Consider the following 57,671-nt stretch of genomic DNA (forward strand, 5'->3'; position numbering starts at 1 on the left):
TCTGATGGTTTGGAATACAATGGAACCCATACCACCACCAAAATAATTATTGAATAAATTGATTTTACCAGCCAGATCCGGATTGTACATTCCATCGTTCCTAACCCATCTGATCTCAGATTGCACCATGTCATAATCAGCAAAAAGTACCTGGTTCTTATTCGTTGAAGTATAGTCAAATTTAACTGCAGGTGCTTCCGGGGTGAATGCTGAAGGCAGGTGATGTAGTTTAGCTATGTCAGCAGTAAAAGTACCCAGCGTTTCCGGTCCAAAATAGGTAATGGTATGTTTGTAATTGCTGAGGTTATGCAGGATATTGACCAATTCTTCAGCTGTCATCTTATTCACCTCATCATTGCTCAATACATTATTCAATGGATTTTTAGCACCATATTGTGCATAAGTAACCAATCCGCTTAAGATGGCCGCTTTGTTCAGCTTTGTATTTTGTCTGCCTTTTAAGATCGTGCTTTTTAATTCTGTAAGCGCTTTTTCGTTTGGTTTACAAACTTCGAAAATATGCTCTGTAAGACTTACCGCCTTATCAAAATTTTCCTGCAAACCGCTAATACTTACGGTTACAATCTCATTGCCTACATTCATGCTGTAGTTACAGGCAATATTGTAAAACTGTTTGCTGATCTCCTCTGCTGTATATTTGTCTGTAGCCAGGAAGTTCAGGTACTGAGCCGCATACGGCAGTAATTTATTATTATAAGCACCCAAATCAAAACGATAGGTCAGGTGAAAAATACTGTTGTCTTTGTTCTCTACTGAAACGACATCAGCGATTCCTACTTTACCAAAATTCAGGTCTTTACTATAATCCAGGAATTTAGGTTCAATCGGTTTCACAGGTGCTTCCAGGATACTTTTGGTAAATGCTGAAATGGCATTTGCATTCGGATTAATAGGGGTAATTGCAGGCTTCTCTACTTTAACAATGTTCTTATCCACACCTTTGTGTTTATAGCCCACCACATAATTGTCTTTAAAGAAGGTATTGGCGAAATCCACGATTTGTTTTTTGGTAACCTTGGCCATTTCATCCGGTCCGTCTAGAGACTTGTCCCATTTGCTTGCCCGGTTCAGGATAAATTCATTCGTAGTTGTCTCTACACGGAAAGCATTTTGATCAAATTGTTGCAATAGCGCTAATTTACTGTTGGCCACTGTAGCCTTGATCAGCGATTCATCAAAACCTCCTTTTTTCAGAATGTCAATTTGCTCCATCACCAGTTTTTTTACCTCTTCCAGCGATTGCCCTTGCTTAGGCTGGGCCGTTAAATAAAAGATACCGTAATCCTTCATTTGCTGATAGCCAGCACCTGCCTTCAGTACTTTCTGCTGTTTGTTCAGGTTGATATCGATCAAACCTGCCTTGCCATTAGAAAGTATGCTTGAAATCAGGTCCAGCAGGAGGCTTTGCCTGGTGTTTTCGGCATAACCGCGATAAAAGATCTGCATGTTTTCAGCACTTGGGCCATACACATCCAGTGTCTGAATTTTGGTTAGCGGTTTTTCTGGCGCAGGATTGTATAATTCTACAGGTTTTGGCTGCATATAAGCAAAAGCTTTGTCTACCTTTTTAATCATTTCATCCGGGGTGAAATCACCAGCTAAAACCACCGCCATATTGTTTGGTACATAATATTTGTGGTAATATTTTTTAATCTCGACAAGGGATGGATTTTTCAAATGCTCTACCAAACCTATAGTGGTCTGCTGGCCGTAATTGTGTGTAGGAAACAGCAAACTGGACATACCCTCGTACATTTTGTTGCCATCATTATCCAGACCACGGTTTTTTTCTTCGTATACCGCTTCGAGTTCCGTATGGAAAATGCGGAAAATCGGGTTGCGGAAACGTTCTGCCTGTAAGGCCAGGAACTTATCTACGGCATTAGAAGGAAAGTCTTCCTGGTACACGGTTTCCTCTACAGAAGTATGGGCATTGGAAGACTGACCGCCCAGGCCCTGGATCATTTTATCATATTCATTGGCGATAGAAATATTAGAGGCTTCGCCCGAAGTTTTGTCAATTTGTTTATAGATCTCCTTACGTTTTGCCTGATCTGTCGTTTTGTTGTATTGTTCGTAAAGCGCATCAATCTTATCTAAATAAGGCTTTTCTTTTGCATAATCTGTTGTTCCAAACTTATCGGTACCTTTAAAGAGCAGGTGCTCCAGGTAATGTGCCAGGCCGGTATTGGTGCGGGGGTCTGTATTACTTCCGGCACGCACCGCCATGCGGAATTCGATGCTAGGCTCCTTTGTATTCTGAGAAAGAATTACAGTTAATCCGTTTTTAAGCGTGTAAAAACGAGATTTAGAAGGATCATTGGTCACATACTTATAAGTATAGCCACCAGAGGATGCGGTTTTCCACTGATAGGCAGATTGAGCCATTACGGCCGCTCCGGTGAGCAGAAAACCAGCAATCAGTAATAGTTTGTTTTTAATCATATCAAGTTTTTTTAATCATGAGCTTGTTAGCCTACATAAGATGCATTTTTGCTGTTTATGTTACGATCAAAGATAAGTGGAACCCGCATAATATTGGTAGCTGAATTCAGGATAATCCTGATTAATCTGTTTAATTCTTGTATTTTTGTAGGATTAAAATTTAATCCATTAAACAGCAATACAGATGAAAACACAACATTCAAGACCAAATATTTTAGTCGTTAACGACGATGGGATCACCGCTCCGGGTATCAAAAACTTAATAGAGGTGGTACAGGAACTGGGTAATGTAGTTGTGGTTGCGCCGGATGGCCCTCAATCTGGAATGGGACATGCCATCACCATAGGTAAGCCTCTTCGTTTTGACAAAGTAGAACTGTATGAAGGTGTTGAAATGTATAAATGTTCGGGAACACCGGTTGATTGTGTGAAACTGGCAGTGAATAAGATTTTCAAAGGAAAGAAGCCGGATCTTTGTGTTTCAGGTATCAATCATGGATTGAACAATTCCATTAATGTGATTTATTCAGGTACGATGTCCGCAGCAGTAGAAGGAGCTATCGAGCAAATTCCATCTATAGGTTTTTCCTTAGACGACTATGCTCAGGAAGCGGATTTTAGCCATTGCAAGAAATTTATTAAAGTAATTTGTGAACAGGTGCTGGAGCATGGTCTTCCCCCTGCAACCTTGCTAAATGTCAACTTTCCGAATGGTGCAGACATCAAAGGTATTAAGATATGCAGGCAGGCCAATGCCAAATGGGCCGAAGAATTTGACGAAAGAAAGGATCCTTACCAAAGACCTTACTATTGGCTGACCGGTGTGTTTCAGAACAATGATAAAGGAGAGGATACCGATGTATGGGCACTGGACCATGGTTATACTTCCGTTGTACCAGTTCAGTTTGACCTGACCGCCCACCATGCCATTCCAGTTTTAAATTCATGGACATTTGATGTTTAGGCAAATCAAAGATACCGTGCTTACGGGATTTGGGATTGGTATTCTGGCTCCTGGTCTGCTGATTGGAATAGCCTGGTATATTATGCATGTGGTGTCCTATCTGGCTAAAGCTGATCTTTTACTGATCTGCTGCATTGGCGTAAACGCCCTGCTACTCAAATATTTTTTTAAACAAAACAAAGAAAACACAGGCCGCGGCGTATTGAGCGCCACTTTTATCTGGGCCCTGGCTTTCTTTGTGTATAAAGTTCGCCAGTAATGCGGTATTATCTTGTAGCAGGAGAAGCTTCCGGCGACCTTCATGGGGCCAATCTGATGAAAGCCTTGAAAAAGAATGACGCTGAAGCATCCTTCAGGTATTTTGGCGGAGATAAAATGCAGGCCGAGGGGGGGCATCTGGTAAAGCATTATGCAGAAATGGCTTTTATGGGCTTTGCTGAGGTGGTTTTAAATCTGCGTACCATTTTTAAGAACCTCAAAACTTGTAAAGAAGATATTCTGGGGGATCACCCGGACGCTCTGATTCTGATCGATTTCCCTGGCTTTAACCTCAAGATTGCTGAATTTGCAAAAGCAAATGGCATCCGGGTATTTTACTACATTTCTCCGAAGGTCTGGGCCTGGAACCAAAAAAGGGTATTAAAGATCAAACAGATTGTTGACCGGCTTTTCTGTATCCTGCCTTTTGAAGTGGATTTTTACAGAGAATGGGGAATGGAGGTGGATTACGTAGGAAATCCTTTATTGGATGAGAAAGCAAATTTTACGCCTAACCCAGCCTTTAAGGAAATCCATCAAATTGGAGAAGAAAAGGTGATTGCTTTATTGCCTGGAAGCAGAAAACAGGAAATAGAACGTTTGCTTCCGGTTATGCTTAGCTTAACTGAACGGTTTGCTGATTGCCATTTCGTTGTGGCCGCAGCACCGTCTTTTACAGAAGAATATTATGGGCAGTTCACAGGTACAAAAAAGGTTAGCCTGGTCTTTAACCAGACTTACGACCTGTTGCAGGTGGCAAGTGCCGCAGTTGTGGCTTCTGGTACAGCGACTTTAGAAACAGCCCTGTTTAGGGTCCCTCAGGTGGTTGTATATAAAGGTAATCCTTTATCTATTGCGATTGCCAGAATGGTGGTTAAGATCCGCTTCATTTCATTGGTAAACCTGATTATGAACCGAAAGGTAGTTGAAGAACTGATCCAGGAAGACTGTAATACAGAACAGATTTTTAAGGATCTGCAGCCTTTGCTTGATGGTAACCAGAGGGAAAGAATGCTGCAGGATTATGAAGAACTGGCGCTGAAAATGGGTTTGCCTGGTGCTTCTGAAAGGACAGCGAAACTTATTATTGAAGATTTGGAACGTTAAGCTTCCCGATTTTTTCTTTTTAAAAAAAATAGATTTTATGGCCTCTCTGGACCTTACAGGCCCTGAGGTTCGGCCATTAAAATCTATTTTTTCCGGGCGCAGACCTGGTTAGCTGGTTATTCATAGCGCTTATATTAATTCCTTTGCCACTTTGTTATTTTAAGGATTTTGTCCTTGTTGATCTTTATTCTGGTACGGATTAAGTAGATGCTGAAAATGACATAGGCACAAAATGGAGAGAACATTAGTGCCATCATAAGATAGTGGTCACATTGAATACTAATGGCTCCAAATAGCATCATCAGGAAGCTAATGTGCCATCCATTGATGAGTAACAAATTTCTTTGTTTTGCATTCAGCATATTTTTTAACGGGATCATTGTTGGTTGGTTTGGTGATATGAATATATTAATTTCTTTTTAATAAATATGTGATGAAACTAAATTGCCTGTGATTTTCTCTGTTGTTACCCGAGCACTCTAAAAGCTGATGTCAGAATCCCTCTTAATTTAACATTAGGCTAATATTGCTTCTTTAACTTTGCTGGAAATACTGAAACCGGCATGTATTCTGAACTTACAGATGAAGCGTTAACGAATCTTTTGAAATCAGATGATCCACTGGCTTTAGAAACTCTTTTTGATCGTTACTACAAAACACTCTGCCAGTTTTGTGCAGTATATACAAAGGATTATACTGTTGCAGAAGAAATTATAGCAGACATTTTTATCAGATTGTGGGACAACAGGAAAGAAAGTGATATTCTTAAAATTAAAAATTACCTGTTTGTATCTGCCAGAAACCAGTCCATCAATTATAAGGAAAAGAAGAAGGATCCTGTAGATCTGGTAGAGAATTTCGATTTGGAACAACATTTATTTACGGATAAGGAAACCCCCTTTCGCATCCTTTTGGGCAGAGAATCTTATCAAAGAATCTTGTTGACTATTGATCAGTTGCCCCTTCGGCAGCGGGAGGTGTTGTTAATGAGCCGGTTTGAGCATTTTGATAAACAGAAAATTGCTGAGATTCTCGGAATTTCAGTTAGAACTGTGGAAACTACGCTCTATCAATCCATTAAGCAACTTCGGGAGCTGTTGAAAAACTCCAGTTATTTTAATTCTGGCAGTTAATGATTTGTTAACCTAAGCTTAATCTGTTTGGCTACGTATCGGTGTTGCAAAATCTGTCTTTATGGGTGTAGACAGATGAAATGGAAGAACAGAGTTACCGCCTAATTGTAGAATATTTTGAGAAAACCATCAGTGATGAGGGGTTAACCCAGTTGCAGGAATGGATAGAGGAGAGTCCGGAGCATCTGGAACAGTTCAGTGAAACCATAGAAATTCTGGAAGCATCCCGGGTTTATTTTAGAAACCGGGATAATGCCATTCAAACCTGGGCAAGGGTACAGGCACATATTGATCAGGAAGAAAAGCCTGTAATACATGCAAAGAGAAAGACTCGTTGGCTGGCTTACGCTGCGGTGGCGCTGTTGATGAGTACATTTGGTTTGGTCTTGTTTTTTCATAAAATAACAGTACCTGTTGATTACGCAGAACTCAGTAATCCCAACGGCCAGCATTCCAGAATTCTGTTACCAGACAGTTCGGTGGTGTATTTGAGTGGTGGCAGTAAAATCCGCTATGAAAAAGCGTTTCTTGGAACAAAACGTATGGTCTATCTGGATGGTGAGGCGTTTTTTGATGTCGTACACCAGTCCAGAAGACCATTTGTGGTGAAAAGCGGAGAAATTACCACCGTTGTACTGGGTACTTCTTTTAACGTAAAAGCCTATGCTTCGGAAAATAAAGTAGCTGTAACCGTTCGAACCGGTAAAGTTGGAGTAATGGCATCAGTAGCTGGTAAGACCCAGCTGGTGAGGTATCTCCTTCCCGACGAACAGCTTAAAATTAATACAAATAATGGTTTATATACTTTCAATAAGGTTGATGCTGCCGAAGTAAGCGGATGGATCAACAATCATTTTGTTTTTTATAACACGCCTCTAAAGGAGATCGCCGTGTCGCTGGAACACCGTTATGGTGTGAAAATAGAGTTTACCGATCCTGACTTAGGAGAGAGCAGACTTACAGCTAAATTCAAAAATTTCCCATTAAAACAAGTCATGGAAGACCTGACAACACTCTCTGGTTTATCTTTTACGCAAAAGGACAATCATGTTTTTATTTCCAATAACGATCAAAAAGGAGGGAAGATTATGAAATAGAATTTACCAGGATTTAGTGTAAAATAGCCCGGGAGTTGCTGGTAACAACCCCAGGCTGTAAGTTGATTTAAACTCATTTAGGAATAAGTATAAAATTAAGTAAATATATGAAAAATATATGGTTTCTGACCATACTGGTGCTTTTGCAGCTGTCGTTTTGCAGTTTTAAAACACAAGCACAAATCACCAACAAGAAGATCACTTTTGAGGCAGAAGGGATTATGCTTAAAAACGCTTTTCAGCAGGTGGAGAAGTTGAGTGGAGTATCTATTAATTACAACAACACACAGTTAAATGATAAACGGATGATTTCGGGTATTGCCAAAGCAGAACGTTCTGTTCAGGAAATCTTAAATCTGCTGTTAAAAGGTACAGTTTTTACCTTTAAGGCTTCTGGTGACGGAAACATTCTGATTGTGCCAAGGCCGCAGGAAAAAGGTAAGGTAACAGGAAAGGTTCTGGATGACCAGGGTGAGCCGCTTCCGGGGGCTTCTGTTAGAATTGTAAAGGCTAATGTTTCTGCACAGTGTCAAAATGATGGCTCTTATGTTTTGAATGTTGTACCGGGTATGTATACGGTAGAAATCAGCTTTATTTCTTTTGAAACCTTAAAAAAGGAAAATATAATTGTTCAGGCCAATCATGCTACAACACTTAATGTGCAACTAAAAACAGTACCAAATGCATTGAATGAAGTGGTGGTGACGGCTTTGGGAATAAAGAGAGAAGAGAAATCTCTTGGGTATGCAGTAAGTACAGTTCGCGGAGAACAGCTAACCGGTGCGATATCAAACAACTGGACAGATGCTTTATCCGGTAAAGTTGCCGGGCTAAATTTGGTAAGATCAAATAGCGGCCCTACCGGTTCTAATAAGATTATCCTGCGGGGCGAGAATAATTTAACAGGTGATAACGAAGCCCTGATTGTAGTAGATGGTGTAGTGATTAGCCAGGGGAGTGGCCGGCGGACTGCCAATGGTGGTGAATCTGCTTATGGGACCAGTAGCGATATGATGCCTGCAGATTACGGAAGTGGGATTAACGATATCAATCCGGAGGACATTGAAAGTGTAAGTGTATTGAAAGGACCTGGAGCCTCTGCCTTGTATGGTCAAAGAGGTGCAAACGGTGCCATATTGATAACCACTAAATCCGGAAGTGCGAAGAAGAAGGGTATTGGGATTACCATTAACTCTAATGTGGCTTTTGAAGAACCAAACCGCTGGCCGGATCTTCAATACGAATACGGACAGGGTACGGCGGGGTCTAACTATTATTCTTACGGTAATAGTGCCGACGGTGCCAGTACCAGCGGTACAAGTTCTGCGTATGGCCCTAAATTTGACGGACAGAGTTTTTTTCAACTGGATCCGCTGACACAGACACCAGGTACAACACGTACACCGTGGGTACCCTATAAAAATCAGATCAGAAAATTTTTTGATGTTGGACAGACCTATACCAATTCTGTGAGTATAGATGGTGGCTCAGATAAAACGACAGCACGTTTTTCTGCGACCAATGTGAACAACAAATGGATCATACCAAATACAGGTTATCAAAGGAATAGCGTGGCCTTATCTGTAAATTCAAAGATTAATGATAAACTCACCATCAGTTCAAAAATCAATTATAATAATAAATCAAGTGATAATTTACCTGGTGCTGGCTACGGAAACCAATCCATTATGTATTGGTTTATTTTCTGGCAGCCCAATGCAGATATCAACTGGTTAAAAAATTATTGGAAGAACGGACAAGAGAATAAGGTAATTTTTTACCCTTATAGTTCATATCCCGAAAATCCTTATGCTGTTTCATATGAGTTTATTAATAAATCCAGCAGAAACTCCTTTACTGGAAATGTTCAGGCAGCTTATGATATCACTAAAGAGCTTAGCCTGCAACTCCGTACCTCTATGGATTTTGGTTATGAACAAAGGGCTCAGCAACGTCCATACGATGCGGGGACGAAATATCCCAAAGGATCTTACCGGACTCAGAATATTTTCTCCCAGGAAGTAAGTGGCGATTTTCTGTTGAAATACCACAAAAAGCTAAACCGGGACTTTACAGTAACAGCTACCGGAGGCGGAAGTATGTTAAGGAATAACTACAACAAGGATGAGGTTCGTGCTGATTCTCTGGTGTACGCAGGTTCTTACAAAATGTCTAACAGTGCTGGACCGTTGGTTACTTTGCCTTATAAGGCTACCTATGCATTGAATAGTTTTTATGGATTACTTTCCACAAGTTTTAGAGACTATCTTTATATGGATATTACTGCGCGTAAGGATTATGCGAGTACATTAGCTACCGCCGAGAGAACCGATAATGCGGGATTTTTTTATCCTTCTTTGAGTATGAGTTTTCTTCCTTCTCAATTGTTTAAACTTCCCCGCCAAATTGATTATGCAAAGCTAAGGGCATCGGTAGCTAGTGTAGGGAGCGGAGGGATCGATCCTTATCAAACCATATTTAACTATGTTTCAGCAGGAAGTGTATATTCCGGAGGTTTGCAAAATCCGGGGCTTTTAACGAATCCTAACCTCAGGCCACTGCGAACCACAACTTTTGAAGTAGGGGCTGAAATGAAATTTTTCAAAAGCCGCCTAGGTTTTGACCTGGCTTTATACAGCGGAAATACAAAAGATCAGATTCTTAAAAGGATCATCGACAGATCTTCAGGGTTTTCACAGGCTGTAATCAATGCTGGAAAAGTAAGTAATAAGGGGCTGGAACTGGCTTTGAACGGTGTACCTGTACGTCTTAGAAATGGTTTTGAATGGTCAGTGAATATGACTTTTTCTGCCAACAAAAATACCATAAAGGCATTGGCAGATAGTGCTGTCGTATTACAGAACGGGCCTACCGGAGGTGGACAAATTGTTGCTCAGGTTGGAGGAAGTATGGGAGATATGTATGGGAGAGGGTATTTAAGAGCACCTGATGGCCAGATTGTATATGACGCAAAAACTGGCTTTGCAAAGTTATCTGACAATCTGGTATATCTGGGAAATACGATTCCAAAATGGAAAACCAGTATGAGCCATGATTTTAAGTACAAGCAATTTCGTTTAAATGTTTTATTTGATGCCCAATATGGAGCGGTAGCCTATTCTTTAACTAATTATAAGCTGGCAGAACAAGGAAAAACGACCAATACATTGCCAGGAAGGTATAATGGGATCATTGGAAATGGTGTCGTTCAAAATGCGGATGGAACCTATAGGAAGAACGATGTCATTGCATCTGACGTTGATGGGTATTACCGCTCGCATTATGGAATTGACAATGCAGAGGGAAATACCTTTTCCACCAACTTTATTAAGTTCAGAGAAGCCAGGCTGGATTATACACTTAATCCAAAATTCTCTAAAAGATTGGGACTGCAGCGGGCTACCGTTGGTGTGTATGGACGTAACCTGTACATATGGTCTAACTGGCCAATCTTTGATCCGGAATTTGGTACTCTGAGTGGAAGTGACATTACCCAGGGCTTTGAAATTGCACAATTTCCTTCAACAAGAACTTTTGGATTTAACCTGGTCATTGGTCTTTAATGTAAATAGAATGAAAAAAAATACGTATAAAATTATAGCCATTACCGCTCTTCTGGCATTTGTATTGCCTTCTTGTAAGAAAGGCTTTAACGATATTAATACAAGTCCGAATGATACACCGAATGCCTTACCCCAGCAACTGCTGGCTCCGGCGCTGGTGAATACCGTAAGTTATAATATGTTTCGCAACCGGAACTTCACGAACGAGCTGATGCAGGTTACCGTGGATGCAAGCGATGCGGAAGGCAAGGTATTCAGGTACGACGTTAAACGTACCTGGGGAGATTATCTTTGGAATGGCTGGTATACTCAGCTTACTAATTTTAAGGATATCTATGCCATAGCAGGACAGCCGCTGACCTCCAGTAAAACGTATATGGGTATTTCACTGATCTGTCAGTCCTGGATTTATAGTATGCTTACCGATACTTATGGAGATGTGCCTTATTCCGAGTCAAATAAAGGAAAAGATGACAATAACTTTACCCCGGTATTTGACAAGCAGAAAGACATTTATCTGGATCTTTTCAAGAAACTGGAGGAAGCCAATACTTTATTGAATGGGGCTGGAAACGTTCTTGGTGGAAGTGATCCTGTATATGCTGGTAATGCATTGAAATGGAGGAAGTTTGGGAATACACTGTACTTGCGTTTACTGCTGAGGCTTTCTGGAAAATCGGAGGTCGCTGCTTCCTGCATTGATAAGATCAAGGAAATTGTAGATTCCAACGCATCTTCTTATCCCCTTATGGCTGGTAATGAGGATTCGGCTATATTGAGGTGGACAGGTGTTGCGCCTTATACCTCGCCATTTATTGGTGGGGTCAGAGAACAGGATTTCAGGACGCCTGGAATAGCCAGTTTCTTCATTGACCATCTGGTGGTTTGGAACGATCCCCGCATCAATATTCCTACCTATGGTACCAATGGCGTAAACAGGTTTGCTATTGTGCCTTATCAGGGAGCGTATTTAGGGGTGCCGAGTGGTTATGCTCCCGGAGAAAACCCGGTGAAGAAGTCATACTTTTATTCTACAGGACAAACCGTGAACAGCCTGCCTGCAGCTACACTGCAAAGCGACCCCCTGACAGGAATGATCATGAACTATGCTGAACTTCAGTTTATTCTTGCCGAAGCTGCGGCTAAAGGCTGGATCAATGGTTCTGCAGCTGGCTATTATACGAATGGAGCTAAAAGCAGCATTACACTTTGGCTGCCCACATGGGCTGAAGATATCAATACCTTTCTTGCGGCTGCGGATATTGAATGGGATGAGACAGCCTCTCTGGATCAAAAAATGGAAAGCATCCATCTTCAAAAGTATTATGCTTTGTTTTTAACCGATCTGCAGCAATGGTTTGAATATCGTCGTACAGGACATCCGGTTTTACCTAAAGGAACCGGTTTAAGAAATGATGGCGTGATGCCGGCCAGATTGACCTATCCGGTGTATGTGCAATCGGCCAATCCAACCAATTATAAAGCGGCGGTTGCTGCTATGGGTGGAGATGAAATATTTACTCAGGTGTGGTGGCAAAAACCATAAAACTCAAATACATGAAAAAGATACTTTTATATACTTTTCTTCTTTTTTCTGCAGCTTTTATAGGAAGCTGTAAAAAGGGCAATTATCCTGGTGGGATGGTCAGCCCTTATATTGGACTCTATGATCTGAGGAATCTGTACAGAGGTGCCGATGTGACGCTGAATACCGAAAATATGCTGGGATCCAATAAGATCACAGGGATTGTAGTTTCAGATCATTCCGGAGGTAATATGCCTGCAGGTTTGCTGGTCCTCCAGGACAAAAGACGTTTATCGGAACTTAGAGGGATTTCTATTCCCATTGGCAGTGATGCAGCGAAATATATGCCAGGAGACTCTATTATAGTTAATGTGGAGGGCGGAGTGCTGAAAAGGGTAGACGGCACTTTACAAATTACAAACGTTCCTTCTTCGGCGGTTACCAGAGTGTCGTCAGGTAAGACCATCCCGGCAAACCGCGTACCTGGTAATCTGATTCTGGCCAATCCGGATAAATATGAAAGTACACTTGTTGCCATAGTAAAAGGTGGATTTGATCCTTTGCCTGCACCCACAGATGTTTTATCCGGAGATAAAATTCTCAATGATGGCTTTGGAGACTTAAATCTGCATACTGAAGCTACGGCAAACTTTGCCAGTAAACAGTTGCCGGTTATGGCTAATTATTATGGAATTATCTTTAACAAGCCGGGTTCTGGCGGCCAGCTTATTCCCCAGCAGCGGCCGCGTACAGGTGATGATGTGGTGGTGTTGAGTTCTGAAATAGAAATTGCCCCGATCATCATTACTGGTTTCATCAGCGATGTTAAGGGAACGGATGGAAATTATGAATATATCCAGTTAATGGCTACCAAAGATATTAATTTCGCTGCTACGCCTTATTCCGTTGTGGTGACTAATAATGCCAATGCATCCACGCCAACCGGTTATCCGGCAAATGGCTGGGCAACTGGTGGTATGCGTACTTTTAAATTTAACCTGAGCTCTGGAACGGCAGCTAAGGGAACTTTCTTTTATGTTGGTGGGGCAGGAAAAACCATCAATGGCTCTGGATCTACCAGTATGAGTACGTCAAACTGGATCAGAGCTTTTAATTATACGACTACAGACGGAGATGGTTTTGGTACAAAGACCAGTGGTTTATTTGCCAATAGTGGAAATGCTTCTGGACTGGCAGTTTTCTCCGGAACAAATATTACTGTTGCTTCTAAACCAATTGATGTATTATTTGTGGCCAACGGGGGAAGTTTGTATACCGCAGGACCTCCTGCCATGGGTTATCGCATTACCAATACAGATTTTTACGATGTAACCAATCCTATTACATTGCAAAATCAGCCATTTTATGCCAATGGTTCTAATACCTTGTGTTTGGCTTATACAACAGCGGATATCGGTTATTTTTATGTACTCGGCGGGGTTTATAATGCTTCTTTAGGGAGATGGATCAAAGCCAGGACACAGACGAATGTTCTGCTCAGCAAAACATCTGTACTTTCTGAGATAGAAGGAGAAGGTTCAACAACACTTAAATAAAATTTCATAACAATGAAGAGAAGATCTTTTATACAAAGAATGAGTCTTTTAAGCGGGGCAGCATTCATTAGTTTAAACAGCAGTGCTTTTAACGGACTCAAAAGGGATACGGTTATTCATGGAAATGTGCTGTCTGGTAAAAAAGGGGTGGAAGGTGTAGTCGTTTCAGATGGTTATTCTGTGGTAATAACAGATGCCAAAGGCACTTATTCTATTGAACCTCACGAGAAAGCAACCAGTATATTTGTTAGCACACCAGCTGGCTATGAATTCCGTACAGATGACAGTGTAGTGAAGCATTATGAGAAGCTGGGCGTGAGAAATAACTACGATTTTCATGTACAGCCGCTGGGTAGGGATGATAGTAAGCATAAGTTTATCATCTGGGCAGATCCTCAGGTAAAGAATAAAAAAGATGTGCAACAAATGATGGAGACTTCTGTTCCTGATGTACAGCGCCTGCTGAGTAGTTTGGATAGAAAGACGCTGATCCATGGAATTTGTGTTGGAGATATTGTATGGGACAATCATGCTTTGTTTGAAGACTATAACCTGGCGGTATCAAAAATGGGAATTCCTTTTTTTCAGGCCTTAGGCAATCACGACATGGATTACAGAAAGGGAGGAGATGAAACTTCTGATGTTACGTTTAAAGAGATTTACGGACCAACTTATTATTCTTTTAACCGTGGGAAGGCCCATTATATTGTTTTAGATGATGTACGTTATTCAGGGGTAGAAAGAGAGTATGATGGCTATATTACCGAGGTGCAACTGGACTGGATGGCTAAAGACCTCCAATATGTAGATAAGGAGCAGTTGCTGATCATTAATCTTCATATTCCGGTACACAATTCAGTGAAAAATAATGAGGCATTTTATGAGTTACTTAAAGGGTACAAACATGTTCATATTATGTCCGGGCATACCCACTTTAATAAGAATGTGGTTAAGAATGGGATTTATGAGCATAACCACGGTACCGTGTGCGGAGCCTGGTGGACAGGACCAATTTGTGAAGATGGAACTCCAAGAGGTTATGGGGTTTATGATGTAGATGGAACAGATCTGAAATGGTATTATAAATCGACAGGATTGGAAAGAGAAAAACAGATCAGTATCTCTGTAGATCAGCTGACCAACCAGATCAGATTGATTGCCAATGTGTGGAACTGGGACCCGGAATGGAAAGTAGAGTATTTTCTGGATGGCCGTCCTATGGGATTGCTTGAAAACCAGATTGGTTATGATCCGCTTGCTGTTACTTTATACAAAGGAGATCAACTCCCTGTTGGCCGCACTTTTCCGGAGCCAAGAAAAACCGATCATATTTTTATTGCTCATTTTGCGCCTGGTGTAAGGAAAGTAAAAGTGGTCGCTACAGATCGTTTTGGAGAGAAGTTTAGTGAAGAAGCAAAAGTTTAGCGATATACGCAAAAAGCCGGATGGTAGTCCGGCTTTTTCATTTAATCAATTTGATTTAGAATCGGGTATAAACTGCCAGTTGAACAACATTGTTGACGGTTGAGTTGCTAACTCCTTTGATGGCCTGATTTAAATATCCGGCTTCCAGATCAAATTTCCTGCTGAAGCGGTAACCGGCTGCGGCGTAGGCCCTGTTTTGATCAAACACATGTTTGTTGAGTTCATCTTTGTTTTGCAGGTTTAAGAAAAATTCGTTTTGCAAAGCAACAAACATTCCTTTTTCAAAATCTTTAATTCCTTTCTCCAGCGGAAGGATCATGCGGAAAAAATAACGGAAGCGTTGGGAAAAAAGATCCTCTTTTTCATGTCTGTCAATGAACCTTTGTTCCAGCCTTAGCCGGTGGCTTACCAGTATTGTGCTGATTTTGTGTTTGTAGATATACTGTTCCCAGATCCGGTGTTCAGTGAGTTTATATTCGTTTAAACCCTGCTTTAAATTATGGCTTTCGTTGAGCAGGTAACCCAAAGTAACATCTTGCTTTTTACTGATGAAGTAGGTTAGTCCGGGTCTGAACATGAAATTTCTTACATTTTCCCAGTTGTCTGAAGATCTAACCTGTACGTCCAGGTGCGTACCCCATTTTTCGCTTAATTTGGTGTTGTTCAACAGAAACAACCAGCCGCTGTTTTGTGTAATTGTTTGAGCAAATCCTGCCATACTGATACAGCAGAAGAACATTAAAAGGAGTATACGTGTCATCTGTTTTCTATTTGTGTGTCTTGCTAAAATAAGGAAATATAGTAAATTGCAAAGACACAAACAGATTGAAACCATTTAAACCCTTTAAACTTTGAAACGACTACTCGCCCTATTTTTACTAGTAATCCTACATCTACAACTACAGGCACAGATTGATACCAACCTGCGAGAAATTAAAATTACTGCTGTTAAATCTACTGTTAAAAATAATTCAGATAAACTTGTCTACAATGTGGCCGCAAGTATTACAGCAAATGGGAGCGACGCTTTGAACGCCCTAAGTAAAGTGCCGGGGATTAAAATCGGCGATGGGCAGATTGGCCTTGCGGGGAAGGGAAGTGTACGGGTGATGATCAATGATCAGCTGGTACAGCTTTCAGGTATTGAGCTGACGAGGTATTTGAAGTCCATTTCAGCTGGCCAAATCTCCAGGATAGAGCTAATTAAAAATCCTGGTGCAAACTATGATGCTGAGGGAAATGCCGGGCTGATTAACATCATTACTAAACAAAACACAAAAAAAGGATATTTTGCAAACGTTCAGGTGAATGGAAAACAGTGGCTCCACAATCCGGGTAAAGTATATGGTACCAGGGATTATCAGGCCGTCAATGCCGGAGCTGATCTGAGTTATAATTCCAGTAAATTATCTGCACATGCAAGTTTGAATTTTGACCGGGATCATCATTTAGAGGGATTTCAAACTGATCTTCATTATCCCCAGCAAATTTGGATGCAGTCTGATACAGGCGACTACAAATACCGGAATCTGAATTACGAGGCTGGTCTGGATTATAAACTGAGTTCCAGGACCAGCGTAGGCGTAAATTACATGGGTGGCAGAAATGTTTATGAAGGTTCGGATCATGTGAACAATACCTTTCGAAATCCTGGTACCGGTAGGTTAGATTCTACACTCAGAACCTATGCAACTTATTATCCAATCGCACGTACCAATGCGGTAAATGTACATAGTGTGATTAATTTTGATACCACGGGGAGAAAACTTCTGCTGAATGGAGATTATTTTAATTACTACCGTACAGACATTTCTAATCTGGAGAGCAATAGCTTCAAACCGGATGGAAGCCTTAATCCGGTGGGAAATATCCGCTATTTTGATACCAATAAACAAAGGATCAATATCTATACCTTTAAAGCAGATGCCAGTATACCCACACATTTTGCTCAGTTTGCTGTTGGTGGAAAGATCAGTTTTATAAGTAATTATAGCAATGCTTTTTACTATAATAAACAATCCGATGGTCAATTGGTGTACAATCCCGGTTTGAGCAATGAATTTGATTATAGAGAGAATACACAATCACTGTATGCGAGTATGAATATCGACCATCAGCAATGGAAATATAAAGCTGGATTGCGTACGGAATTTACACAAACCGAAGGCTATTCCTATATTTTAAATCAAAACACCACAAATAATTACGTGAAATTATTTCCATCTCTCTCAGTATCTTATCAGGCCGACACAGATAATAGTCTTTCCTTTAATTTTGGACGCAGGATCAACAGACCTACTTTTTGGAATCTGAACCCTTATAAATCCTTATATACCGCTTATAGCTATGGGCAGGGTAATCCTTATTTGCAACCGGAATACAACAGCAATTTCGAAGTCTCGCATGTTTATAAAAATCTACTTACTTCTTCAGTTTTTTTTAATCTGACTGATAATGGCTTTAGTAATGTAACCCTGGCAGATGAAAACACTAATATCGTATATACGACACCTTTAAACTTCATCAAGACCTATCGTTATGGGATTTCTGAAAATCTGTCGCTACCGCTGGCTGCCTGGTTGGACAATAATAACCAGCTGACTTTTTCCTATACCAATGCCCAATCTAAAATGGCTAATATCAACAGTGTAAAAGGTTTTGGCTTATACCTGGCAACCAATAATAATATCTATCTAAATGAAGAGAAGACCTTGGCTGCTGCAGTCAACTTTTGGTATCAATTTCCAGAAGTAGATCACATCAGCAGAACTGGTCGTTATTATAAATTAGACCTTGGTGTAAAGGCAGCAGCATTTCACAAGAAAGTAGATCTCTCTCTTACGGTAAATGATGTGTTTTTAAGTAGTGTACCTTCCATAACCACTACCGTTAATAACATTCAGCAAAAGTTTACGAATTTCCAGTTGTACAGATATGTATTACTGGGGATTAGCTATCATTTTGGAAACAATGCAATGAAATCAGGAGACAGGAATTCGGGCAATGAAGAGGAACGCGGCAGGTTACATTAGAACTTTTTTAAGAATAAATCGACTTATCCACATAGTTATCCACCTATGCTGTCAGTTGTTAACATCATGACGAAAATGAGGTTTCTTGTGGGCTTTATTGGATTACCCACTGTATCATTTTTTCTCCTAAAATGGGCGCATAGAAATTAGAAATGGAATTTTAGGTCATTTGTGAACATTATTTTAATATGCTGGACAGTGTTGGTAACTCTGTTAATAACTCCTATCTTCTTTTTTAGGGCTAAGGTTCACCTTCTTAAAAATGGGGTCTATTGTTGGGGCTTAGCTATGAAGTTTTCCACCAATGTTCTATTATTAACATTCAAAATGTGGATAACTTCAGATTAAGGTATAAGCTTAATCTTGATTATCGATCCATTGATATATGTTTGTAACGTTGTGGTTTTTGTGTTTAATTACTGTTATACGGTGATGTGTTTTTATTGCTTTTGATTTGACTATCAGTTTATTATGTTATGTTTTCTGGGTTTGTATGAATGTGGATAAAGTGTTAATAATGAAATTAGTCATCAGTTTTCTTGTGGTTATTTGTAATTTTATCATCAATGAGTGTTTCTGAAAACCAGTATATCCACCCTGATCATATTGCGAGAATCAATATTGCTGTTAACTTTATCAACAATCATCTGGATGAACCGCTCTCTCTTGAACGAGTAGCAGAGGTTGCCAGTTATTCCCCATTTCATTTTCACCGCTTATTTAAAGAAGTTATTCATGAAACCTTGAATGTTTATATTATTCGTAAAAGGATTGAGAAAGCCGCTTCTGTTTTAATGAGAAGAAAGGAAGTATCCATAACGGATTTGTATTTAAAGTATGGTTTTAACAGTAACTCTTCCTTTACCAGGGCATTTAAAAAATATTATGGTCTAAGTCCTACTGCATTTAGAAATAAGGTTCCTGATCAATTTAGCAAGATTAGTAAAACAGAAAGCAAGAATGGGCAAATAACAGTTGAATTTGAAAAAGATATTTGCAATATCAATAATCATAAAATTTGGAATGAAATGAATGCAAATATTGAAATTAAAGAAATGCCTGTTCTGCATGTAGCTTGTATCTCTCACATTGGTCACCTTTATTTAGACTCTACTTATGAAAAGCTCTTGAAATGGGCCAGAGCAAAAGGCTTGTTAGATCAGCCTGAAGTGAAAATGTTGACAATTTATCATGATAGCTTTAAAGTTACAGCTCCCGATAAAGTAAGGATGAGTGCTTGTATTGCTGTTGAAGAACCTATTAGAAGCGAAGGAGAAATTGATGCTGCAAAGATTGAAAAAGGAAAGTTTATTGTCGGGCACTTTGAAGTTGCAGGAGAAGATTTGGGAAAGACCTGGAGCAGTTTATTTATTTGGATGAATAAGAACGGATATAAGACAACCGAAAGGAATTGTTTTGAGATCTACCGCAACGATTATAGGACACATCCCGACCGTAAATTTATACTGGATATGTATATTCCAATTGATTAGTTCCCTGCGCCGTAACAAAAAGTCCACCCAGTATTACTGGATGGACTTTGTTAGAGTGGGGGGAGAAGGATTCGAACCTTCGAAGTCTTGCGACAACAGAGTTACAGTCTGTCCCATTTGGCCACTCTGGTATCCCCCCAACTTGTCTTAAAAAGAAAGCTTCAGGTTTTCTGAAGCTTTCAATGGGTGGAGAATAGCGGAGTCGAACCGCTGACCTCTTGCCTGCCAGGCAAGCGCTCTAGCCAGCTGAGCTAATCCCCCGTGTGGCTTGGGTGGCAAAAGTAACTAAAAGTTCAGCTTTTGCAAATAAAATGTTAAAATAGATTTAAATTGACATTTATAGCCATTTCTGATGGTTGGAATAATTGTACAATTTTAATTTTCATCAACTTTTTTTATCATTTGTAAACTAAAATGCATTTGAAGACGTTTATATACTCAAGAGCGTTAATTTAGATAGCGGAGCACATTGGAGGATGTGTTTCGCTTTTTTATTTCTATTGACAAACACTTGGTCTGGCTTCTTTTTTGTGCTTTTATGGAAAAATCGCCTAATGGGCATCATTAAGGTAAACACACATACAATATGAAACAGCTATTAAAAAATTCAGCTCTTAAATTAATATTAATATTTATTTTGTTATTCGGGCTTAACCTATATGCTCATGCGGATATCATCAAACTGGTGGTGAAAGAAGATCGGGCCAGTTGCACGGGGGTGGCGCCGCAGACCTGCTATCAGGTGAAATATAAAAACAGCAAAAATTGGGAGCTTTTTTATGACCAGATTGAGGGTTTTAAATATAAGCCAGGCTATCGTTATGTATTGCAGGTACAGAGAACAAAGAGAATAAATGTTCCAGCGGATGCATCCGCGTACCAATATAAACTAAAGAAGGTTCTTAAAAAATATAAGGTACAGACGAAACCAGTTAAAGAAGATGGGGTATGGAGTTTCGTGTCCAAACATAAATGGAATCTGATCCAGCTAAACGGTATAACACAGGAAAATTCTCCTGCTTTTCTAATATTCGATGCAGATAAAGCTCGTTTTAATGGGTACGCAGGCTGTAATAATTTCTTTGGAGGATTTGAGAAGACGGCGACAACAATCACCTTTAAACAAATAGGTAGTACTTTAATGGCTTGTGCTGATGAGCGCAAGAATAAGCTGGAAGGTGATCTGTTGAAATTAATGTCTGATAAAACCTTCAGATATGATGTTGCAGATCAAACTTTAAACCTCTATCTGGACAATAAACTGGTACTAATGTTTGGAATGTCGTCATTGGACTAAAAAGCTAAAGGTCTATAAATGCTGTTGACCTTCGTAATATGTAGTATTTTTACTCACCACAGATAAAAAACTGATGTGCATATAAGTTCGTGTTAAATATTTCGTTATAAATGGTATCACTATAGATACATTTTTATATTTTGCGTATAATTTTATATACCAAAAGAACACAACAAATAACACAAATAAACACAAATGAAAATTTCAAGAACCCTAGTATTACTAGCCGTTATGGGATCATTATCCTTAACGATGTATTCCTGTAAAACAAAGAAGGCGATAGCAAAACCAGCTCCTGCCCCGGTTGCACAAACACCGCCGCCGGAAGAAAAGAAACCTGAACCCCCTGCTCAGGAACCAGAAAAACCAGCCGAAGTTGAAAAACCAAATTATAACTTCAGCAATATCCAGTTTGAATTCAATTCAGACGTTCTGAAAACTGAGTCGATTCAGGCCTTGGATCATGCTGTTGCAGAAATGAGAAAAGATTCTTCTGTGAAATTCATTTTGAACGGAAATTCATCTGCTGAAGGCACACCCGAGCACAATATGTCTTTATCTGTTGATAGAGCTAATGCGGTAAAGTCCTACCTGGTAAATGCAGGTATCAGCGCCTCTAATTTTACTGTAAAAGGTTTTGGTGCCACTAAACCAATTGCTTCTAATAGTACAGATGAAGGTAAAGCAGTGAATAGAAGAGTAGAGATTAAAGTCGTTCAATAAAAATATTTTTGTTAAAAATAAGCCGGCATAGAGAGGGATAATTTTCTGATCATGCCGGTTTATTATTTTTAATTGCCGTAGGAAATTTCTGTTTTAGCAGATCCGAGACAGGCAATGATGGCTTCAACTACTCTTTTGGTTTCTTCCGGATCTTTTACCTGAATGCAATCTGCCCCGGTTGTACGTGCCGGATGGTCATTTCCTCCCTCAAATAGGGCATCGCCCATAAACAGCATTTCTTCTATAGAAATATTCAAAATATCCCTCAGTTTATACATTCCGTAAGCTTTATCGATTCCGGGTTTGGTTACATCGATAGAAGTGGCACCACCAAGTCTTACCGAAAACTCCGGAATCAGCTGATCGAGCATTATTTTTATTTTCTGCCGTTTGGCAAAGTCAGGATCCCAGGCTTTTTTGGGCTCAAGAGGGGCTTGCTGTCCAAGTGCTGAAAAGGTGATTTGGCTTCCCCGGTCTTCTATTTGTTCGCCCCAGGTTTGCGTGGCTTTAAAGCCTGATTGCTGCAGGGCTTGATCCAGGGCACTGATGATTTTTTGCTTCTCTATATCTGTAAAATCTTCTGCATATAATTTCTTCCAGCCGGAGGAGCGGTGCTGATAGAACTTTGTTCCGCAAGTAGGCAAGATAGATAGGTTGTCGAGATTGCTCCTCGGGGGTAAACGGGATATAACCTGTTTTTCGAATTGCGGCCAGTCTCCCCCCGATATTACTGCTACATCAGCAATATTCAATAATTTACTAAAGAGTGTTGCCATTTCTTCATCCAATGCAGCTTTACTTTCTGCAAGTGTACCATCAAGATCAAAAACAAGGAGTTTCTTCATCAGTATAGAATTATAGTAAAGATTGATGACGATTTCACTTCATCAATCTTTACTATAACGGCAATAAACAGTTTTGGTTTACATTCCTTAAAAATTTACTCGTAACAAAGAATACGGTGAAAATATTTTTGGGTGAATTAAGCCTTAATGGTTTTTCTGGATTTCTTTTCTGAATATAGAGAGGCACCTAATGCCAGCACAAGTAATACAGAACCCGCTAAAGAGATCTTTTCTCCGGTGTAATAGGAAGCAGGATGAAAAACGAACTCAATTTTATGGCTTCCTGCAGGAAGCTGCGCTGCCCGTAAGAGGTAGTCTGCACTAAAATAGGGTTTTTCCTGCCCGTCAACTAGCATTTTCCATCCCTTATCGTAATAGATTTCTGAGAAGACAGCCACCTGAGGTTTGGAACTATTGCTTTTATAGATCATATGATCAGGGGCATAACTTGTCAGTTCAATCTGATCACCGGGAACTGTTCCCGTAGCAGGGCTTGTAATCAGGGATTTGTATTTTTCATTGACAATAGCAAGCTCTTTAGGATTAAAGTCATTTAACTCCTGCATTTCCTGATCCGGATTTTGTACGTATTTAATGTTTTTAACAAACCAGGCATGTCCACAAGCGTCGGGATTAACCTGTACATCAGGAATTTTGGTTTCCGGATTGTTGTGGATGAGGTATTTAGTATTGAGCATGCTCAGTACACCAGGATTTATTCCTTTAGTGAATTGAGCCTGCACCAGTTCATCAAAACGTTTTAAGCGGGCAGCTGAATAACCGCCAATAGATTTGTGAAAATACGGGGTAGTGGCATCGCTCAAAATATTCTCAGTTAGATCAATTACTTTATAATCAGGATCTTTGTCTTTTAAAATGATTTCATCAACAGTTCTTGGCTTGGGTTGTTCAATATCCTGTTTAGATACGAAGCTATCCTGATTAAGATAGCGTTTATCCACTGTCCACATATCTATAGTAACCAGAACAAGAAAACCCGCAGATAGAAGTGTTGCATTCAATTTATCTTTTAAATAGGCCCACAAGAGTCCAAATGCGACAATAATAAAAAGCAAAGAACGGAGCGCATCTGCCTTGGCAGCGGCAGTTCTGTCTTCAACTAAAGCATTACCAAAGGAATTGGCTGTAGAAGCATCAATTTTCAGCATCTGTGACAATTGGCCGATAAACTGCTCGTGACTGTTGCTTTTAAAGGAAAGCAGTAAGCCGGGAACGATAGCAATGATCAGACTCAGCCCTCCGGCGATATAAAAAGCTATCTTGGTTTTCCTGAACAGTTCAGTTTTGTTTTTATTAATGATGATTTCGTTAACGGCAAGCAGAGCCAGTATAGGGAAACATAAGCCTGCTACCGCAAGTATAGATTCAACGGATCTGAATTTGTTGTACAAGGGGAAGTAATCGAAGAAAAGATCAGAAACCAGTGGCCAGTTTTTACCAAAAGATAAGAACAGGGTGAGAATAACGGTTGCTAGTAACCACCATTTTAGATGATTTTTAACGATAAACAAGCCAAGTACAAATAGGAAACAAATGGCTGCCCCAAAATAGAAGGGACCTTCTGTAAAGGGCTTGTCTCCCCAGTACATTGGCATTGCATTGGCAATATATTGCGCTTGCTCCGGATCTGCACCTACTCCTGTTAGGGCTTTGATTACATTTGAATCTTTATTTTGTGAACCTCTGGTACTGCCACCATAGGCATTTGGAACAAGAAAGGTAATGCTTTCGCCCAATCCCTGGCTCCATTGATAAGCATACTCTTTATCCAGTCCATTACTTGGTTCCTTCGTTGTCGTCAGGTTGGATTTGCCCCGTATGGAGTCTTTTCCGTATTCATAAGTGCTCCATAGAGTAGATGCATTTACCGCCACGGCAAGTAAAGTTGCGACTGCCAGATATCCCATGGCTTTTCCGAAATTAGCCATTGTTTTTTGCTTAATGGCATGATAAAGTTCAATGCCAACCAGCACCAGCAATGCCAGCAACAGATAATAAGTCATTTGAATATGGTTCGCCCTGATTTCCATGGCAAGGAATAAAGCGGTTAATGCTGCTCCGGTAAGATGTCTGCCTCTGAATGCCAAAAGGATACCCGCAAGGACAGGTGCAAAAAAGGCGATAGCAAAAGCCTGATTGGCATGACCGGCTACCAATAGAATTATATTATAAGAAGAAAAAGTAAAAGCAATAGCACCTGCTGCTGCCAGCCAGGGATTAAGTTTAAGGACACAGAACAGTAAATAGGCGCCAAGTAATAAGATAATAACAATGCCAGCTGGTTTTGGAAAAGTATAGTTAATCGCGTTGACGATCCAGGAAGTCAAATTAGACTTATAAGGTGCCCATATCTGATAAGTTGGCATTCCTCCGTGAATCTGGTTGGTCCAAAGTATAGTTGTTCCTTTTGCTTTGTAAGCATTGATTTCTGTTTGCGTGGATTGTGCCCTGGTCACGTCATTCTGACCGAGTGTTTTTCCCTCGAAGACTGGATTAAAGTAGACAAAGCAAATGGCTAAGAATAGGGCAATGATAATGAAGTGGAGGCTGTTGTGCTTAAACCAGTTGTTCATTCCTGTGTTTTTTAAAGGATTATAATCTATGGGGGCTAAATATAAGATTAAGTTATATAAGCTGTGGAAAAAATAAAGCAAGACTGTTATATTAGTATTTCCAACTATTGTTACTCTAAATCAGAATCATGAAAACACTTGCACTCTCTTTCATCTTTATGCTCTTTATCTGGTCGCTGAAAGCCCAATCGACTTTTGTAAGACTGGTGACCAGTAAAGGGGATATTACCCTGATGCTGTATGATCAAACGCCTAAGCACCGGGATATGTTTTTACAGGCCATTAAAGATGGAACCTATAACGAGGCTGCCTTCAACAGAGTAATTAAATCCTTTGTTAGTCAGGGGGGTGAACTGGATGAGGTGATTCTGGACCGCGAGAAACAACACCCAGAAAACGCACCAAAGCGCCTGGCTGCAGAGATTAAACCAGGTCTTTTTCATAAAAAAGGAGCCCTTGGTGCAGGAAGAAACGATAATCCGGAGAAGAGCTCCTATTTATCCCAGATCTATCTGGTTGCTGGTAAAAAGCAAACAGACGCACAATTAGATGCCATTGAGGCGAAGAAAGGGATAAAATTTTCTAAAAAACAAAGGGAAATATATAAAACTACAGGAGGGACTCCGCATCTTGACCAGGACTATACTGTATTTGGAGAGGTTGTAGAAGGGATGAACGTAGCTGATGAAATTAATGGTGTTGCGACAAACAAGGATGATCTGCCTTTAGACCCTGTCGTTTTTAAAGCGGTTATACTTTCTAAAAAGGAAGCTTTGAGATTGCGAAACGTGGAAAGAAGTAAATCTTAAAATAAATTATGATGATCAGAACTGCTTTATTGGGATTTCTTCTTTTTGGCTTACAACAAAATATCCCGACAATTGATAAAGATAAAGACAGGTGGAAACCTTATTATTCCGACGTTGTTCCTGTAAAGGCAGTTAGCGGTTGGTTTTTGCCTTTTGAAACAACCAATCGTAAAGACATCAGACAAGTAAAGGTCATTAGCATTTTTGGCGACCATAGAGATAGTTTCTTTAAAGGCCATATACATACTGCAATTGATATGAATCCTGCGAGCCCAAAAGATAAATATGTTGGGGTTTATCCGATTGCAAGTGGAACGGTATGTTCTGTGCATTTAGGAGAGAACCAGCGTACAGTTGTAGTGAAACATAGGCTTCCGGATGGGAAAATCATATTTAGTTCGTATAAACATTTAAAGGAAGTTTATGTGAAAAACGGGCAACAGTTGGATGAACATACAAAAATTGCCCGTTTATTTACAACTCAGGAGTCAAAGAAGTATGGTGGTGATTATCATCATTTGCACCTGGAGATCCGGAAAAACTTTGATGATTATGGCTGCGCAAGCTGGCTTACAATGAACAAAAGTCAATTGGATCTGCGTTTCTATAATCCCCTTTCTTTTTTAAAAGAACACTTGAAAAGCTAGGATCATCTAATGGCTTCGCCTGTTGTAACCAAGCTGAATTTATTGATCTTCTGCTTTTGAAGGATATCGACGATTTTTTTTACGGAAGAATATCCCTCTTTTGCGTCTCCCTTGATGCTGACCCGCATTGCCGTGCCATGTAATTCGGCAACAGCCTGCCTGGAATGAAGGATCCAGTCTGCAAGTTGGTTATTTGTGGAATCTACAGGAATACCAGTTTCTAGTCCAGAAGATTTTCTTTGGGCGGCATCCATTTTGATAAATGATTTGAGGTTTTGAAGAGGAACTCCTAACGAACCAATTAAACTAAATCTTTTTTTCTCTTCCACACTGAATTCTATTTTATATTGTGCAGCCATTTTCTCTAATGTTGCTGTTCTGATGTCCTGTCCGGTAGCCTCAAAGAATACTTTCCCTTTCCCAATGGTGAGTATGGCGATGTCTTTATCAGGAACCTTTATTTTATACGTTGAAGAAGGTAATTTGATCTCTAAGGGATCTGGTTGTTTTGCAGTGGCTGTTAAGATAAAAAAGGTAAGCAACAGAAACGCTACATCGGTCATCGCAGTCATATCAATAGATAATGATTTACGTTGTATTTTTACTCTGGGCATAGTGTTAGAAAAATTATAAATGTTTACCGCCTAATTCGGTCATCTTGTTTAACCATTGTTCTCTTTTTTCGTTATCAGAAGTTTTGATAACTCCGATCGTAGTTACTTTCACAGGCTTAATTCCGCAGAATTCTAAAGTGCTTTTTTTGAGCTGATTGATGCCTGAGTTTCCATAGACAAAACGGTAATACCAGGCTGGCTGATCAATGGTGGTAATGATCCTGGCTGTTTTTCCGGTCAGGAGTTTATCCCACCAAACAGAATTGTCTTTGTATTTATAGGTCAGACCCGGAAGAAATAAACGATCGATAAACCCTTTCATCATTGCAGGAAGGCCACCCCACCACACCGGATGCACCCAGACAAGGTGGTCTGCCTGTCTTATTTTTTCCAGACTTTCAAGTAAATCTGGCTCCAAATCCATGCGTTTAGTATATCCAAATTGAAGATTAGGATTAAAATGAAGATCCGCAATATTTATCTCTGCAACTGATGCGCCTTTTAGTATTGCAGCTTCTTTGTAAGCTTTAGCCAGGGCAAAGTTGAAACTATCCCTATTGGGATGACCGTTTATAATTAATATGTTTTTCTTATTGGAATTTGTCATCTTGTCCTGATTTTATTGTCAGGACAAAGGTATCGGCTCCTTTGCCCGAGCTACAGGACATTTGTCTATAAATGGATTTCTCTTCTTAAACGGCTCAGATGACGGGGAGTAATTCCAAGATAGGAGGCAAGATATTGCAGTGGTATCTGTTGGATATAACCAGGTTGGTTTTCCAGGAGATCTGCGTATCTCTTTTTCGCTTTTTCTTTTTGAAAAAGAAACAATCTTTTTTCAAGTTCCAGATACTGTTGTTCGGCAATTATTTTAAAAAATTTGATCCAGTTAGGGCTTGTTTCCAATAACTTATCTACCTCTTTTTTTTGGATAATCAATAACTCTGAGTCTGCTACTGCCTGTATGTTTTCTACTGTTGGAAGTCCAGTAATAAATGCAGAATAGGCGGCCATTAGACTCCCTGGAAAGGTAATGCAATAGGTGATCTCCTCTCCGGATTCCGGTGTGAAAAATGACCTCAATATACCACTATTGATAAAGGCGACTTCCTTACTTAATTTACCTTCATTAATAAAAAAATCTCCCTTTTTTAGTGTCCTTTTAATCAGAACAGTATCGAAATTTTCTATTTCAGAAAGAGTTAGGATTTGAAATGATTTTAAAAATTCTTTAATCATTTTAGATGGTATTCAATTTTAACTGAGAGGCCTGATTCCAGACCTCTCTCTTGTTATTAGTCTTGCGAGGCTTTAGGAGCATCTCCGCCAATGCTGTCCCGCGTGTTTTTCTGTACGGCAATTGCAGAAAAAATGGTCAGAACAAAAGACATTGCGTAAAATCCTTTTTCACTTAAAGCTAAGGTCGCATTCCACAGACCTACGGTTAAAAGTACCAGACAGAGAATGGTGCAAAACCAGCTGATGCCGTAATAGATACTGGTCACTGGAATTCCTTCCAGACGGTCACGTACACATTTTTGCACAGATATAGCGGCAAACACACCGAACATTAGAATTGTAAAATAATATCCTTTTTCATTCAGTTGCATTGTGGCATTATAAAGCCCGATGTTGTAAGCGGCAAACCCAACAATAAGGGCTGCCCAGGATGCGCCAATAAAGGCATTTGAAGGTTTTTGTTGATTCATAATTTAGATGAGATAGATGTTTAAACTAGCTTATTGAGGTTAACTGTGAAACAAACATAATTAAATGATGCTGATATCAAAATTGATTCTTTGAAATTGTGCAAAATATCAAACAGGAAAAGCTATTTTTGATTTAAATCATAACATTATGCTTTGGATCAAACGAATACTGATCACCTTAACCAGTATTTTTGTCATTTTGGTTGTTGTATACCTCCTTGGGCCCCGGCCCGAAACACCTGTGTATGTCAAAGACCTTCCTGTTCTGCCGGCCGGTCTGCCTCAGTTAGACTCACTGGTGAACAGTAAAGAATCTAAACTTTCTCTCAAACCAGATAATGAAGCAAGAATTGTATGGGCTGACTCAACGAAAAAAGAGCAGACGGAATATGCCGTTGTCTACCTGCATGGATTTACAGCCAGCGAAGGTGAGGGTGATCCTGTGCACCGTAACTTTGCAAAGAAGTTTGGCTGTAACCTTTACCTGGCCCGCTTGGCCGGACATGGGCTTAAAGATCCAGACGCTATGGTTAATTTTACCGCAGATAATTTATGGGCTTCCGGCCGTGAAGCCTATGCCATTGGAAAAAAGCTTGGAAAAAAGGTGATTATCATGGGCACTTCCACAGGGGGGACACTGGCACTTAAACTGGCAGCAACCTATCCAGAGATTAATGGACTTATTTTATACTCACCTAATATAGAGATTAATGACGATAAGGCATGGATGATGAATGATCCATGGGGGCTGCAGATAGCCCGATATTTTATTGGAGGAAAATACTCTAAAAAAACAAACGATACCGATCCTAAAGTACTTCAGTATTGGTACAGCCAGTATCGGCTGGAAGCTTTGCCTCAGCTCGAAGAATTTATGGAGACATCCAACATTCCAGAAGCCTATGAAAAAGTCAAACAACCAGTTTTAATGCTTTATTACTATAAAGATGCGACCCATCAAGATCCTACAACCAGGGTTCCGGCTATGCTAAAAATGTTTGGTGAACTGGGAACAGACCCTAAATTGAAAAGAAAGGTTGCTATTCCAAATGCTGGAGCCCATGTAATTGCCTCGCCGCTGTTGTCTAAAGACGTACCAGCTGTAGAACGGGAAACAGAACATTTTGCAGTTGATGTGCTTGGTATGCCTCTTGTGAAAAAATGATATTGTATTATTGGATCTAAGCATTACCTTTGCGCCCGAATATGTTCAGGAGCCTGATTGTCTTTTCTTTAATCTTTGTTATGCTGGGGGCTAACTTTAGCCGCCTGTTCATTTACGCAGGCTTTGAGTTGAACAGGAATTACATTGCCTCTAAACTTTGCGAGAACAGGGACAAACCTCAGTTGCACTGTAATGGAAAATGTTACCTGATGAAAAAACTGAAACAGGCTGAAGAAAAAGAAAAAAGCCAAAACAGGGAATCTCAGAAAAATCATTTTCAGGAAGCTCTGATCACACAAAAAACCAATTTTAATTTTCAGGTTCAATTGCTTAAAGTATTGTATACTGAAGAGCTTCCTTTTGTCCTTCCGAGGCATTCAACTGCTATATTTCATCCTCCACAGGCTTAGTTTTCTTCTTTCAGGACAGTCATGTCCTTTTTTTAATAGAACAAAATAGCCATATCCTGCCCGCCCTTATGGCGGCTAGAGGATTGGTCGATCTTATAATTTTCTTAGCATGTATTTATTCAGATACTTTATTTTATCTATTGGATTTGTATTGGTGACCCTCCAGTTACAGGCCCAAAACCAGCCTGTCAAAGGCTATATTTATGACTCTCAAACCCGACAGCCTTTAGCAGGCGTGCATATCTTTTCGTCTACAGGACAGGAACTTACACAATCCAATACCAAAGGCTATTTCGAAATCCAAACTGAGCAGCCAGATCACCAGATTAAAACGGTTTTAAATGGCTATAAAGCTCAATTGGTTAAAATTAATATCAATGAAAATGGCCTTAACATTCAGCTCGAAGCTGATGGGCTAAGCCTGAACGAGGTTAGAGTATCGGGATACAATGGCGATAAGACCAATAAGGAAACTGCTGGCGGTGTTGCCCTGATCACTTCAAAAGACATCAACAGAGGGAATGCCGTTTCTCTGCAGCCAGCCTTAAATGCTATTCCAGGCGTAAGAATGGATCAGAGTACGCTTTCTGAAGCGCGAATTTCTATTCGGGGAAATGGTGTGCGTGCATCTTACGGAATCCGCAGTGTAAAAGTATACGTGAATGAAATCCCGGTAACAGAAGCGGATGGTACGACCCGTATCGAAGCACTGGATGTGAACAGTATTGGCCGTGCAGAAGTTATTAAAGGCCCCGCATCCAGTATTTATGGCGCTGGTACAGCAGGGGTAATTAATTTTCAGTTACAGCGTGCACCTTACCAGGAGCAAAGTCTTGAAGCATCAGGTTTGGTTGGTGCTTATGGCTTACACCGTTTAGCCACTACCTACAGGAGCGGCGGCGATAAAGTGAACAGCTATGTATCCTATGGATGGCAGGAATATAACGGCTACCGAGAACATAGTAATGATATGCGCCGTTTTCTGACAGGTAACTTTCAGCTTTTTCCTAGTGAAAAGCGCATCATCACCTTACTGCTGAACAGAACTACACAACATTCACAAATTCCGGGATCCCTGACAGCGGATCAGGTGACGGCTAATCCTCAGCAAGCCAATGCGACCAATTTAGATAAGGCAGCTGGAAGATACCAGAACTGGACACGGATAGGTCTGGGACAACAATATCGTTTTAACGACCAGTTTTCCAACAGTACCAGTGTTTTTACTTATTTCTATGACCTGAACCACCCTCTGCCTTATGCCTATATTCGTAATTATTATCAAAGCTATGGTGGAAGAACAAAGTTTACCTATGATCCGGAGTTTTCAATTTTACCTACACGCTTTACAGTTGGAGCGGAGTATAATGAAGGCATTACCAAGGGTACCCAATATGTGAATAACCATGGAAAGGAAGGCGCAATGAATTCTAATATTGACTACCAGAATAAACAGTATTCCATATTCTATCAATCGGAAACGAAACTGGATCTTCAAACTACTTTAACGCTGGGGATCAGTTATAATAGTTTAAGTTACAATGTACAGGATTATTTAAAAAACAGCCAGAGTGGCCTTAAAAAATTTAATCCCCAGGCTACACCCAGAATTGCGCTGAGCCATACCTTTAGTGATGCTTTGAGCCTCCATGCCAGTGTAAGTTCTGGTTTTTCGCCGCCTTCAAGCTCAGAGATAAAAAATGTAGACGGGTCAATCAATCCGACATTGCAAGCAGAGAAAGCTGTAAATTATGAGATCAATGCCAAAGGAAATTTGTTGAAGTCCAGGCTGGAGTATGACCTTGCCTTATTCAAAATGGATATGAAAGGAGAACTGATTGCACAGTCTGTACAGCAGAGCATCACCATTTATAACAACGCAGGTAAAACGACACATAACGGAGCCGAATTATCTTTATCTTATCAATTGCTGAAGACAGAAGATCAGAAAGAAATCACCAGCCTGCGACCTTTTGTTGCAGTGACTTATTCTGATTTTAAGTTTAAAGACTATAAAACCCTGAATGCCCAAAATCAGGTTATTGCAAGTTATGATGGAAATAAACTCACGGGTATTTCACCATGGGTCGTTAACATGGGGATTGATCTGGAGACCAGAACTGGTCTGTATTTTTACGGAAGTTATTTCTTTAGCGACCAACTTCCTTTAAATGATGCAAATTCAGCCTATAATCCGGCTTACCAGGTGGTTAATGCTAAAATTGGCTATAAAAAACAACTCATTAAATGCCTCGAGATAAATCTATATGCGGGCCTGGATAATATTTTAAATAAAAATTATAGTTCCATTGTTTCTCTAAATGCAGTTGGTTATGGAGGAGCACAGCCGGCTTATTTTAATCCATCACCAAAAAGGAATGGTTATGGCGGTTTAAACCTTAAATATATATTCTAGTTTTATGAAAAAGATATTCATTATACTGATCAGCACTTTCGCCTTTTTTTTCGGATGTAAAGAACATTCGGAAACACCGGTTGCTACGGCCTTAAATACAGACGGTATTGGCGCTGTAGGTCCCTATTTTACAAAAGATAATAAGGGTAATCCAGTACTTTGCTGGACAGAACAGGACAGCAAAGATTCTTTGTACAGACTAAAGTATGCTATCTATAATGAACAGCAGGATAAATTTGGCATACCGGTTACTGTTCCCGCTTCGGCGGGAAGTAACACTTCGGCAGAAAGCATGGGGAAAATAGCATTTAAGGCAGATGGAACAATAATGACCGTTTTCTCCAAGCGTTTTCCTCAGGAAAAGAACCCGTACGCCGGAGCGATCTACTACAGCATGTCAGCAGATAACGGTAAAAACTGGACGAAAGAGACTTTTCTCCATTCGGATACTTCTCATACTTACGGTCGTAGTTTCTTTGATCTGGCCATATTGAAGGATGGAGAAGTTGCTTCCATCTGGTTGGACGGACGTTTTGGGAAAAGCATTAAAGGTTCTGCGCTATTCTTTAGCAGAACTGAAAAAGGAAAAGGTTTTGGATTAGATACCTGTCTGGATAAAGGTACCTGTGAGTGCTGTAGAACAGACATCCTTTCTGACAGTGCAGGACAAATACACCTGGCCTACAGAAGCATTATGTTTCCTTCTGCATTATCCGGAAAACAAGTCCGGGATATGGCTTATAAATTATCCACCGATAATGGCAAGACTTTTAGCGATGCAAAAACCATCAGTAAAGACAACTGGGAAATAGAAGGTTGTCCACATTCAGGACCTTCTCTAGCGGTCCTGAATAAGACAGTCAATGCAGTTTGGTTTACCGCTGGCGGAAATCCGGGATTATACTACGCCTCTTCAGTTATTGGTGGTGATTTTCAAAACCGAAATCTGATCACGAGAACAGGACGGCACCCTCAAACGCTTTCCTTACCTGGAGGGAAACTAGCGATGGTTTGTGAAGAGCCTGTAGATGCTCCGGCTGAAGAACCTATGAAAATGGATCATTCGAAGCATGAAGGAATGTCGATGGGGCATATGCATATGATGCCTGCCAGTACAGCAAAGATTATTTTGAGGGTGTTAAAAGATGGAAATACAGAAAAAACAATTGAAGTTACCGATGGCAAACAAGCGGACCATCACGCTGTGCTTATCTCCTCCAATAAGGGAATACTGCTCGGCTGGATCAGAGAAGAAAATGGACGGTCTAAGATTTATTATTCGAAATTACATCTTTAACTCACCATTTTTTGCATTTAACCTGATCATGCAGCGAACATCATCTTTTCCAATATACATTTCGATGCAATAACCATTTGGATCCAGAATGGACAGGTTATCCAGCAACTGCTCAAAAGCCTGTCCAATCTGCTGCGGATCTTTTGCATAATCTGAAATATAAATACTGCGGTACATTCCTTTTGGTATGACCTGTGATTCGAGGTCGTATTTCCCGGCCTCGTTTTCATTTAGCTGCTCTGCTGCTGCTTTATAAACAATGTTATGAAGACCGCCCTCGGGTCTGGAAATTCCAAAAAAGTGCCTTTCACCCGAAAAAGGGACGCGGGAATGCAGTTGATCATGAGCTTCGCAAATCCCCTCGGGGAAAGAAGAGGCTGTTACGTACATCACCGGGATGTCATGGTCTAAATTATAGTTTTCCATAGTTGATCTGATTTGATATCCCTAAATTTACGCTAAAGAAAGAATACATAAAAGGGGAAGGAATGACAAAATGCAGGGTAAAATACGTCACATTTATGTTTTATTATTGAAAATGAATGGATTTGTATCTGAAATTTCTAATTTAACCGATAATTGAGCGCTCCTCTTTCTAATATTTACAAATAAATTCTACTAGATTTGTAGTCTATGCAGGTGAGCCATACCACAGAGTTTCAATTGTTGGAGAAACTTAAGAATCAGAATGAAGCCGCTTTTTCTGAACTGTATGCCCTGTATGTAAAAAAAATCTATGTGTATGTCCTTGGTATAGTGAAATCTTCCATGCTTGCCGAAGATATTGTCCAGGAAACATTTGTTAAATTATGGGAATCTGCAACTTTTGTACAAACAGACCGGTCCTTACAGCCTTTCTTATTTACCATTGCACGAAACAGGGCATTGAATATGATCAAAAGGGCCTCGAGAGAAAGTTGGGTAACAGAAGAAATCATTGAGCACGCTGTGCACCAATCTGAAAATGGCTTACAGTATACAGAACGAAAACAAACCAACGAGTATATAAATAAAGCCATAGCACAATTACCTCCTCAGCGCAGGCTCATTTATGATCTCTGCCGAAATTATGGCTATTCGTATAAGCAAGCCGCAGAAAAACTCGGAATCAAAGACAGTACAGTGAATAGCCAGATGGTTAAAGCCATTAAAAGCATCAAGGAATTTATGGTAAGGAATGGTGTATTCCTGCTGTTTTTCTGATTTTCTGAATAAAACAAAATTTATTTCTGTTTAGCGTACATGTAATGCCCCTGTTAATTGTAATACTATTAAACAGGAACAAAAAAATTGAAAAAGCCCATAAAAGAATTATTTGTACGTTTTATTGCTAACCATTGCGATTCATCTGAAATGGAACAGGTTCGTGATCTTCTAAACAACGGAGGGTATGAGGAGGAATGGCAACAGGCAATGAAAGAAAGAGAACAAGAGATTATTCTTTCCTCTTCTTTATCCCCCGGTCTGGAAGAGGACAAACTTTTATTGAAAATTCAAGAGACTATCCATTCGAAACCAATTGACGTTCAATCCAATCCAAAACCATGGAAATGGTTATCTGCAGCTGCAGTATTGCTCATGACCTTAAGCGTTGGAGTTTGGTATTTCAAGTCGGGATTTAGTCCTGAAGGCAAACTGGTTGCTCATAAAGAAATCCCGGCGGTTAAAGAACAGGCTTCACATAAATGGATTAAACTTCCTGATGGTAGTTCTGTTCAGCTTAATAATGATAGTAAACTTGAATATCCGGATAGTTTTGAAGGGCAAAAAAACCGGGAGGTTACACTAACCGGAGAAGCTTATTTCGATGTTAAACACAATTCTTCCCAACCCTTTATCATTCATACAGGTAAGATCAAGACCACTGTTTTGGGAACAGCATTTAATATTAATGCGTATCAATCAGGTAGTGCTGTTACCGTTACAGTGACCAGGGGAAGGGTTAAAGTGGAGGATGACCAGAAGGTTCTTGCTATTCTTACACCAAACCAGCAACTGGCCTGGAATACCCAAACCCAGGTGCCTGCTAAAATAGAAGTAAACGCTGAACAAGTTGTGGAATGGAAAAAACAGGATCTGATCATGGACGATATTAACCTGGAAGATGCGGCAAAATTGATTGAAGAACGTTATGCTGTTAAAGTTCATTTCAATAGCGAAAAAGTAAAATCCTGCAAATTCACGGCAGCCTTTCTTAACCGGAATGAAATCACGCAGGTCCTGAACGTGATCGGTGATATTACAGGCACAAAAATTATTTTAAAAAACAATATCGTCACGATTGACGGAAATGGGTGTTAAATCCCATATAACCTAAACCAACCAACAAAAATGAAGAATAAAGATTCCCCTTAATATAGGGCCCTCAGCCAGATGAAGCAGGCTCCGGCGGCAACCGGAACCTGCAGATGGTCTTAAATTTTCTTATCAGTTCAACCTAAAACCAATGCAATGTATTACAATTCTACTCGTTATGCAAGCCGGTCTGTGCCGGCTTTGAATTACACGTTTAATTTCAAAAAAATAAGTTTTTTTATGAAGATTAACGCAGTTATACTGATCACCATTTTAACCACTGTTACCAGCCTTATGGCTTCTTCTGGAACTAAAGCCCAGACACTAAATCAGGTCACAGTTACCATCGGGTTAAAAAGAGGTACTTTACGCGACGCCCTAACTAAAATTGAACAGCAAACAGACTTCAGGTTTGCCTATAAAAAAGAACTGATCAGCGGCCTCAAAGAGGTCAGTTTGCCGGAGCAGGTCCGTTCCGTAAGCTATACGCTTGATCAGCTGCTGTCGGGAACCGGAATCCTGTATAAGCAAATGAACAACAGCATTATCCTGTATAAGGATACTGAAAAGGAAACAACTCTTGCTTCGACGCAGGAACAGCGCATTACCGGTACGGTAAAAGATGAAAATGGGGTTGCCATGCCCGGTGTTTCCGTGAGGATAAAAGGTCAGCCAAATGTGGTGACTACAAATAATGAAGGTAAATTCTCTATCCCTGTTTCCGATAAAACCGCTTATCTGGTGTTCAGCTATATTGGTTATGCAACCCAGGAATATAAGGCGGAAGCTGGCCAGGTTATTTCCATTAGCCTTAAGCCAGATGTAGGCACACTGGACGCGGTGGTGGTGATTGGTTATGGTACCACCACTAAAAGAAATAATACGGGTTCTGTAACTTCCATCACTTCTAAGGATATCGCCAACCAGCCCGTTTCAGATCCGCTTTCTGCCCTGCAGGGTAGGGTTGCTGGTCTGGATATTACAGGAACAACAGGATACCCAGGATCAAGCTACAATGTTCTTTTGCGGGGTATAAACTCCATTAATGGTGGGACCGCCCCTTTATACATTGTTGATGGTGTCCCCTTTGTTTCACAGAACTTAGATCAATTTACAGGGGCAAACGGTACAACAAGTCCTTTAAATAGCATTAATCCATCAGATATTGAGCGTATTGATATTCTTAAAGATGCAGATGCCACTGCGATTTATGGGTCAAGGGCTGCAAATGGGGTTATATTAATTACCACAAAAAGAGGAAAGAGTGGTAAAACAACGCTTGAGACAAGAGTATACAGCGGAATATCCTATGTAAACCATCAAATTGAGATGTTAAATACACAGCAGTTTTTGGCTTTGCGCAGACAAGCTTTTAAGAACGATAAAATAACGCCGGACCAGGATAATGCCCCGGATTTAACCCTTTGGGATCAAAATACCGATAATAACTGGCAAGATAAACTCATTGGAAATACAGCAAAGCTTACAGAAGCACAAGCGTCTCTATCTGGCGGATCTGAACAAACCAATTTTCTGTTCAGCGGAACTTACCGACGAGAGACCACAGTTCTGCCAACGAGTACGGGATATAGCAGGGGGGCAGCCAATTTTAATTTGAACCATAAATCGACGGATAATAAGTTTAGTTTCACTGCGTCCGCGAAATACGTTGGTGACCAGAACAGATCTGTTCCAACGGATGCAGCCCAGTATTATAACCTTACCCCTAACATACCTATTTATACTCCAGATGACGGCTATTACTATAGAACCATAAATGACCAGAATCCTATAGCCTCTTTTGAGCGTAAATATTTATCGACCAGTCAAAATCTTTCTACCAATGTATTAGCTAAATATAACATCTTGGAAGGATTAAATGCTCAAGTCAGTGCAGGATATAACAGAATGACAATGAAGCAAACCCAGACCTATCCTGAGAAGTCATTCAATCCGCTTTCCTATTCCGCAAGTTTAGGTTATTATGGTAATAGTAGCGTCAATTCCTATATTGTTGAACCGCAATTGGACTATACACTTAAAATAAATAAAGGCGATTTAAAGTTACTGGCAGGAGGAACCATACAATCGAGCATCAGTGAAGGGCAGCGGCTCCAGGGAGAAGGCTTTCCGAGTGATGAGCAGCTGAACAATCCAAATGCTGCGGTAAGTATGACGTCAAAATCCTATAATTATTCTGACTATAAATATACTTCTGTTTTTGGACGTGCCACCTACAACTGGGATGAGAAATATATCCTCAATGGAACTTTTAGAAGAGATGGGTCTTCCCGTTTTGGCCCGGGTAAAAGATTTGGAAATTTTGGAGCCATAGGTGCGGCCTGGCTGTTTGCTAATGAATCTATTATCAAAGACAATTTAACTTTCCTGAGCTTCGGTAAAATCAGAAGCAGTTATGGAACTGTGGGTAATGATCAAATTAGTGATTATCAGTATAACGATAGCTGGAGTGCTGCGAGTTTCCCATATGCTGGTTCCGGAACTTTATATCCAACGCGCTTTGCCAATCCAAATTACCAATGGGAGGTCAATCATAAGTTTGAGGCTGCCTTAGAATTGGGATTTTTTAAAGACAGGATCTTATTAACTGCAGACTATTACCATAATAAATCAGGAAATATGTTAATTGAGTATGTATTGTCCTCTCAATCTGGTTTTACATCCTATGTAGCCAATCTACCTGCCGAATTGCAAAACAATGGATTTGAGTTTGAATTAAGTACAATCAATTTCAATAAAGAGCGTTTCAAATGGAATACTTCCTTTAATCTTACCATAGCCAGGAACAAATTGCTTAAGTATCCTGGATTGGAAAATTCCGCCTATGCAAGCCAGTATTTTATTGGACAACCTATTAACGTAACTACAGGGTATAAATCAACAGGAATTAATCCTCAAAACGGAATTCCAACATTTGAAGATAAAAATGGGAATGGGAGTATAACCGATCCGGATGATTTATATATATTAGGGACAACCACTCCGAAATTCTATGGGGGTATACAGAACAGTTTCAGTTATAAAAACTGGAGCCTCGATTTCTTCTTTCAATTTGTAAAACAAGAAGGTCCGTTACTTAACTATGGTTATCAGTCTTCTCCTTATGGGGTAAGGGTAAATAAGGATATCAGTGCGTTAAACAGCTGGACCACACCTGGACAGATCACCGATATTCCAATTGCAACGACTACCACTGGCGCAGCCTATACTGCTTATAATCAATGGAGGTTATCCAGCGCCAACTGGGGCGATGCATCTTTTATCCGTTTGAAGAATGTATCACTACGGTATAACCTTGCACCGCTGTTTAAGAACCTAAAAGTGAACAACTTTACGGTATATATACAGGGACAGAACCTTTTTACGATTACAAAATATAATGGTTATGATCCAGAGACCAAGGGCTTTGCTCTTCCTCCGCTCACTGCATACACAGCTGGGCTACAAATGTCATTCTAATCCTAAAAATTTACACGATGAAAGCTATTAAATATATATTTCTAATCAGCATATTAACTGCAGCAAGCTCCTGCAAAAAATATGTAGATGTAGACCCGTCAAGAACGGAACTTGCACAAAGCAGTGTTTTTGTGAATGATAAAACGGCTACTGCAGCTATGGTTGGGGTTTATTCTGATATGAATGCCTACAATTATTACTTTGCAAATATCATTACCATGTTTTTGGGCTCTATGTCCGCCGATGATTTTACCTATGCCTCTACACTCGCCGAATTTGATGAATTTAAAAATAATACAGTTTCTCCAGGTAACAGATATATTTCACAAGTGTGGTCTCAGCCTTACGATTATATCTATCGCTCTAATGCCATCATTGAAGGTGTAACCGCATCAACAACCTTAAGTACTTCGGTAAAAAACCAGTTATTGGGTGAGGCAAAATTTGTTCGCGCCTTTTGTAATTTCTATCTGGTGAATATTTTTGGCGATGTGCCTCTGATTAAAGATACAGACGTACTTAAAAATACCAATTTACCAAAAACACCTGCCACCGAAGTGTATCAGGCAATTATTACAGATTTGGTAGACGCAAAGGCATTGATGTCCAAAGACTATCCTTCAAATGGTGAACGTACGCGGCCAACCAAGGGCGCTGCAACTTTACTGTTAGCCAGAGCCTACCTTTATACAGGCAATAATGCACAGGCCGAAATAGAAGCTGGTGAGGTGATCGGGAATTCAAATTACAATCTTTTACCAAAGGAAAATATTAACGGAACTTTTCTGAAGAACAGCAGAGAAGCCATTTGGCAGTTACAGCCGGTCAATGTTTCCGGAAATAGAAACACCTGGGAAGGTTTTACGATGACGCCTGCAAGTATAACTGCTCCAACGGCCTTTTACAGATTAACTAAGGACCCGCAATATGGACTTGTATTTGCTTTTGAACCTAATGATCTTAGAAAATCCAGCTGGACAGGAAATTATACAACAACAGCCGTTCCGCCACTCACCCATACTTATCCTTATAAATATAAAGTCAGGACAAATGCGGCTGTAACCGAATATTCTATGGTGTTGCGTTTTGCAGAAGCCTACCTGATCCGCGCAGAAGCAAGGATACAACAAGGCAAATTACAACCCGGTAAAGAAGATCTGGATGTGATCCGTAACCGCGCCGGCCTTGCACCGGTAACTTTACCAGGCAATATTGCAGCAGGAATGCTGCAGGTGGAGCAGGAAAGAAGAGTCGAGTTCTTTGCAGAATGGGGACATCGCTGGTTTGATCTTAAACGTTGGAAAAGTACCGTTACAGTTGGGAAAACACGTGCAGATGACGTCCTTCCCGCAACTAAACCACTTTGGAAATCTACGGCTATTTTAATGCCTATACCAACTGATGTGATGAGAACCAATCCAAATATGGTACAAAATCCAGGTTATAATTAAGCTACAGAAAATGAAAAGAATATATATCCTGATCTTACTTGTACTTGCCAGCTGGCAAGTACAAGCTCAGGTTCTCGATGTGAGTCCTGAACAACCCGAAAGGGGGGAGAAAGTGACCATTACCTATCATACCGCTGTTGCCGGAGCTAAGATCAGCAAAACAGCAACGGAGGTGAATATCGTTTTTACCTATTCAACTTTTTACGAACTGCCCTGGAAAATGCCGATGGTTAAAAAAGGAGAGGATTGGGTAGCCTCTTTCGTTTTGCAGCGTTATGCAACTTATGCCACCTTTTATATCCAGAGCGGTGATGTTGTAGAAAAACCATCAGAACAAAAGCATTTTGAAATACCAGTATATAAAGGAGGTAAGAGGGTGGAAAGTGGTTTACTTCACGAAGCCTATAGTCTAACCGCCCAGATGCCCAAATCAGCGGATATCGCAACACTAAAAATTGCATTGCTGGAAAAAGAGCTTAAAAATTATCCCAATAATTACGAAGCTAAAATTGCGCGGCTGAACACCAGAATCAACCTTTCCAAAAATCCTACAGAAAAACTTAAATACAGAAATGAAGCCAGGAAAATCATTGCTGCCAAATTTAAAGCCGACCCTACAACTATTGGAAATGTAAATCTGGTAACCATGGGATACCTGATGATTGGAGAGAAAAGCCGGTTAGACTCGGTCAGAAAAGTAATTCGGGAGAGATATCCTAATTCTGACCTGGGCAAAGATCTTCGCGCTGATCTGATTGCCAAAGAAAAAGATCCAGAAGAGAAGATCCATAAACTGGAAACCCTGCTGAAAACAGGCGATCAATCTGGTGGAGAGGGTTCCACCAATATCCACTCTTTATTGTTTGATCTGTATGCCTCTGCGGGCGATTCTGTAAAGGCTTTGACTCATGCCGCCCGTTTGGTCACTAAAAATACCCCTCAAACCCCACAAACTTTAAAAGATATAGCAGAAAAACTAACGGAGCGCAAAATTGCCCCTGAACACGCTATTCAATATGCCCGCAAATCCCTTGATAGGGTAGCGCAATGGCCCGTGGGCATCATCCGGTATTTTCCTGAATTTGGATATATCCCGTCCTACGTTGCTGATAGTGTGAGAGTTAAAGTGGTTGCGGAAGCCAAATCAGCCTTGCTTTCCTTAATTGCATTAAATAAATTGTATCAGGGTAACAGCGTTTCTTCTTTAAAATATACTGCCGAAGCATTAAACCAAAGTAATGGGAGAGAAGGTATTCTAAATTCAGCTGCGGTTTATGAGCAAACCGGCCAACACCAGAAAGCCTTTGATGCCCTGTGGAAGTTGTTGCTGAAGAACCCAACCGATACTGTGGTTTTGAAACAAGCAAAGATCAATTTCATGAAATTCAATAGTTCCTCAGCAGAATTTGAAGCCAAGGTAAGTGAATTAGAAAAACTGGAACTTGCGCAGTTAAGAGAAAAACTTAAAAAGCAATTGATGAACAAACCAGGACCGGAGTTATCCGGTATCACAGACCTGGAAGGTAAAGCCGTTACACCAGAAATGATGAAGGGAAAGATTGTCATACTGGATTTCTGGGCCACCTGGTGTGTACCTTGTATGCAGGAAATGCCCTATTTTCATAAAGTATATCAGAAATATAAGGACAACCCCGATGTCATGTTTATGGTGGTGAACAGCGGTGCCAACAATACCCTGGCTGATGCAAAAAAATGGGCCGGCCAGAACAGCCAATATACTTTCCCGGTGTATTACAATACCGATAAGAACGTAGGGGATAAGGTAGGGTTTACCCTAATTCCAACTATCGTTCTATTGGATCAGAAAGGTCTGACGCAGTTCAGAACCATTGGATTTGAGGGAGAGATCCTGCAGAAAAAACTGGCTGTAGAAATAGAACTCCTGCTTAAGGGCGCTAAAAATTAGGCCTTATGCGGCATGGTAGCTAGTGTGCAATACTATGCCGCATTTTTTGTATATTGCATGAATACCCTCAGGAAATGTACAGATTAAAATGACAGCAGAACAATACCCAAAAGTTTATTTGTACAGAAGAATAGTTCAGGCTAAACTATTCATTGACAATAACTATGCTGATAAAATAGATCTTGGTAATATTTCAGATGAGGCTTATTTCTCTAAATTTCATTTTATCCGTCTCTTCAAGTCTGTGTATGGGAAAACACCTCATCAATATTTAAAATATGTGAGGATTGAGAAAGCGAAAGAACTACTGAAAAATGAAGTTTCCGTTTCTGAAACCTGTTTTTTTGTTGGTTTTGACAGTGTTTCTTCTTTCAGTGGCCTGTTTTCAAAAGTCATTGGAACCTCTCCATCGGCATATTTAATGAAGCATCAGCAAACCAAAAGGAAGATCAGTCTTGCACCGCTTTCCTTTGTGCCAGGTTGTTATGCATATCAGCATGGCTGGATTGAAAATAGCAATTTTGAAGAAGCCAATGATTAAATCATTGCTGAGATTTGTGTTATATTTAATACTAAATCGCAACAGCTATGATTACAAAAATGACCATCACAAACATCCATGTCATCAACCAGGATAGTGCTTATGATTTCTATGTAAATAAATTAGGTTTTAAACTTGTGGATGATATCCAAATGGGACCAGGAACCCGCTGGCTTACCGTCTCTCCACCAGAACAACCCGATTTACAATTGGTCTTGTTTCCGGTTACAGTGAGCAAAATGTTTCCAAAAGAAATCGCTGATAACTTAATTGACCTGATCAAAAAGGGAATATTTGGTTGCGGAGTTTTAACCTGTAATGACATTTTTGCAACCTATGAAGAATTAAAATCCAAGGGTGTTGAATTTATTAAAGCACCTACCAAGGAATTTTATGGAACAGAAGCGCTGTTCAAAGATGATTCAGGGAATTTTTTCTCTTTGCAACCCATTAATAACTTTGGCGATGAAAACCGTATTTGATAAAAGCACAAGAGATGAATTGATCTACAGGATCAATTTGCTCCACGAAGACAGTAAACCTCAATGGGGCAAGATGAATGTGTACCAGATGGTAAAACATTGCAGGCTATGGGAAGAAATGGCATTGGGCAGAGTACCTTTTAAACGATCCTTGATCGGGCGGATATTTGGCAAAATAGCTTTGAAAGATTTAACTAAAGATGATAACCCGTTGAGACGTAATACTCCTACCAGTCCGGAATTTAAAATAACCGACAACAATGGTGATCTGGCTTCTGAAAGAAAAAAATGGATTTCACTGCTTGAGGGACATGCACATTATTCAAGCGATGATTTTTTGCACCCGTTTTTCGGGAAGGTGACTAAAGAACAAACAGGATATTTATCGTATAAGCACACGGATCACCACTTAAGACAATTTGGGGCCTAGTCATGTGAATTATGCGGTCTTCAGGCCTGAAGACCGCGTAATTCACATTTTGATATATCAATCTGTATTTAAAGAATATAGTAGGAACCTACCGGTGCCATTTCTGTTTGAGGGCGGTCTTCGTATAACTTGTTGTCGTCCAGCATCTGACATAAATCCCGTTCTATAACCCGGCAAATAGTGGTCGTTGGCGTATCAGTAGGTTTGTTTTCAAAAGGATCCTGAAGATGCACTGCCATTTTTTCTACCAGTAAGAAGAAAGCAGCAATAGCAATCACCACAGGAATTTCAACGTAACCAAAATATTCAATCAGACCAAAGGGCAATAGAATAATAAACAGGTGTATCGACATATTAATATATTTGCTGTAGGTAACCGGAAATACGGTGTTCTTTATCCGCTCACAGCCACCCATATGGTTGCACAATGCATTTAATGTCTTGTCGATTTCAATTTGCTGATATTTATTGATCCAGCCCTCATTTAAAGCCCTTTTAAGATCGATAGCGTGAAGTTCGAGCAAGGCCACCAAAACATTTTTGTTTTTGATGAACTGCATCTCCTCCTTGGTCAGGTAACGCTCCAGACCTTTGTCTGCACGATGGTTTCTTAAAGATTGGCTCAACGCATAACACCAGGCAATTTGCCGTTTCACAAAACGACTCTTAAAGATTTCTACTTCCTCCAGGTCATAAGGGTTTTCAACAAAATAAAGGATCTGTCTGGACAAGCTTCTGGAATCATTCACAATAGCTCCCCACAGGATCCGGGCTTCCCACCAGCGGTCATAAGCCTGGTTGGATCTGAAGGCAAGCAACAGCGATATAATTGTACCTAATAGTGCCGGTACAGCCACAGGAATCGTAATGCGTGTAACATGGAAATTCTGATAAAGGACAACAATGCCTATAGAATAGGCAATCACAAAAATGAGTTCCTTTTTTATCTTTCCAAAAATATAAGTCAGCGGAATATTGTTTTTTAACAGCATAGTAATCTTTTTTAATAGGTGTATAAATTATACAGGAGAGGTTTGCAACTGAGGCTCGTGTATTTTGGAATCCATTAAGGTTTCCCTACCATAAGTCTGTTCAGGGATAGCATATATATCCAATGAAATCACTTTACAGTCCGTGCGTTCTGTCAGGAATTTTGGATCAATGCTATATTTATTGATTTTTTTGAAATCGTAGTGTCGGGGATAGGCAATACAATCCACTTCCAGTGCTTCCGTGAAATTTCTAAAAGCAACAGCTGTACTGCCGTAGAAATATTCTATCCTGAAACTATGATCTGCATACTTTTCTTTATACTGACGGAGTTGTGTATAAAACTCATCATTCACATTTTCGTAATCCCGGTTTCTCCTGCTCAGCATGAGCATATCTGTTATCGAATCCGATAACTTGAAAGCGTGTAGAAAAATGATTTTTAACGGTTCATTTTTTAGATTTACCACTAGGGCATCAATGATCTTTGTGCTTTCGGGATTAAAATCTGTCGGTACCAATACTGTTTTCATAATCTTGAATGTTAAATGAATAATGATTTAATACAAGATTAGGCCAGATGCATTACAACCGGATAAGAGTGAGATTAGAACCGCATTAGAATTTAAATAATGCTCCTTATTTTAAGGGAAGGAGCACTTTGATCTCTGTACCCTCCATTACCGTGGATTTGATCGCGATACTACCCTGATGCAAGCGGATGATATTCAAAGAAAGTGGAAGGCCTACACCATAGCCTTCATAATCATTTGTATTCGAAGCCCTGAAAAAGGGCTCAAAAATATGCTGTACATCACCTTCAGGTATACCGATTCCTTTATCTATAACCGCTATGGAAAGTTTATTGGCCTTGCTTTCAATACTTAGGTTTACGGTTTGATGGTTGGAGTATTTGCAGGCGTTGCTTACAATGTTACTAATGGCCAGCTTAATCAGGTTTCTGTTTGCCCGTATATTCAATTGTTCTTCGCTATCGGGCAGTTTACTGAAATCAATTTCTATTTTGCTTTTAGGATAGACCTGGCCAACGGATGCTTTAATTTCCCAAAGCATCTCATCCATTCTCACATCTTCCCAGGGCTGGTTCTTACCATTGAAACCTGACTGGGCCAAACCCAGCAGGCTGGTGAGGATATGTCCAAGTCTTTCTGTTTCGTCTTTTATCTTCAATAATGCAGTTTGCTGAAGAGGATCTGTATTGGTCTGCAAGGCCAATTCTACTTCTCCGCTGATAATGGTTATGGGGGTCCGGAGCTCATGGGAAGCATTGCTGATAAAATTGTTCTGGGTCTCAAATGCCGTTTCCAGCCGGTTGAGCATGTTGTTAAAAGTCTGTGCAAGCTGGGTCATCTCATCGCCTCCATTTTTAATATCTAAACGAAGATGGAGATTTTCTGCTTTGATCTTTTTCACGCTTTTTATAATGTTACGCAGAGGCCTGAGCATATAATCAGAGAATTTCCATCCCACCACAAAGGATAAGACAATAGACAAAAGAAAGCCGGCAAGTAATATTTTTTGAAGATATTTTAACTCCCTGAAGCCAAATGGGTCGTTGGCAGAGATGATGACGATATAGCCCTGACCCGGCCCCTGGAAATATTTACCTGCATAAAAATGATTTTCCACGCGGTAACGTGCCATCTTGCCAGAATTGATTTGGTCATAGAAGCTGGCAGGGAGGTCTAAATCTGTTTTAATTGTACCCCTGTTGCCTTTGTCAGCCTTTTGAACATATTCTTTTTCCGAAGGTAGCCGTTCCAGATAGCGGTTCCTGATTTTAGCATAGGCCTCATTATTGCCATCGTCATAAAGTTTAATCTGCGCAGCAATATTGACCCTTGCTTCCAGCCGTTTGTAAAAATCTTCAAAGGCAAATTCATTAGAAAAATACCAAACAAAACCACTTAGCAATGAAATAATAATGGCTGATAAGATGGCAAACAATAAGGTGATTTTCTTGGCGATCTGCATTATTTATCTTTTACAACATAACCTAAACCAACAACTGTATGGATCAATTTCTGATCAGAAGGCTTATCTATTTTTTTTCTAAGGTAGTTTACATATACATCCACCACATTAGTGCCCAGGTTAAAGTCGATGTCCCAAACACTTTCCAATATATCTATCCTGGACAGGATTTTAGACTTGTTCTTGGCCATAAATTCCAGTAAACGATACTCCGTAGCGGTTAAGATGATCTCTACATCATTTCTCCTCACGGTTTTTGCTGTTACATTGATATACAGATCCGCGATGTTTATGATCTGGTCACTATTTACGATCCCGCTGTAACGTCTGAGCAACATCCTGATGCGGGCAAAGAGTTCTTCAAATTTAAAAGGTTTAACAATATAGTCATCGGCACCATTGTCCAGGCCCGTCACAATATTCTCTGTTGTACCCAGAGCAGTGAGCATAATAATGGGGACATCAGGCTTTTCGTTTTTAATGATTTTGCAGAGTTCAAGGCCGTTGATACCCGGTAACATGATGTCGAGAATAATCAAATCGAAAGCATTATTCTTAGCCATCTGGGCACCAATCAGTCCGTCGGGTGCTACACTGACCGAAAATCCCTCACCGGTAAGGCCCCGGGAAATTACCGAGACCACATTTGGTTCATCTTCTACGATTAATAAATTCATGTTCAAGGTAAAGAATCTAAAAAAAATCGGAGATTACAAGAAAAATGCGACTTTTCTACATCATGAAACCTTTCATGGCTGCTTTAGCATAATCGCCCCAGTTCTTTAACGCGGTACCTAAAAAGGTCTTAAAACCTTCAATATCCATCGTTTTACCTTTAGCCGGTGGCTTGATGGCCTCTGGAGATACAGGTATATCGCTAATCTTGGTTGCAAACCAGGTGATGTTTTCATGTGGTAAAGCTATGCCGAGAATCATTCCCGGAAGTCCGGAAAATGATTCCGGCCCACCGGGAACGGGGATTTTATCTGTATAAAATGCAACCACATAGATAGAATCCATCATAATACCATTGGCTCTTCTGCAGCTGTATCCCAGAATGTCACGTTTCTCATCGGTAATTTTCCAGGTAAACTTTCTGGTCTTATCCTTAATTAAAAAAGTCTCTTCATACACCTTTTTTTGTATGGTGCTTGTTTTTGCCGATAAATCATTATAAATGATGTTACCCTGAAGAGTGGAGGGTTCATCACCAAAAAAGGATCCTTGTGATGCAGTTTTAGAGTCAACCGGAGTGAACAGCGTTTTTTGGTCTGAAAAATTCAATACACTTTTCAACTGCTTAAATTGAGGTTGACTTCTCTTAAAAGCATCAAAAGCTTGTTCATAAAAGCTACTGGGTGTTTTGCCCATATTCTTTTTGATCAGGGCATACATGTTTACCTTTTTTTCATATTCAATAACCCCCTGATGAATAAACCGGGCATTTTGTGCTGCCAGTTTGTTTCCAAAACAAAGCGGCAAGATCATTATAGCGATATAGATTAGTTTCATCTTCATTATTTTTGCGTTTTTCCGCCTCCCATTTTGTTAAAGTCCCAAGTCAGGGAGCACAGGAAATATCGTTTTATAGTGGTATAATTGGTTTGAGTGATCATGTTGCCATAAGCGCTGCGGTTAAAACCAGTATTCTGGTTCAACAGATCTAGTCCGGAAATGGACAGGCGCAGATTTTCTTCTTTGAAAAACTTTTTGGTGATCGAGGCATTCCAGATAAAGCGGCTAAAGTCTTCGTTAAAAGACTCTGTTTTTCCTCTAAATTCATAATTTCCATTCGAACCCACCTCTAGTTTTAAAGGAAGATAGATGGTAAAGGAAGAACTACCTTTAAATCCCCAGCCGTTGTCGTTTAAGTTTTTCTGTAAAGAAGATTCGCTGGTATTGTAACTGGGCCCCATGCTTAGGTAGAAATTGTATTTTTTCTCTTTGTATTTGGAAACATTGATTCCTCCTGAGTAATTGTAGGATTTTGTTCTGTTCAGTTCCGTATTGGAATAATTGTAAGAGGTATTTCCATTGGCACTTGTATAAAAACCAAAGTTGAGATCAATAGGTTTAATTTTGTTGTTCAAACTTGCAGAGAAATAAAAATTTGAGGTATTCCTGCTGGTTAAATTGATAGACTGGTAAGTAGAACTGCCTGCAGCAGGATCCGTTGTCACATTGCTCACTATAGGGTTCATGGTAAAACTATAAGAACCATTAAGCCAGAGAGAAGCAGAACTCAAAATTTTATAGGAATTATAATCTACATTAAAACGGTTAGTAAATGAGGGTTTTAGGTTCGGATTGCCCATTGTGATGTTCAGGGGGTCTGTATTTACGCTGACTGGCTGGATCTGATCTATCCGGGGTTGCGTGGTATTTCCGTTATAATAAAAGCGTAACGATTTTTGCTGGGAAAATTTATATTGGTAGGAAGCCTGAGGGCTCCAGTTGATGAAATTTCGGTGCAGGCTTTCATTGCTGTATTCATCAAGTTGATTAAATTGAACGGCTGTCATCTTGCTTCCAAAATTGATAATGGTTTTGCCCTTATTGTAATTAAAGATCAAGCCAAACTGATTGCTCAGCTGGTCAAGTTGATAACGGTTACTGTATACGGTATCCAATATCGTATATTGACCAGGTGCAGAAGGATTGAACGATTTCCTGTCCTGCAAACTGTTATTGATGCCTAAGCCATAGTTAAACAAGGCAGAAAAACTGGCAGAAATGGGTTCAGAATAGGTGATATTGGAGTTGAATACATTGGTGTTAGATCGGTTGGTTTTATACTGGTCTATAATTTTTGTACTGCCTGGTATCAATATCCCCAAATCATCATAAAATTTATTGGTAGATTTTAAGAATCCAGTACTTTCTGAATTGCTGATGTTTTCCGTTAAATTTACAGATATGCTTCTTCCTTTTTTCTTAAACTTTCTGTTCCAGAAAACCGTTGCTTTAAAGAGTTTTTCATCACTTTTATTATCCAGGCTGCGATTACTCTCATTTAACATGACATCATTTTCTCTTTTGGACGAACCGATATAGGTGCTGTTTTTCTCACTATTTTTAAAAGTAGCCTCTGCCGAAATCTTTAATGAAGACAGCGTGTCGAGTTTAACTTCATACTTTATATCTCCTTTTTGCCGGAACGCATAATTGTTAAAAGACTCATCAGAATTACTTTTGATCACATTGCCAGGAAGATTGTTCTGGGAAATCACATTTTTAGTCCCATCCACATTCATAGAGCCTATTTTGTAATTGGCATTAATGGATTCTTTGTCGGTATTCCATTTTGCGTCATAATGTACACCACCAGATCTAACAAGCGGTATTCCCTGGCCGTCATACCTGCCATCAAACGAATCCAGTCCATTATCTCCGTCAAAGTAAAACATTAAGCCTCCATCATCTGAGAATTCCATACTGCTGGAACCTCCATATTTATCGCTGTCCCGCCAACCTAAACCAGTTACTCCTGTATTGCCTAAAATTCCGTAGGCAGCGAATTTTTTCTTTGCCTTGAACAGATTAAACATAAGCTGCTCCTGATAGTTTTTATTGGTTCCAAGCCCAGCATCTGCTTTTCCAAAATAACCCTGTTTTTTATCTTCTTTTAATTTGATGTTGATCGTTTTCGTCTTTTGTCCATCATCTATACCTGTAAATGCAGCCTGGTCACTTTTTTTATCGTACAGCTGTACTTTATCCACCATATCGCCACGTATATTTTTGGTCACCAGGGTAGGGTCATCTCCAAAAAATTCTTCTCCGTCAACCAATACTTTATTTACGGTTTGGCCTTGTGCAGTGATCTTTCCGTCTTTATCTATCTGTATCCCTGGTAACTGCTTGAGCAGGTCTTCCACTTTAGAATTGGGCTGTATGACATAACTGGAGGCATTAAATTCTGTTGTGTCTCCTTTTATTTTAATAGCGGTGGCTTTGCCTTTAATGATCACACCTTGGAGCAGGTTGGCTATGAGCGTTAGGCTGAGTTTTTCAAAATCTTTTTCCCGGTGTGTAGAATCGAGTTTAAAATTTTCAACATAATCTGCATAGCCTGGATAAGTAACCAATAAAATGAACTGTCCTGGTGAGAGCTGATCTATAGTAAAAGAACCACTTTTTTCTGCAAAGCCAAAGTTAACCAAGGTAGAATCTTTTGCGTTGAGTATAGATATACTGGAATTAGCAAGTTTTGCACTATAAGCGGTATCAACTATAAATCCTTTGATCTGATAGTTGTTGTTCTGCGCATGCAGAGCTAAAGAAACTCCAATAAGGAGTGCCAGCGAGAGCATTAATTTTTTCATACAGGTAAATATGTTAACCAAATTAAGGTTATTCGTTCGTCAGGCCAAGTCTTTTAAGATCTTTTAACTTTTTTTAACATGTTGGAAAGTAGGGAGTTAATGTGTGTGGTCGAGGGGTTTTATAGATGGTGAAGCCGGGGCAGATGCATACCAGAGTTGGGGTAGATTGGGAGGAGATTCGCTAAAAGTACCTGTTTTGTGGTTCTGTTATGGTTCTGCTGCGAAGGAGCCGTGAATGTCGTGCTTTGAAAATATGTTTTCTGATCGAGCTGAATCTTACAGATTCTGAGGCTCGGATCAGTAAAACATATTTTCTTGGGCGCAGACCGGGGGGAATGACGGGGGTGCATGGACAAATTTTTCCTCTATGTAGGTCAAACACTGACAAAATCACTGTCAAACGCTGATAAAGTGCTTTGAGAGCTAGGTGGTTAAATATTAGTGGTTTATGTTTGCTTCTGTAATTAGAAAAGCGGTACCGGTGCACAGGTGCTGCGGGTCCTGCAGGCTAAAGTGTGGTTTTGTTGGCTAACTAGTATAGCTTTAATTTCCATTTCATCTGGTTCTATGGCTATACCTTTACTTTTGAAGTTCAATTTGATTTTATTATTTCTTTTTTTCTCATTGCTTTAATTGTCCGATTTTATTCAAAGTTTCGGTTAATTCTGCAGGTTTATTAGTTCCTATAAGGAGTTTTTTATGATCATTAAATTCAAGTTGTAAACCTTTGTTACCCGAAACATTAAATGCTGTTCCCTTTCCAAATAACCCGAGTCTCAGTCCCCAACCCCCGTATTCGCCTATGGGGGAGTATTGTCTAACGAATACCGTTGTTAGACTGTTCCATTTATAATGCTTAAATGTTAAATGGAAAGGAAAAAAGCGAACGTAAATGCCGTCACTTTTAATTACAGTGTCTAAACGAGAAGTAAAAATCAAAATGGTTACCAGCAAAAATAAACCTGTTATGGTTAAAAGCCCGGCATCACTCATTGGTTTATCTCCAAATTGTTGTCCCAGGATAACTTGCTTGCAAACACCAAACATAAAAAGAGCATTGATGCTTAATAGAATTGCCAAAAGCCACCATTGCTTAAATTTTTGTCTTTCTGAAAATAAAATTTCCTGATTCATTTTTACGGTTTTAAAGGTATGAATTAAGCGCTGTTATAAATAGAGTGCAAAGTAAAATGGCCAGTAGTTTGAGTCCGTTCGAATTTGTCGTCTTTATAACTCAAATTAAAACGAAATATAGTTCATTTTGATGAAAAAGGTTGCGCGCCACTAAAAGATGTAAATTACAACTGACGTAAATAATTATTCAACTTAACTAGTCCTCAGCTCGTTGAGGATTGTATTAAGGTCATACAGAATTGAATTTTATAACGATTTTTATTTATTGATATGTTGGATAAGTTTTTTAAAGGAAAAGAGGTGAGTGTACCTCATTTTCAAAGCCTTGAATCTTCTTTGTTAAAAGATAAGTACTTCGTACGTACAAAACCCTGGGACTGGTTGAAGGAAGAAGAAATTTATGTGGTTTCAAAACTAGATGGCAGGCCAACAAGGATTATCATGGATTTTTGGCCTCATGAAATTTATTTATTTGCAGATGGGCAAATTACTGTTTCAGAACTTATTCATATAGCTGCAAGACGATTCATTATTGGGCGCGAGCCTGTTCCTGAAGATTTGGATGCTGCTCTTCTGGACAGTCTGGAAGGTCTGGTTAATGAATTGAAGATCGTTGAGCTTAAGGATATTCAGACTGATTTACCTTTAAATATTGAGTTGCCTATATCGAGGCAGTAAACGGAAATGATGATAAAAAAAGAAATAGATTATCCTTACTTTTAATAAACTTAATGCAATTTGTGATGAAACAATTATTGATGCTGATTTTTCTTTTGTGCAGTAATTTAATCTATGCACAGCAATTAACGGTTTCGATTAGTGGCAGTCCAGATTCCAGTCTGCGTGTTCTGTACCTCGGGAGTAGTCTTCGTTATTTTGAACCGGAGAAAACATATAACCTGGATCCGAAAGGAAAAGTCTCCGTGATAAATGACCTGACTTCTCCGGCGGCGATCAGGCTGACCAATAATGGGAAATCCAGTTTGGTTTTTCTGGAACCAGGTAAGAACCTGGAGATTTTTATAGCAAAAACCGAGGGCAAACGCTCCTTTAAAGCCAAAGGAACAAACGCAGCAGGTATTGAATTGCTGCAAAATATTTCACATCCTTTTTATCAGCAGAAGGCCGGACAATATTATAGGATAGACAGTTCAATGGCTGAGATAAAAAAAACCATTGCATTAGATATAGCACGTGAAATTAAACCCTTTGATTCTTTATTAAGAATTGGGGCAATTGACCCGGTTTTTTATAAATACATCCGTACCGATGTCGATTATTACTACGCCTCTGTCCTGGCTACTGTTGTCTTTTCTCAATATTACCTGACTACATTAGACAAAAGCCATCCACGTTATAAAGCAAAACTTAGAGCGGATTATGAAACCGAATGGCCAGACATATATAATAAATACCCGCTCAACGCCTCTGCCATGGTTTTTCCGGATTTTTATTATTACGCATTTGATTATACCACCTGGTACAACCTGATGTACCGGGCTCAAAAGGAGGGAAGGTATAATGAAGCATTTAATGCGAAGAATAGATTTAACAAGACTTATAATGGTTTTACAGAAAACTTTAGCGGAGAAATGCTGGAATATCTACAGGCAAGGTATATTCATGATGAAGCCAGTGAGGATCAGTATGAACCACAGCTCATCGAACTTTTTGATCGTTTCAAGAAGTCTTATCCTAAAAGTTCTTATACTCGCTACCTAATCCCGTTGATTGAAAAAATACAAGCTTTTCAAAAAACAGCAGCAATAGCCCTTAAATCAGATCAGGAGTTGCTGGCAAATGTCAATACATTTGATGAGGTGCTTTCCAGATTTAAGAATAAGCTTGTTTATGTAGATATGTGGGCCACCTGGTGTGGCCCCTGCAAAGCAGAGTTTGAATACAATCCCAGTCTTAAGAAGTTTCTGAAGGCAAATCAAATTGAAATGCTTTATATCTCTATGGATAAGCAAGAGGCCGATCAGCAATGGCAGCAAATGATCCGGTATTATGACCTGAGCGGAAAGCACATACGGACTTCCGACTCCCTGAGGCAAGACTTAATGAACAAGTTTTGGGACGGAAAAGGGTATAGCATTCCGCGTTATCTGATCATTAAAGACGGTAAGGTTGTAGAAGCTAATGCTATGCGGCCTGCTGATAAAGACAAGCTTTACCAGCAAATTGGAACATACCTGTAAGAAAACAGCTGATCTGACTACGAAAACATTCGTATTTTTTTTGATGTTAGCTAACAATATATTGTCTAAAATATAGAACTTTAGGGCTCAACTTATTATCACAAATGATTTACAAAAAACAAAAATTATTTATAGCTGCGGTGGCATTTGGTTTATTTATGCCTTTTGTTGGCCAGGCGCAGATGAAAACCCTAAGGCAACCGCTAAAGGCGAACCAGGCCCGTTCAGCAAGCGCATCAAATCTGCCCTTGGACCCAGCTGTACGCATGGGGAAATTGCCCAATGGATTTACCTATTATATACGGCACAATACAGAACCTAAGAATAGGGTTGTTATGTATCTGGCCAATAAAGTAGGGTCTATTCTGGAAACAGATGAACAGCAGGGCCTTGCACATTTTATGGAACACATGAGTTTTAACGGAACCAAGCATTTCCCTAAAAGCGAACTGGTCAGCTACCTGCAGAAATCCGGTGTACGTTTTGGTGCAGATTTAAATGCTTATACCAGTTTTGATGAAACGGTATACCAATTGCCTCTGCCTACTGACAATCCGGAAATACTTAAGAATGGTATCCAGATCATGCGCGACTGGGCCCAGGAGGCCACTTTGGAGACAGAAGAAATCAACAAAGAGCGTGGTGTGATCATGGAAGAAAAGCGTTTAGGCAAAGGTGCTTCAGAAAGAATGCAGAGACAGACTTTTCCATTGTTGCTGAACCACTCGAGATATGCCTCACGTGTTCCGATCGGGACAGAACAAGTATTGCTGAATTTTAAGCCCGAGACTATCAAGGGCTATTATAAAGACTGGTACAGGCCGAATTTACAAGCCCTCATCGTTGTTGGAGATATAAATGTAGCGGAGATGGAAAAAACCATTAAAGCAAAATTTTCTGATCTGAAAAATCCTCTCAAAGAGAAGCCAAGAACAAAATATACAGTACCCTTAACAGGTAAGAATCAATTCCTCGCTGTTACAGACAAAGAAATGCCTTCTACGGTGATGCAGGTGCTCGTTAAGCATAAAGCGCAGGACCTGAAAACGGCCGAAGATTATCGTGCTTCGCTCGTTAAGGGACTGTTTAATCAGATTTTGAATGAACGCTATACTGAATTGTCCAGGCAAGCTGATCCACCGTTTTTACAAGGTGGGGCAGGTATTCAAGATTTGTTGGGTGGTTTGGATATGTATGCAGCTACAGTTGTAGCTAAACCCGGAGAGCTGGAGAAAGGTTTTAAAGCGGTTTGGAGAGAAAGCCGCAGGGCACAGTTGTTCGGTTTCACACAAACCGAATTGGATCGTGCAAAACAGAATTACCTGAGCAGTATGGAGGCGGCTGTAAAAGAGAAAGACAAAACACAGTCGGAATCGTATGTGAAAGAATACCTTGAATATTTCTTACACCAGAATGCTGCACCTGGTATTGTGAAAGAAAATGAACTCGTTACCCGGTTTATTCCAGGTATTTCCCTTCAGGAAGTCAATGCTGTAAGTAAAGAATACATTAAGGATATCAATAGGGACATTGTTATTATGGCGCCTGAAAAGGATAAAGCCATTTTGCCGGATGAGTCTAAAGCACTCAGCTGGATACAAAGTGTTAATGAGGAAAAACTGGAAGCATTTAAGGATAACGTAAGTACATTGGCATTACTTGCTGGAATACCTGCAGGTGGAAAGGTTGTGAAAGAAGATAAAGATGCAGCTCTGGGGATTACCACGCTGACATTAAGTAACGGAGTAAAAGTTTTGCTTAAAAAAACGGACTTTAAAAATAACCAGATCCTGTTCAATGCCTTCTCAAGAGGAGGAACTTCCCTGTACAGCGATGCTGATTTTCAAAGCGCAACCAACGCTGCTGGTGCAGTGGCTGCCGGTGGTGTAGGAAATTACAACTCGACCCAGCTGGATAAATTTCTTACGGGCAAACAATTGGGCGTAGGCCCCTATATTGGGGAGCGTACGCAAGGATTTAATGGCAGTACAACACCAAAAGATTTGGAAACTGCACTTCAATTGATTTATGGCTACTTCACAGAACCCCGCAAAGATGAGGAAATCTTTAAAGGATTAATCGCTAACGCAAAATCAGGTCTGGCAAATCGTGGGGACGATCCAAACAAAGTATTTAGCGATACCGTAAGTGCTGTTCTGAGTAATTATAATATCCGCCGCACCGGGCCAAGTCTGGAAAAAATAAGCCAAATTGACCTGGATAAGGCATTGCGCATTTATAAAGAACGTTTCTCTAATGCTTCCGGGCTTACTTT

General features: G+C 39.9%; 47 protein-coding genes and 2 tRNA genes (2 of these 49 cut by a window edge). 30 read left to right on the plus strand and 19 right to left on the minus strand.

The features are described 5' to 3' along the window. Window positions 1-2,466, minus strand: partial view of a M16 family metallopeptidase gene (locus tag R2S08_RS17025; protein ID WP_316836262.1) — the 5' portion only. Its footprint begins 471 nt before the window's first position; 2,466 of the gene's 2,937 nt are visible here — the first part of the coding sequence; it begins with the start codon at window positions 2,464-2,466; its stop codon lies beyond the left edge, outside the window. Between the two features lie 184 nt (window positions 2,467-2,650). On the opposite strand from R2S08_RS17025, the gene surE reads away from it, so the two are divergent. The 3 genes from surE to lpxB are packed head-to-tail and all read left to right on the plus strand — an operon-like array spanning window position 2,651 to window position 4,795. After that, on the plus strand, window positions 2,651-3,430 hold the full coding sequence (surE, locus tag R2S08_RS17030) for a 5'/3'-nucleotidase SurE (RefSeq protein ID WP_316836263.1): 780 nt from the start codon (window positions 2,651-2,653) through the stop codon (window positions 3,428-3,430). After that, window positions 3,423-3,689, plus strand: a complete 267-nt coding sequence (locus R2S08_RS17035; protein ID WP_316836264.1) for a stationary phase survival protein SurE — start codon at window positions 3,423-3,425, stop codon at window positions 3,687-3,689. Before surE ends, R2S08_RS17035 begins: the two co-directional genes overlap by 8 nt. Continuing rightward, entirely contained in the window at window positions 3,689-4,795 is a 1,107-nt protein-coding gene (gene lpxB / locus R2S08_RS17040) for a lipid-A-disaccharide synthase (RefSeq protein ID WP_316836265.1), read from the plus strand. Before R2S08_RS17035 ends, lpxB begins: the two co-directional genes overlap by 1 nt. Before the next feature lie 134 nt (window positions 4,796-4,929). Here the strand turns inward: lpxB and R2S08_RS17045 are convergent, their stop codons facing one another. Then, window positions 4,930-5,175 carry a hypothetical protein gene (locus tag R2S08_RS17045; RefSeq protein ID WP_316836266.1) on the minus strand — a complete coding sequence of 82 codons (246 nt, stop codon included), beginning with the start codon at window positions 5,173-5,175 and terminating at the stop codon, window positions 4,930-4,932. A 183-nt stretch (window positions 5,176-5,358) separates the two neighbouring features. Here R2S08_RS17045 and R2S08_RS17050 point away from each other — a divergent pair, with 183 nt between their 5' ends. The 6 genes from R2S08_RS17050 to R2S08_RS17075 all read left to right on the plus strand — a co-directional run bounded on the left by R2S08_RS17050 (window position 5,359) and on the right by R2S08_RS17075 (window position 15,094). After that, the gene (locus R2S08_RS17050) at window positions 5,359-5,928 is read left to right on the plus strand and encodes an RNA polymerase sigma factor (RefSeq protein WP_316836267.1); all 570 of its coding nucleotides are present in this window, start codon (window positions 5,359-5,361) and stop codon (window positions 5,926-5,928) included. Window positions 5,929-6,008: 80 nt separating this feature from the next. Next, complete coding sequence (locus tag R2S08_RS17055; protein WP_316836268.1) at window positions 6,009-7,025, plus strand: FecR family protein; 1,017 nt, start codon at window positions 6,009-6,011, stop codon at window positions 7,023-7,025. A gap of 107 nt (window positions 7,026-7,132) precedes the next feature. Next, window positions 7,133-10,588 carry a SusC/RagA family TonB-linked outer membrane protein gene (locus R2S08_RS17060; protein WP_316836269.1) on the plus strand — a complete coding sequence of 1,152 codons (3,456 nt, stop codon included), beginning with the start codon at window positions 7,133-7,135 and terminating at the stop codon, window positions 10,586-10,588. 10 nt (window positions 10,589-10,598) lie between these two features. Then, a complete protein-coding gene (locus tag R2S08_RS17065) occupies window positions 10,599-12,134 on the plus strand; it encodes a SusD/RagB family nutrient-binding outer membrane lipoprotein (RefSeq protein WP_316836270.1) in 1,536 nt (511 codons plus the stop codon). Between the two features lie 11 nt (window positions 12,135-12,145). Continuing rightward, window positions 12,146-13,669, plus strand: a complete 1,524-nt coding sequence (locus R2S08_RS17070) for a DUF5689 domain-containing protein (protein ID WP_316836271.1) — start codon at window positions 12,146-12,148, stop codon at window positions 13,667-13,669. Between the two features lie 12 nt (window positions 13,670-13,681). Further along, complete coding sequence (locus tag R2S08_RS17075) at window positions 13,682-15,094, plus strand: calcineurin-like phosphoesterase family protein (protein WP_316836272.1); 1,413 nt, start codon at window positions 13,682-13,684, stop codon at window positions 15,092-15,094. Window positions 15,095-15,149: 55 nt separating this feature from the next. Here the strand turns inward: R2S08_RS17075 and R2S08_RS17080 are convergent, their stop codons facing one another. Continuing rightward, window positions 15,150-15,854, minus strand: a complete 705-nt coding sequence (locus tag R2S08_RS17080; RefSeq protein WP_316836273.1) for a DUF2490 domain-containing protein — start codon at window positions 15,852-15,854, stop codon at window positions 15,150-15,152. Window positions 15,855-15,945: 91 nt separating this feature from the next. Here R2S08_RS17080 and R2S08_RS17085 point away from each other — a divergent pair, with 91 nt between their 5' ends. Next, a complete protein-coding gene (locus tag R2S08_RS17085) occupies window positions 15,946-18,126 on the plus strand; it encodes a TonB-dependent receptor domain-containing protein (protein WP_316836274.1) in 2,181 nt (726 codons plus the stop codon). Window positions 18,127-18,692: 566 nt separating this feature from the next. Beyond that, window positions 18,693-19,619 (plus strand): GyrI-like domain-containing protein, encoded by a 927-nt coding sequence (locus tag R2S08_RS17090; RefSeq protein ID WP_316836275.1) that lies wholly within the window; start codon window positions 18,693-18,695, stop codon window positions 19,617-19,619. Between the two features lie 56 nt (window positions 19,620-19,675). Here R2S08_RS17090 and R2S08_RS17095 read toward each other — a convergent pair. Then, window positions 19,676-19,758 (minus strand) — tRNA-Tyr (locus tag R2S08_RS17095). 48 nt (window positions 19,759-19,806) lie between these two features. Beyond that, window positions 19,807-19,880: transfer RNA gene (locus tag R2S08_RS17100), tRNA-Ala, on the minus strand. Window positions 19,881-20,205: 325 nt separating this feature from the next. On the opposite strand from R2S08_RS17100, the gene R2S08_RS17105 reads away from it, so the two are divergent. Together R2S08_RS17105 and R2S08_RS17110 are read left to right on the plus strand one after the other, a co-directional pair. Next, window positions 20,206-20,916 carry a DUF4377 domain-containing protein gene (locus R2S08_RS17105; RefSeq protein WP_316836276.1) on the plus strand — a complete coding sequence of 237 codons (711 nt, stop codon included), beginning with the start codon at window positions 20,206-20,208 and terminating at the stop codon, window positions 20,914-20,916. 195 nt (window positions 20,917-21,111) lie between these two features. Beyond that, complete coding sequence (locus tag R2S08_RS17110; protein WP_316836277.1) at window positions 21,112-21,639, plus strand: OmpA family protein; 528 nt, start codon at window positions 21,112-21,114, stop codon at window positions 21,637-21,639. Window positions 21,640-21,707: 68 nt separating this feature from the next. On the opposite strand, the gene R2S08_RS17115 is transcribed toward R2S08_RS17110, so the two are convergent. Continuing rightward, the gene (locus R2S08_RS17115; RefSeq protein ID WP_316836278.1) at window positions 21,708-22,484 is read right to left on the minus strand and encodes an HAD-IIB family hydrolase; all 777 of its coding nucleotides are present in this window, start codon (window positions 22,482-22,484) and stop codon (window positions 21,708-21,710) included. A 137-nt stretch (window positions 22,485-22,621) separates the two neighbouring features. Beyond that, window positions 22,622-25,078, minus strand: a complete 2,457-nt coding sequence (locus R2S08_RS17120) for a YfhO family protein (RefSeq protein WP_316836279.1) — start codon at window positions 25,076-25,078, stop codon at window positions 22,622-22,624. Window positions 25,079-25,206: 128 nt separating this feature from the next. Between R2S08_RS17120 and R2S08_RS17125 the strand changes: the two genes are divergently transcribed. Next, window positions 25,207-25,887, plus strand: coding sequence for a peptidylprolyl isomerase (locus tag R2S08_RS17125; RefSeq protein WP_316836280.1), 681 nt, complete (start codon window positions 25,207-25,209; stop codon window positions 25,885-25,887). Between the two features lie 8 nt (window positions 25,888-25,895). Beyond that, complete coding sequence (locus R2S08_RS17130) at window positions 25,896-26,534, plus strand: M23 family metallopeptidase (RefSeq protein ID WP_316836281.1); 639 nt, start codon at window positions 25,896-25,898, stop codon at window positions 26,532-26,534. A 2-nt stretch (window positions 26,535-26,536) separates the two neighbouring features. Here R2S08_RS17130 and R2S08_RS17135 read toward each other — a convergent pair whose 3' ends face one another. The 4 genes from R2S08_RS17135 to yiaA all read right to left on the minus strand — a co-directional run bounded on the left by R2S08_RS17135 (window position 26,537) and on the right by yiaA (window position 28,857). Beyond that, the gene (locus R2S08_RS17135) at window positions 26,537-27,148 is read right to left on the minus strand and encodes a biopolymer transporter ExbD (RefSeq protein ID WP_316836282.1); all 612 of its coding nucleotides are present in this window, start codon (window positions 27,146-27,148) and stop codon (window positions 26,537-26,539) included. A gap of 13 nt (window positions 27,149-27,161) precedes the next feature. Beyond that, window positions 27,162-27,755, minus strand: coding sequence for an NAD(P)H-dependent oxidoreductase (locus R2S08_RS17140; RefSeq protein ID WP_316836283.1), 594 nt, complete (start codon window positions 27,753-27,755; stop codon window positions 27,162-27,164). A 65-nt stretch (window positions 27,756-27,820) separates the two neighbouring features. Continuing rightward, window positions 27,821-28,387, minus strand: a complete 567-nt coding sequence (locus R2S08_RS17145) for a Crp/Fnr family transcriptional regulator (RefSeq protein ID WP_316836284.1) — start codon at window positions 28,385-28,387, stop codon at window positions 27,821-27,823. Window positions 28,388-28,443: 56 nt separating this feature from the next. After that, a complete protein-coding gene (gene yiaA / locus R2S08_RS17150) occupies window positions 28,444-28,857 on the minus strand; it encodes an inner membrane protein YiaA (protein ID WP_316836285.1) in 414 nt (137 codons plus the stop codon). 148 nt (window positions 28,858-29,005) lie between these two features. Here yiaA and R2S08_RS17155 point away from each other — a divergent pair, with 148 nt between their 5' ends. From R2S08_RS17155 to R2S08_RS17170, 4 genes are all read left to right on the plus strand, one after another. Beyond that, the gene (locus R2S08_RS17155; protein WP_316836286.1) at window positions 29,006-30,022 is read left to right on the plus strand and encodes an alpha/beta hydrolase; all 1,017 of its coding nucleotides are present in this window, start codon (window positions 29,006-29,008) and stop codon (window positions 30,020-30,022) included. Between the two features lie 41 nt (window positions 30,023-30,063). Continuing rightward, the gene (locus tag R2S08_RS17160) at window positions 30,064-30,432 is read left to right on the plus strand and encodes a hypothetical protein (RefSeq protein WP_316836287.1); all 369 of its coding nucleotides are present in this window, start codon (window positions 30,064-30,066) and stop codon (window positions 30,430-30,432) included. A 109-nt stretch (window positions 30,433-30,541) separates the two neighbouring features. After that, window positions 30,542-32,848 carry a TonB-dependent receptor gene (locus tag R2S08_RS17165; RefSeq protein ID WP_316836288.1) on the plus strand — a complete coding sequence of 769 codons (2,307 nt, stop codon included), beginning with the start codon at window positions 30,542-30,544 and terminating at the stop codon, window positions 32,846-32,848. Between the two features lie 4 nt (window positions 32,849-32,852). Next, on the plus strand, window positions 32,853-34,145 hold the full coding sequence (locus tag R2S08_RS17170) for a sialidase family protein (protein ID WP_316836289.1): 1,293 nt from the start codon (window positions 32,853-32,855) through the stop codon (window positions 34,143-34,145). On the opposite strand, the gene R2S08_RS17175 is transcribed toward R2S08_RS17170, so the two are convergent. Continuing rightward, window positions 34,134-34,571, minus strand: coding sequence for a transcriptional regulator (locus tag R2S08_RS17175; RefSeq protein ID WP_316836290.1), 438 nt, complete (start codon window positions 34,569-34,571; stop codon window positions 34,134-34,136). The two genes, R2S08_RS17170 and R2S08_RS17175, sit on opposite strands and share 12 nt — an antisense overlap. A 207-nt stretch (window positions 34,572-34,778) precedes the next feature. Here R2S08_RS17175 and R2S08_RS17180 point away from each other — a divergent pair, with 207 nt between their 5' ends. The 8 genes from R2S08_RS17180 to R2S08_RS17215 all read left to right on the plus strand — a co-directional run bounded on the left by R2S08_RS17180 (window position 34,779) and on the right by R2S08_RS17215 (window position 44,751). Beyond that, window positions 34,779-35,348, plus strand: coding sequence for an RNA polymerase sigma-70 factor (locus R2S08_RS17180; RefSeq protein WP_316836291.1), 570 nt, complete (start codon window positions 34,779-34,781; stop codon window positions 35,346-35,348). A gap of 87 nt (window positions 35,349-35,435) precedes the next feature. Next, window positions 35,436-36,446, plus strand: a complete 1,011-nt coding sequence (locus R2S08_RS17185) for a FecR family protein (protein ID WP_316836292.1) — start codon at window positions 35,436-35,438, stop codon at window positions 36,444-36,446. A 234-nt stretch (window positions 36,447-36,680) separates the two neighbouring features. Further along, window positions 36,681-39,920 carry a TonB-dependent receptor gene (locus tag R2S08_RS17190; protein ID WP_316836293.1) on the plus strand — a complete coding sequence of 1,080 codons (3,240 nt, stop codon included), beginning with the start codon at window positions 36,681-36,683 and terminating at the stop codon, window positions 39,918-39,920. 17 nt (window positions 39,921-39,937) lie between these two features. Next, a complete protein-coding gene (locus R2S08_RS17195; RefSeq protein ID WP_316836294.1) occupies window positions 39,938-41,371 on the plus strand; it encodes a RagB/SusD family nutrient uptake outer membrane protein in 1,434 nt (477 codons plus the stop codon). Window positions 41,372-41,381: 10 nt separating this feature from the next. Then, the gene (locus tag R2S08_RS17200) at window positions 41,382-43,298 is read left to right on the plus strand and encodes a TlpA disulfide reductase family protein (protein ID WP_316836295.1); all 1,917 of its coding nucleotides are present in this window, start codon (window positions 41,382-41,384) and stop codon (window positions 43,296-43,298) included. Window positions 43,299-43,386: 88 nt separating this feature from the next. Beyond that, on the plus strand, window positions 43,387-43,839 hold the full coding sequence (locus tag R2S08_RS17205) for an AraC family transcriptional regulator (RefSeq protein ID WP_316836296.1): 453 nt from the start codon (window positions 43,387-43,389) through the stop codon (window positions 43,837-43,839). Window positions 43,840-43,886: 47 nt separating this feature from the next. Next, on the plus strand, window positions 43,887-44,321 hold the full coding sequence (locus R2S08_RS17210; RefSeq protein ID WP_316836297.1) for a VOC family protein: 435 nt from the start codon (window positions 43,887-43,889) through the stop codon (window positions 44,319-44,321). Beyond that, the gene (locus tag R2S08_RS17215) at window positions 44,305-44,751 is read left to right on the plus strand and encodes a DUF1569 domain-containing protein (RefSeq protein WP_316836298.1); all 447 of its coding nucleotides are present in this window, start codon (window positions 44,305-44,307) and stop codon (window positions 44,749-44,751) included. The genes R2S08_RS17210 and R2S08_RS17215 overlap by 17 nt, the downstream gene beginning before the upstream one ends. A 68-nt stretch (window positions 44,752-44,819) precedes the next feature. On the opposite strand, the gene R2S08_RS17220 is transcribed toward R2S08_RS17215, so the two are convergent. The 7 genes from R2S08_RS17220 to R2S08_RS17250 form a co-directional block, all read right to left on the minus strand. After that, a complete protein-coding gene (locus R2S08_RS17220; RefSeq protein WP_108552621.1) occupies window positions 44,820-45,743 on the minus strand; it encodes a bestrophin family protein in 924 nt (307 codons plus the stop codon). Between the two features lie 27 nt (window positions 45,744-45,770). Further along, window positions 45,771-46,274 carry a hypothetical protein gene (locus R2S08_RS17225; RefSeq protein ID WP_316836299.1) on the minus strand — a complete coding sequence of 168 codons (504 nt, stop codon included), beginning with the start codon at window positions 46,272-46,274 and terminating at the stop codon, window positions 45,771-45,773. Between the two features lie 106 nt (window positions 46,275-46,380). Further along, window positions 46,381-47,736, minus strand: coding sequence for a HAMP domain-containing sensor histidine kinase (locus R2S08_RS17230; RefSeq protein ID WP_316836300.1), 1,356 nt, complete (start codon window positions 47,734-47,736; stop codon window positions 46,381-46,383). Then, window positions 47,736-48,413 carry a response regulator transcription factor gene (locus R2S08_RS17235; RefSeq protein ID WP_316836301.1) on the minus strand — a complete coding sequence of 226 codons (678 nt, stop codon included), beginning with the start codon at window positions 48,411-48,413 and terminating at the stop codon, window positions 47,736-47,738. The genes R2S08_RS17230 and R2S08_RS17235 overlap by 1 nt, the downstream gene beginning before the upstream one ends. Before the next feature lie 55 nt (window positions 48,414-48,468). Continuing rightward, a complete protein-coding gene (locus tag R2S08_RS17240) occupies window positions 48,469-49,254 on the minus strand; it encodes a GLPGLI family protein (RefSeq protein WP_316836302.1) in 786 nt (261 codons plus the stop codon). Then, complete coding sequence (locus R2S08_RS17245) at window positions 49,254-52,061, minus strand: TonB-dependent receptor (protein WP_316836303.1); 2,808 nt, start codon at window positions 52,059-52,061, stop codon at window positions 49,254-49,256. The genes R2S08_RS17240 and R2S08_RS17245 overlap by 1 nt, the downstream gene beginning before the upstream one ends. Window positions 52,062-52,682: 621 nt before the next feature. Further along, a complete protein-coding gene (locus tag R2S08_RS17250; protein ID WP_316836304.1) occupies window positions 52,683-53,195 on the minus strand; it encodes a hypothetical protein in 513 nt (170 codons plus the stop codon). Between the two features lie 270 nt (window positions 53,196-53,465). Here R2S08_RS17250 and R2S08_RS17255 point away from each other — a divergent pair, with 270 nt between their 5' ends. The 3 genes from R2S08_RS17255 to R2S08_RS17265 form a co-directional block, all read left to right on the plus strand. Further along, on the plus strand, window positions 53,466-53,873 hold the full coding sequence (locus tag R2S08_RS17255; RefSeq protein WP_316836305.1) for a hypothetical protein: 408 nt from the start codon (window positions 53,466-53,468) through the stop codon (window positions 53,871-53,873). A 65-nt stretch (window positions 53,874-53,938) separates the two neighbouring features. Further along, window positions 53,939-55,396 (plus strand): TlpA disulfide reductase family protein, encoded by a 1,458-nt coding sequence (locus tag R2S08_RS17260; protein WP_316836306.1) that lies wholly within the window; start codon window positions 53,939-53,941, stop codon window positions 55,394-55,396. A gap of 104 nt (window positions 55,397-55,500) precedes the next feature. Further along, a protein-coding gene (locus R2S08_RS17265) for a M16 family metallopeptidase (protein ID WP_316836307.1) crosses the window boundary here: on the plus strand, window positions 55,501-57,671 show its 5' portion. The gene runs 682 nt beyond the window's last position; only the first 2,171 of its 2,853 coding nucleotides appear in the window; its start codon is at window positions 55,501-55,503; its stop codon lies beyond the right edge, outside the window.

The sequence above is a fragment of the Pedobacter nutrimenti genome (assembly GCF_032678445.1).
Taxonomy (GTDB): domain Bacteria; phylum Bacteroidota; class Bacteroidia; order Sphingobacteriales; family Sphingobacteriaceae; genus Pedobacter; species Pedobacter nutrimenti_A.

Bases quoted from the DNA above. Each gene is read 5' to 3' on its own strand.
- surE (WP_316836263.1), top strand. From the start codon at position 2,651: ATGAAAACACAACATTCAAGACCAAATATTTTAGTCGTTAACGACGAT.
- R2S08_RS17035 (WP_316836264.1), top strand. From the start codon at position 3,423: ATGTTTAGGCAAATCAAAGATACCGTGCTTACGGGATTTGGGATTGGT.
- lpxB (WP_316836265.1), top strand. From the start codon at position 3,689: ATGCGGTATTATCTTGTAGCAGGAGAAGCTTCCGGCGACCTTCATGGG.
- R2S08_RS17045 (WP_316836266.1), bottom strand. From the start codon at position 5,175: ATGATCCCGTTAAAAAATATGCTGAATGCAAAACAAAGAAATTTGTTA.
- R2S08_RS17050 (WP_316836267.1), top strand. From the start codon at position 5,359: ATGTATTCTGAACTTACAGATGAAGCGTTAACGAATCTTTTGAAATCA.
- R2S08_RS17055 (WP_316836268.1), top strand. From the start codon at position 6,009: ATGGAAGAACAGAGTTACCGCCTAATTGTAGAATATTTTGAGAAAACC.
- R2S08_RS17060 (WP_316836269.1), top strand. From the start codon at position 7,133: ATGAAAAATATATGGTTTCTGACCATACTGGTGCTTTTGCAGCTGTCG.
- R2S08_RS17065 (WP_316836270.1), top strand. From the start codon at position 10,599: ATGAAAAAAAATACGTATAAAATTATAGCCATTACCGCTCTTCTGGCA.
- R2S08_RS17070 (WP_316836271.1), top strand. From the start codon at position 12,146: ATGAAAAAGATACTTTTATATACTTTTCTTCTTTTTTCTGCAGCTTTT.
- R2S08_RS17075 (WP_316836272.1), top strand. From the start codon at position 13,682: ATGAAGAGAAGATCTTTTATACAAAGAATGAGTCTTTTAAGCGGGGCA.
- R2S08_RS17080 (WP_316836273.1), bottom strand. From the start codon at position 15,854: ATGACACGTATACTCCTTTTAATGTTCTTCTGCTGTATCAGTATGGCA.
- R2S08_RS17090 (WP_316836275.1), top strand. From the start codon at position 18,693: ATGAGTGTTTCTGAAAACCAGTATATCCACCCTGATCATATTGCGAGA.
- R2S08_RS17105 (WP_316836276.1), top strand. From the start codon at position 20,206: ATGAAACAGCTATTAAAAAATTCAGCTCTTAAATTAATATTAATATTT.
- R2S08_RS17110 (WP_316836277.1), top strand. From the start codon at position 21,112: ATGAAAATTTCAAGAACCCTAGTATTACTAGCCGTTATGGGATCATTA.
- R2S08_RS17115 (WP_316836278.1), bottom strand. From the start codon at position 22,484: ATGAAGAAACTCCTTGTTTTTGATCTTGATGGTACACTTGCAGAAAGT.
- R2S08_RS17120 (WP_316836279.1), bottom strand. From the start codon at position 25,078: ATGAACAACTGGTTTAAGCACAACAGCCTCCACTTCATTATCATTGCC.
- R2S08_RS17125 (WP_316836280.1), top strand. From the start codon at position 25,207: ATGAAAACACTTGCACTCTCTTTCATCTTTATGCTCTTTATCTGGTCG.
- R2S08_RS17130 (WP_316836281.1), top strand. From the start codon at position 25,896: ATGATGATCAGAACTGCTTTATTGGGATTTCTTCTTTTTGGCTTACAA.
- R2S08_RS17135 (WP_316836282.1), bottom strand. From the start codon at position 27,148: ATGCCCAGAGTAAAAATACAACGTAAATCATTATCTATTGATATGACT.
- R2S08_RS17140 (WP_316836283.1), bottom strand. From the start codon at position 27,755: ATGACAAATTCCAATAAGAAAAACATATTAATTATAAACGGTCATCCC.
- R2S08_RS17145 (WP_316836284.1), bottom strand. From the start codon at position 28,387: ATGATTAAAGAATTTTTAAAATCATTTCAAATCCTAACTCTTTCTGAA.
- yiaA (WP_316836285.1), bottom strand. From the start codon at position 28,857: ATGAATCAACAAAAACCTTCAAATGCCTTTATTGGCGCATCCTGGGCA.
- R2S08_RS17155 (WP_316836286.1), top strand. From the start codon at position 29,006: ATGCTTTGGATCAAACGAATACTGATCACCTTAACCAGTATTTTTGTC.
- R2S08_RS17160 (WP_316836287.1), top strand. From the start codon at position 30,064: ATGTTCAGGAGCCTGATTGTCTTTTCTTTAATCTTTGTTATGCTGGGG.
- R2S08_RS17165 (WP_316836288.1), top strand. From the start codon at position 30,542: ATGTATTTATTCAGATACTTTATTTTATCTATTGGATTTGTATTGGTG.
- R2S08_RS17170 (WP_316836289.1), top strand. From the start codon at position 32,853: ATGAAAAAGATATTCATTATACTGATCAGCACTTTCGCCTTTTTTTTC.
- R2S08_RS17175 (WP_316836290.1), bottom strand. From the start codon at position 34,571: ATGGAAAACTATAATTTAGACCATGACATCCCGGTGATGTACGTAACA.
- R2S08_RS17180 (WP_316836291.1), top strand. From the start codon at position 34,779: ATGCAGGTGAGCCATACCACAGAGTTTCAATTGTTGGAGAAACTTAAG.
- R2S08_RS17190 (WP_316836293.1), top strand. From the start codon at position 36,681: ATGAAGATTAACGCAGTTATACTGATCACCATTTTAACCACTGTTACC.
- R2S08_RS17195 (WP_316836294.1), top strand. From the start codon at position 39,938: ATGAAAGCTATTAAATATATATTTCTAATCAGCATATTAACTGCAGCA.
- R2S08_RS17200 (WP_316836295.1), top strand. From the start codon at position 41,382: ATGAAAAGAATATATATCCTGATCTTACTTGTACTTGCCAGCTGGCAA.
- R2S08_RS17205 (WP_316836296.1), top strand. From the start codon at position 43,387: ATGACAGCAGAACAATACCCAAAAGTTTATTTGTACAGAAGAATAGTT.
- R2S08_RS17210 (WP_316836297.1), top strand. From the start codon at position 43,887: ATGATTACAAAAATGACCATCACAAACATCCATGTCATCAACCAGGAT.
- R2S08_RS17215 (WP_316836298.1), top strand. From the start codon at position 44,305: ATGAAAACCGTATTTGATAAAAGCACAAGAGATGAATTGATCTACAGG.
- R2S08_RS17220 (WP_108552621.1), bottom strand. From the start codon at position 45,743: ATGCTGTTAAAAAACAATATTCCGCTGACTTATATTTTTGGAAAGATA.
- R2S08_RS17225 (WP_316836299.1), bottom strand. From the start codon at position 46,274: ATGAAAACAGTATTGGTACCGACAGATTTTAATCCCGAAAGCACAAAG.
- R2S08_RS17230 (WP_316836300.1), bottom strand. From the start codon at position 47,736: ATGCAGATCGCCAAGAAAATCACCTTATTGTTTGCCATCTTATCAGCC.
- R2S08_RS17235 (WP_316836301.1), bottom strand. From the start codon at position 48,413: ATGAATTTATTAATCGTAGAAGATGAACCAAATGTGGTCTCGGTAATT.
- R2S08_RS17240 (WP_316836302.1), bottom strand. From the start codon at position 49,254: ATGAAGATGAAACTAATCTATATCGCTATAATGATCTTGCCGCTTTGT.
- R2S08_RS17245 (WP_316836303.1), bottom strand. From the start codon at position 52,061: ATGAAAAAATTAATGCTCTCGCTGGCACTCCTTATTGGAGTTTCTTTA.
- R2S08_RS17250 (WP_316836304.1), bottom strand. From the start codon at position 53,195: ATGAATCAGGAAATTTTATTTTCAGAAAGACAAAAATTTAAGCAATGG.
- R2S08_RS17255 (WP_316836305.1), top strand. From the start codon at position 53,466: ATGTTGGATAAGTTTTTTAAAGGAAAAGAGGTGAGTGTACCTCATTTT.
- R2S08_RS17260 (WP_316836306.1), top strand. From the start codon at position 53,939: ATGAAACAATTATTGATGCTGATTTTTCTTTTGTGCAGTAATTTAATC.